Genomic DNA, 56409 nt, shown 5'->3' with positions numbered 1-56409 from the left:
ACTCTTCAAGGTTTTACCAGACTGAATTTTATTGTATCCCGATACACCCCTGGATGGCCTGGCACAAACTTACAATTTTTAATAGCAACCTCAGTTTCCCTGAAGAAAACCTCATCGCCCGTTATGTCTACTGAGTACACTTCGCCTTTATCATTAACCCACGCCGCATAATCGACACTCCCTTCAGTTCTCAATGCCTGAGCCTTCACTGGCATCACTGGCGCAGGACAACTTATACGCACAGGTGATATTTCTTTTTTATTATCAATAGCAAACACCACGTTTGATATAAGAGCAGCACTAACCAGAAGTAATAATTTTTTCATAAACGATACCAACTCTGTTTTCCTTGCGTCCAAAATTCACTAATGCGCATTTTGCATGCAACACCGTAGGTGTGTTCCGCTTAGGCACCGCCCCCTAGGGTATGGGGGGATTATAGTTTAAGCAACTGCTCGCGTCCGACATGTCGCCGGCAAGTTTGCCCTCACTGATGTCTCTGCGAACGGCGGCGGGACGGGGTTTGTATAGCGTGAAAGCCACTTGCCTTTAGCGAGCATAACACTGCGCGGGAAACAGGTCCGATTATGTACCGCTGCGAGAGACCCCTGAGCCGCGTAGATTTTTACTTTCATCAGCAATAAAAAAGCCCTCTCCGAAGAGAAGGCTTTTCATTTTTTTGCTCGGAAAACAGAATTGACGACGCAGTAGACAAGACCACAGATATGGGGCATCGAGCATCCAGCGAAAATCTTTAGGACCTCATCGGATAGCTCAAGAAACCCAAGCCCCACACAGATAAATACCGCGTTCACTACAACAACTTGCACAATTATTAAAATCAGCAGTGTTATTGCATACAAGACTTTAATCCGAGCGTTCTTAACTTTGTGCGCCATGTGTCCACAGTTGGCGCCGGTCATTAATGTCAGTTGCTCAGGCTGGCAGGTGTATTATGGGCAATTGGTTACCGTAAATCAATTGCCCTTAATAATAAAACATTAAATCGGGTACCAAGGAAAATAATCCTTAGAAGAATTATTGTTATTCGCTTTTTTCTGTTGATTACATGTATCACAAAGTAATTGAATATTGGACACATCGTTAATTCCAAACCGCGCCAATGGTACAATATGATCGTAATTAGATTTATTATATATATTAACCAACCCCGTAAGGTCTTTTTTACATATAACACATCGGCCTTTGTCTCTATGGTAAACTGCCTTCTGTACCCATTTAGGAATCGTTAATCTTTTGAGGTATCCATTCTTAGTGGTTGTTTTAACATTGAAATCATCTGGATTGAAATCAAGCCCACGTGACTCAGCGATCATTTCATTGTATAACCTAAGCACAGAGCGATCCCCAAACAATATATAAAAGATCTCCTTGATTGTTTGCTCCAGATATTTCGCAAACAATTCCCCTTCATAAAATAAACATAAGAAATCTTCGAGATCAGAAATGCAACTTTCCTTCAAATTTTTATCATTATCACTTAAATATACAAGAAAATACCGTCTCAAACTCACAAAGGAAACTATTGCTGCATCGACTGGTTCAGAAAAATGAGTGGAATATTGTTTAAATGCATTTAATTGTTCATCAAGGTTGTCATGAGTTAATTTTTCTGCGTACACACTATCCACTATGAACTCAATGAAATCATGGAAATGAGACCATTTTGGGAAGGGCTTTTCAAATATAATAGAACGACCATCCCCATGGTAATCGTTAAGACCTCTCATGTAAGCACTCTGGTTGTTAAGTACGTTTATGATAATATTACAAAAGTAATAAGACTCATAATGTTCATACTCTTCGGTTTCTTTACTCGTAAAACTCATACATCTTCTCCAAATGCTATGGAATATAAAGCCATCTTATTTCAAGCTACATTTTTTTCAATCGAGCAAATTTCTGGCAAATTGACCCTGACCAGCGCCTCAGCGAACGGCGGCGGCACGGCGTTTCCGCAGCGCGCAACCTGCTTGTCCTTCGAATACTTCACGCCGCGATAGTCCCGATCGATGATGTACCATTCAGGGAAGCCCTGCGCGCGGTAGAGTTCATGCGGCTGCAGCATGCGCATGCCGATGTCGACAATGCGGTAAGTCACTCCGCCGATATCCACCAGCCCGGTGCTATCCTCCCCGCAGTATTGCTGCAGGAACGCCAGCACCTGCTGCGCGCGCTCTTCGTCATAGTCCTCGACCGCCAGAGTCGTTTTAACCTCCCCTACGTGCTGCCCGCCGGCAGTGATAGTTGGCATCGGCTCGTCAGTTGCCTGGCCATCACGGCAAGTACCGCGCAGTTTAACCAGATGAGAAGCAACTAAGGCGTGGTGATCGACAGTCGTTACTGAATGCGCGGGCTCATCCAGCCCCACGCCGGCGCCCTGATAATTCCCTCCGTAGTGTTTTGCCAGGAATGCACCAACTACAGCATGTTTCCCGCCACCAGCAACAACGGTTCCCAGAGGCTTATCCAGTCCGGGGACGCGAGGCGCCTGACCGGGCCGCTCTCCGTATCCCATTTGAATGAGCGTCGGCACAACCAGTTGCGATTTACCGCCGCCGCCAGCTGTGATCGTCGCGCTTGGCTCATCAGCCCTATGCCCGACACTGGCGCCGAACTGCCTGGCGATAACTGGAGCGACGACGCAGGCGCGCGACTCTTTCAGGATGGTGTGAGCAGGTTTATCAAGCGGGCGCGGTTTAGCCTGGTATTCGCTGCCACCGTTGCCAGCGAGGAATGGGACAAGGCCCGCCTCAACAATCCCCAGCGCATGACCATTCCCACCCGGACGCCTGGACGTGCCGGCGGTCACTGTCGGTACCGGCTCGGTAACTGGCTGCCCGGTGGCGCCGGTGCGGAATTTCGTCAGATGTGGCACGGCAACCGCGAAACCGTGGGTTTTCGTAATCGTCTGCAGCGGTTCGTCCAGTTCCTGCCCCCGGAAACAGTCATATTTCCCGCGTGTCGTTGTGTGATTGCACTTCACGATGAACGGCGAAGCGCTTTCGATAACAAAGCGCTGGATTCCCCGGGCAATGCGCCGGAGCGTGTTTTCCGCCAGCGGCTTTTTGCGGCCAAAAATCGACGGGGCTGGGATGGACCAGTCGATGCATTCTGCAGCTGTGCGCCACGGCGCCAGTTTTCCGGCCAGTACCGCCGGTGATTTCGGATCTCCATGAGTGGCTTCCGGCCATACAATCGGCTTCCCATCGCAACGCATCACCATGAAGAATCGCTTACGGATGGTCGGCGCACCATAATCACATGCGCGCATCTCGCGATACTCAACGGTGTAACCCAAACCTTTTACCAGCCGTGCTGCATCCTCACTATCAAGCGAAATATTCAGAAATTCGCAGCATTCGGCCAGCGCCGGATGATCCGCTGAAATGCCTGTGGTAAGCATGCCTATGAATGCCTCAAAAGTTTCGCCAGCACGGGCAGGATCTGGACGCATTTCACCAGCGAGCAGCGGCCCCCACGTTTTAAATTCTTCAACGTTCTCCAGCTTCATCACTCGGGGTTTAACATCCAGCCCCCAGCGCAGTACCACCCAGGCCAGTCCACGGATCGCTTTCTCGACTGGCTTAGCTCCTTTCGCTTTTGAAAAGTGACGGCAATCTGGTGAAAACCACGCCAGCGCTACCGGGCGGCCAGCGGTCGCGACCTTTGGCCTGACTTCGTAAACCGATTCGCAATAGTGCAGCGTGTCCGGATGATTGGTGGTATGCATAGCAACCGCGTTCGGGTCGTGGTTTATCGCGATGTCCACACTACGCCCAATCGCCAGCTCGATGCCCGTCGATGCGCCGCCGCCACCAGCAAAGTTATCTACGATGATTTCTCTCACGCGTATTTCTCCATAGCGCTGGCCAGCGAACGAGCCGCGGCGATAATTGACGATACCGGCATTTTCTCCAACCACATACGGTTGATATGATGATGCAGTCGGCGTTGGTGATGCGCCGGCAATTCACCGGCGTTTTCGACTTCAGAGAAAACCATCGTTACTTCAGCGGGCCATACAGTTTCTGGTACATCCACCAGCAGCAGCTGCTCCAGCTCTAGAATGCGTTTGCAGGCATACTGCAGCGATGGTTCCATTTCCTTGTTCATGCCTGCGCTCCTTCCAAAGCAACCGCAATAGCTTCAAAAAAACCATCACGGGTATGATTTGTCATCGCTGGTACGAATGCAGCCATCAACAGCTCCCGATCGCAGTTTTCGTCTTCAGAGAGCATCGCTATTTTTTTATCCAGACGATTCTTTGCGTCCTGCAGCTGCTCGTTCTTACTGGCGCGTTGGATGTAGTCCGCAATGATTGCGATCGCTTTGTTCGTCAACTTCACTGTGACTTCACTCATAATTTGCTCCCGATTTTCTCAATCGTTTCCAGCAAAAGCCGACGGCGCGTATTCTCGGCAAAGTGCCGGCGCCCGGTATCTTTGTGGTAAAACTCGTTTTTTCCCACCACCCACATACTTTCCGTCGCGTGCAGCTTTTTACGTTTCGGTCCGTCTTTGGTAATCACAATACCGATATGAGTTTTCTCGATAGTCATAAGGCCTCCCCGCGCGCAGTTGTCGGCCTACTTGCGCAGATAGCTTCCTGCACATCCAGAACACGCTGAAATACAGGACTGCCCAGCAGGCTGTAGTTCATACCAACAGCCGTTTTTGGCACCAGGCCAAACCGCTTCATGTCAAAGTCGATAACGGCCCGCTGATCGCGGAACAACCCCAAGCGACCATGCCGGACAACCTCGCCAGTCGCTTCTGCTTCGGAAAAATACCGCTGAACAGTAGCGCGGCTCAGGCCCAGTTTTTTCATTGCCTCGGCGGTCGTGAGTCGCCCCTGATGCCTGGTGATCCGAATCACTGCACGGACGTACTCTCTGCGCTCAACTGCTGACAATGCTCTAGCCATACATACCTCACTTAACGACACGCAAATGACGCACGTTTTTGCGATAGCTGTCCCATTCAAAATTCACCCACATACCGCCGTCCATCTGGAGACGGTCAAGAATCCGCATACCCAGTGTTTCCTTCAGCGATTCATAGTTCAGGTTGGTTAGGATGCCGACAGGTCGCATGGAGGACAGCCGGCGATCGATAACCTGATTCAGGATGACTTTTTCACCGCTGCTTCCGCGCTGAATACCCACCTCATCCAGAATAAGCAGGTCCACATGGCACAAATCGTCCAGCAATGACGCCTCTGACTGCCCGCCGTCATAGCACTCGCGAACACGTAGCATCAGGTCAGGAATAGTCACCACCAGCACAGAGCGGCCACCAGCCAGCAGGTGATTTCCGATTGCTGCCGCCAGATGGTTTTTCCCGGTGCCCGGCGCTCCGCTGAATACGAAACTCGCAAACCCAGAGCCGAAATGCTGCGCATAACTTTTCGCCATCGAGAGCGCCCGACGCTGGCCATCAGACTCAACCTGATAGTTAGCGAATGTGCAGGTGCGGTGCAGATCCTGAATTCCTGCACGTCCAAAGATTTTCTCTGCACGCGCGCGTTGGTTTTGTTTTTCCAGTTCCTCACAGCGCTTACGGCCTTCTTCGGCTTGCCAGGCACGCCATTCATCAACGCTGCCGAATTTTGGCTGAACGCCAGGGGGAATGAGTTTTTTCAGTCGCTCCAGTGCATTCCCGGTACCAATCATGTTTTTCATCGCTACCCCCTGAATCCCGATGGGATGGTTTTGTCAGGTTCCGAAATCTGATTGGGATCTCGTGCGCCTGGCGCCTGCTGAATCGCCCACGGTTCGCTGAAATGCATACCAGGGCCAAAAAACGTTTTCGCCTGTTTCACGTACTGCGTGTTGAGGATTCCCTCGGCTTTAACGAAAGCTGCGTAACGCTCCACTCCTGCGAAGATTTCCGCCGTAGTGGTTCCATCCCTGATTCGGGCATTCCAGGCTTTGAAGGCATCGGATTTGCTGTTACCCCCTGCCCGCCTGGGATAAACCGACCAGACCTGCTCGAAATCATTCGGGTATATTTTTTGGGGATCAGGTTTATCGCTTTCGTCCTGGTTTTGATCTGCTGGGGGTGTGGCGGAGCCATGCCCCGAATTATCTTCTTCCTGATCCTGTTCCTGCTCCTGATCCTGTTCCTGGTTAAGGAACGGTTCGAGAACCCTTTCGGAACCCTTTAGTTTTTCGATGTCGATGTGGGATATTGCCGAGGCTAAAACCCGCGCCAGCTCTGGCTTCACCGTAGATTTGTCCGGGACCTGATCAAACAAACGCAATGCTGCAATTCCCTGGTTTGGGTTTTCAACTGAATTCCAGGTCAGAAAGTTGCGAATTAACACCCATTTCGATGACGAATCACGCGTTGCGAAACCGTTAGCCGATAGCTCATCAAACCCTTTCGAAACCCTTTCAGGAGTCCAGGCTAAGTCTTCCGAAACGTATCCATCAGGCAGCCGGAAACACCCAATCATGTTCGTGTGTTGCCCTGTGAGCAGGTACAGCGCCAGCAACCTGGCATCATCCGATACCCGGCGCATTCCATCGCTTATCCAAAATGATGTATGCACCTTGCCGTAATCACGCATAGAGACCCCGTTGTTGCTTAAACTGGTGTGTTTTCATCACCAAGCACCCACAGCAAAGCCGCTGCGTATTCGCCGCTGGCGGTTTGAAGTTGCAGGGTGATTTCCTTACGGGATTTGAGACGAGGCTTTGTGTCGCCGAGGACAGCGCGCTGGCGGCGAGCTTTCTCGTGGCCAGTTACACCCTCTGCCGCTGCCTCTAACTGTTTGACCGTTTCCCGTTGCTTTTCCGGTGGCATATCGACCAGTTGACGCGCTTGAGTGACAGTGACTTTTCCAGCCTCAACCGCCGCCTGGACGGCCTGCGTAGCATCCAGTAGAGCCACGGTTGCCTGGACCGTTTTTACGCTGCAGCCAAAAAGCAGGGCAATGTCATTTTCGTCATGACCATATTCCATCTGCTGAACCATTTTTTTGGCCCGGCCCAGTGGGGTATCTGGTTGGGTTATCTCGTTTTCGCTGACCATGTATTTGGCCATTTGAATTGCTGAGCCGCGCTTAGCTATACCGGGTACAGGCCAGGGTTCCAGCCCTGCCCGCTTTCTCCTGGCGTTTGCTTCCTTAGCGTTCTTTACGCGCTGCCGACCTGCCACCACGCAGGTTTTCCCTGTCTCCGGGTCCTTCCACACGATAATCGGTTCGAGTACCCCAAGTTCCATGATGTTGAGGATCACAGCTTCATTAAGCGGTAGGTGTACTCGTTCGTCGTAAAGCGGGTGTGTTGTATCGGTCACCAGATGCAGGTTTTCCGGTTCGAAAAACAGGACGTTGCTTTTACCGCTGGCGCCGTACGCGTCGATCGAGTTTTTAGCCATGGGCGCCCCCGTTATTGAAATTCAGTTGGTTCATGTTCATAATTTCCCCTGTGAATTGATCCAGTTAATTCGCAACGAAAGCCGTAGGTGTTGCAGCACCGCGGCTTTCACCTTTCTGAATTCCAGCATCACGTCACTCCCAGCATTGAAGTGACAATGGCCATCAGCGGCGCCGTTAACTCAGGGTCTATCCGGAACATCTCGACAATTCCCTCGCTCAGTTCTTTCAGCTTTTGATGGCGTGGAGCCCCCACAGCAACGGCAATCTTTGCTTCGCTGGTTTCTTTTTCCAGACGAGCCAGACGGGACATAAAATTGTCTTCGGGCATCAGGCGATGGCGAAACTCCAGAGGAAGAACAGCCATGATTGCCGGGGTAAGAAGGCGAACGTACTCGCGATAGCGCTCAGAATCGGCAGGGTTGTCCAGGTAGCGAAAAAGCTTCTGTCGGGCACGGCTGATATCATCAGGGAACGCGATCTCCTCGCCACCCTGCTGGCGCCACTCATCGATGATATGTGCCGACACAACATCCTGGCCCTCAGCTGCAGCCCAGGCGCGAACGGCAGAACGAATTGCGTCGTGATCTGCCTCTCTCTGTTGATTTCGCTTTATCAGAGGGCCGGTGTTGAATCCGGTATTTTGTTGAAAGGGAAGTGTTTGCATGTTCAGCCTTCCTGTTTCGGCAGGCCGTCAGTTGGGTTTGGGTACGCCTCAGGATCAATTTCATGAGGCGTTACTTCCCAGTTAAGAAAACGGCATAGTGGGACGATGCGTTTTTGAGGAACTCCATTCTCGTAAATCCACTTACCAACAGCCTGACCGCTGATGCCAAAGTGCTTTCCGATACAGGCACGAGATGCTGCCTTACTGATTTTTTGTTGCGTCTCTTTGTTCATGTGCTCTCCTTGGTTTGATGGAGAGAAGCATACATTACGAAAGTTTATGTTTCAACAAACGAAAGAAATTGTTTTAGTGCTGAGTGAAACCTTAGGTTGTAAAATGCACTTATGAATGAGATCACTTACCCAGTTTTTGCCAAAAGAATTCAACAAGTCATGACTGAAAATGGCTGGAATAAATCCGATCTAGCCAAGAAGGTCATGCTCTCGCACACTGCTGTGCAAAATTGGGCTAAAGGGAAAAGTGTTGCGAGTGGTGAGAGGTTAAAGCGGCTTGCTGCAGCAACAGGAAAACCAGAGCACTGGTTCTTTCTTCCCTCAGATGAAATTGATGATAAGCCTGATCAGACGTTATCATCAAATCGTGACCTGGACGAAAAGGAGCTAATGATACTCTCGCTCTTTAACCAACTTCCTGAGTCCGAGAAGTTGCGTCTTATCCTTCACACCAAAGGTGTCTTGCACGATATCGAGTTGCTTAAGAACGACGTCTACGACCTCATAAACAATCAAAAAAAATAGAAAACGTAACCCCTCCAACCAATGGCACCTTTGCGGTGCCATTTTTTTTGCCCGTTAGCGAAATTAATACTTTCATACTCACTTTACAAACGAAACTTTATGTTGCATCATTTGTCGCATCGACAACAAACGCATTGTTGTCAGGTGGTAAACGTTCCGCTGGCCGGCGACAAGGCAGAGGTTGAAATGAGTAAACAAGGCATCAGAGCCATGGTCATTTCGGCAGTAATTGGACTCTTCATCTGGATCGCGCTTATCAGCGCACTGAGGGAGTTATTTCTATGATTGATTTCGCACGCAAACCCGCTCGTCAGCAGGCTATTCGTTTAAGTCCGCTGTCAGCTTTATTCCGCCGGGTGTGCTACATGCTCGCGCAAAAAGGAGCCTCTTCATGAGCACGATGTTTGCCCTGGTTCTCACCGTTAGCATGCTGACAGGCGGTAATCAGGATGTCCTGCTCGGCGTTTACGACACTGAGAATGACTGCAAGGCAGCTGCAGAAGAGCAACACGTGAAAGCTGAATGTTATCCGCTGAAAGGTGTACTGGACGAACATCCGGCCGGGTTCACGGTGCAAATGTAGGGGGAAGAATGCAGAAGAAATGCGGTTACTGCCGTAAAGCAATCGAGGGAAAACCAGTGATAAGCACCCTGTTGTACCTCCAGGGGAACCAGCTCGCACGGAAAGAAAAAGAGTATTGCTCAGAACGTTGCGCCTCTTACGACCAGATGGCGCACGAGGGCTAACGTAAACCCGCCGAAGCGGGCTGTACGTCCGGTGCCACCGACCAAAGTTACACCGGAAATTACCAAAACCAATGACCACCCTGAATGGGCGCTACCAATGGCCCGGGGGATTCTACATCCAAAATAGAGGCTATCACATGGAATATTTTTATCTGATAAAAGCGACTCAAAAATCGGGTAAAGCTGATGCCGTAATCTGGCGCACTAATAAATCAGAAGCCCGCGCTCTACTGCAGCTCGACGTCGATCTGGAAGACGCTGGGATCGAAACAGGCCGCGGCAAAGACTATCAAAAACCTATTCGCACCGATTTCCCGGTATTCAACGACCTGCCAGCGGAGGGTGTTCTCGATTACTCATGGTGCGAACGCTACCAGCTCGGCGACGATGGCCGCACCTGGACTCTTAAGCCAGGACAGGCGCCTGCTGATGTTCATCACGGCGATGATGCCGGAGAATCCGCTGAGCCCGTTAGTGGCGTGCTGGTTGATGCCAATACTACTGGCGATGCGGCACAAGGTGAGACCGTGGAAACTTTCGGTAGCGATGAATACCAGGACGATTCGAGCGCGCTTTTTAACGTGGCAGAACTCCCCTTTCGCGCTCAGCTGCTGGCGCAGTACATGGCCGAAGAACGTCACGTTTCTCATATCAGCATGCCTCACCGGCAGGAGCTGTCAGTTCTTGAAATGGACACTGATAACGCAGCCGTCCAGGATCTGATTCTGGCCGCCGAGAATGTCCCTGAAATCAAAAAATACGATATGCCGGCGCTCTGGAAATTCACCAGCGCCAATAAAAAAGTCTTCCCGGAAGGGAAACGGCATGAGCTCGGCAAACGTATCCAGTTTGCAAAGCTGTGGTTCGCCACGAACGTGATCGACCGCGGCATTCTCACCAGGGAATGGGCTGCCGGTAACTGCATTTCTTCGGTTTTGAAAACTGATGCAGGAACTAATGCTGGCGGCGGTAATAAAACCGATCGCAATCCTGACTACACCCATACCCTTGATACGCTCGATGTAGAAATAGCCCTGGCCACAATGCCAATGGATTTCGATATCTACAATTTCCCGGCATCTCTTCACCGCCGGGCCAAAGAGATCGTCCAGAAGAAAGAAAGTCCGTTCAAGGAATGGTCGGCAGCGCTGCGCAAGGTCGCAGGCATCCTGGATTATTCCCGCGCAGCGATTTTTGCCCTTATCCGTGGCGCCACCAGCGATATTCACCATTTCCCGGTAAGTCTGCAGACCTATATCAATGCGAACCTGACCGAGCATAAGCATGACGTCCCTTCTGCTGAGACGCTTGAGAAAGCTGGTCATGTTTCATCTGCCGCTGTCACTCTGGACGCTGTGAAAAAGGCTATCGATGGAGATGAAGGTGTGCCTGACCTGGAAACTCTCCCAACTGACTTTCAGGTAATTGGCACCGAACTGGTGAAAGAAGCTCAAAAGAAACGTCCTGACGCTAATCAGGTTCTGGCCGCCGAACGTGGCGAATATGTCGAAGGCATCAGTGACCCCACGGATCCGAAGTGGATAACCGAAGACCTGACCAAACCCAGAGCCCCGGAAATTGCAAATCTCGGCGGCGGAATGTTTTCAATTGAAGGCCTTATGACTTCACCGGCTACTAATGCCACCGAAGAAGGAACCACCAGCAATGTGCAGATGGAAGCGGATCAGTCAGTCAAAAACGAAATTGATAGTTCGGTATCAACAGGCGAAGGCGCTGATGAGCCTCCTGCGCAAACAACTGCCGTGAACATGAGCGAAATACTGGCTGAACGCTGCCCGGATCTTACCGCCGAAGTGCTGAAAAGCCAGGTTTCTGAGAATGCTCACATTGATGATGAGGAAGAGGCTGAACAAGCAGCGCCAGCATGGCCGGAGTATTTCGAGCCAGGTCGATATGAATGCGTGCCAAATGAGGTCTACCACGCCGCTAACGGTATCAGCTCCACGATGGTTAAAGATGCGCGGGTTTCGCTGATGTATTTCGAGGCGCGCCACGTATCCAAAACCATCCAGAAGGTACGCTCCCCTGTTCTGGATATGGGAAATCTGGTGCATTCACTGGCGCTGCAGCCTGATCAGCTGGAAAAAGAATTCAGCATCGAGCCGGAAATCCCGGAAGGCGCTTTCACCACGACTGCGACGATCCGCGCGTTTATCGACGAATACAACAACGGGCTTCCGGTTTTGCTCAGCGCAGATGACATCAAGAGATTCCTGGAGGAATACAACGCGACCCTACCCGCCCAGGTTCCTTTGGGTACATCAGTTGAAGAAACCGGCCAGGGTTATATGTCTTTGCCTGCTGAGTTCCAGCGCATTGAAGACGGTCAAAAGCAAACCGCTACCGCAATGAAGGCATGCATCAAGGAATATAACGCTACTCTGCCCGCCCAGGTGAAAACCAGCGGCAGCCGTGATGCCTTACTGGAACAGCTGGCGCTTATTAATCCTGACATGGTTGCTCAGGAAGCAAAGAAGGCGCAGCCGCTGAAAGTCTCTGGTACAAAGGCCGACCTGATTCAGGCCGTGAAATCGGTTAAACCGGATGCCGTGTTTGCCGATGAGCTGCTGGATGCATGGCGCGAGAACCCGGAAGCAAAAGTGCTAGTTACCCGCCAGCAGCTGGCTACGGCACTGGCCATTCAGAAAGCACTGTTGAATCACCCTACCGCCGGCAAGTTGTTGACGCATCCGGGCCATGCCGTCGAGGTGAGCTATTTCGGCATTGATGAGGAAACCGGGCTGGAAGTTCGCGTGCGTCCTGACCTTGAGATAGACATGGGCGGCCTGCGCATCGGTGCAGACCTTAAAACCATCAGCATGTGGAACATCAAGCAGGAAGGCCTGCGCGCGAAGCTGCACAGAGAAATCATTGAGCGCGATTACCACCTCAGTGCGGCTATGTACTGCGAAACCGCAGCCCTTGATCAGTTCTTCTGGATATTCGTCAACAAAGACGAGAACTACCACTGGATCGCCATCATCGAGGCATCCGAAGAACTACTGGAACTCGGCATGCTGGAATACCGCAAAGCTATGCGCGCCATTGCGAACGGTTTCGACACCGGCGACTGGCCGGCGCCGATTACCGAAGACTACACCGAAGAGCTCAACGATTTTGATGTGCGCCGCCTCGAAGCGCTGCGCGTACAGGCGTAAGGGGGAATAACAATGTCCAATTTAGTCGCAACAACTGAAAACCAGACCCAGAAGATCGACAACGTTTCTATCCTGACGAACGGTGAATTGTTCAACCGCCTGCGCACGCTCTCGGAAGTAATGGCCAATAGTGGAAACTTCGTGCCTGAGCATTATCGCGGGAAACCAGATGCGTGCATGGCTGTAGTGATGCAAGCAGCGCGTTGGGGTATGGATCCTTTCGCTGTAGCACAAAAGACTTTCATCGTTGGTAATTCAGGTGTGCTTGGTTATGAAGCGCAACTGGTTAACGCAGTGATCAATACCATGGCTCCGACAAAAGACCGTATTCACTTTGAATGGTTTGGGGCATGGGAAAACATCGTTGGACGCTTCGTGGAGAAGACAAGCAGCCAGAACAAAAAGTACATTGCACCGGGCTGGAATTTGAAAGATGAAGCTGGCGTGGGCGTTCGCGCCTGGGCAACCCTCAAAGGAGAATCAGAACCTCGCGAGCTTGTGCTGATGCTTTCGCAGGCACAAGTCCGCAACTCTACACTGTGGGCGAGCGACCCCCGCCAGCAACTGGCCTATCTTGCCGTTAAACGTTGGGCACGACTGTACTGCCCGGATGTGATCCTCGGGGTCTATACCGCCGATGAAATTGATGAGCGTGAGGAGAAGGTGATCAACCCCTCGTCTGTTGAAAGGGTCACCATTGATGAGATTGCCAGCAGTGCGGGAACATCAGCCAGTGCACAGGAATCAACCAAAAATATCGATCAGTTAGCCGACGATTTGCGTGACCGCATTGAAAAAGCAGTGACAGTCGACCAGGCAAGCGCAATCCGTGGCGACATCGAAACCCAAAAACCAACACTTGGTACCGCGCTATACACGGAACTGAAAAATAAAGCCGTTCGTCAATATCACCTGGCTGATCACCGTAACCGGGTGGAAGCGGCTATCAATTCACTGCCAAATCCTGGAGATCCGGAAGCCGCAGAATCGTTTGCTAAAGCCGAAGGTGTTCTCAATACCGCCAAACGTTACCTGGGCGATGAACTGTATGACCAGTTCCGCATCACCCTGGACGACATGAAACCGGAATACGTGGGCTAAGGGAGGCGGGAGGGCTCGCCCTCCCGGTAACGATATGACGAAAATTACTGAACGCGGAATGATTTTTAACGCTGAGATGGTGCGGGCCATCCTTGACGGCCGGAAGACGCAGACCCGGCGACCTATCAAATGGAAACAGACTCGGTTCACTGAAATTGGTGAGCGTGAAGACGGTAGCAAATGGCCGTGGAGCGAAGATGCAGAGCATGCTTTCGATTTCTGGCATCCATGTCCGTTCGGTTCCGTCGGCGATCGTATCTGGGTGCGAGAGACGTTTCAGGGGCCGCTATTCGATTTCGACCTTATGGATAGCTATTGCAAAGACTCAACTCCTTTTGAGAAGTCAGAGTTTTGTGTTTACAAGGCTGACGGCGTGCCTGCGCCAGAGTTTTACGATGCAGATGATGAACTGCATTGCTGCTGGCGACCATCTATCCATATGCCGCGCTGGGCCAGCCGCATTCTGCTGGAAATCACCGACGTGCGGGTTGAACGGTTGAAGAGTATTAGTGATCGCGATGCGTTACGCGAAGGGTGCAGTGCCGCCGACATGAAGAGTGGCGACTGTGTAGCTGATGTATTCGCGCGCCTGTGGGCATCAATCTACGGTTCAGATAGTTGGAATGCCAACCCCTGGGTTTGGGTTATCGAGTTCAAGCGCGTTGAAGGCGGTGCAGCATGAGTCTTAAACATCAATTACCCGAGCTGGAAGCCAGCATCGACCCGGCAGCATTGCGCGCAGCCACCGACGAATATTCGGATCTGCTTCTGACATTGTGCTTGTGCATGAAGATGGCCGGCCCCACCCGGGCGAACGTGCGTGCCTGCGCCACCGAGCTTAAAAAACGCCTGACAACCTGGCACAGCCAGAAAGAACTTAATGCAATCCTGTCCTGTTGGGATCCCGTTGGCTATGTTCTCGGCCTCCGCCGGGAAGCGAACGACAACGCGCGCGCAGCTGGCGATCCAGTTGATGTTTTTGTGTGAGGTGAATATGCGACTGATTAACCGAAGCAAACAATCACCGCTGGGCCGCCAGGCCTGTGATGCGGCACTGGCTAAGCATGTTGAACGTTACGGCGATTACGGACGCAACCAAATGAAAGAGACATATACGGTGCAGATTGAAGGAGTAAAGGTCTGGGTGGAGGTGGTGAACAGAAAATCGAGTTACGTGGCCACAGCAATGATCGGCATGCGCCGACTGCGTTCCTTACCAGGGCAGGTAGCCTGATAACGAAATATCAATCCACTGAGGCGGACATGCTTATAATCGGCATGTCGCCAGAGAGGTTTATATGGCGCAGATTATTTTTAATGAAGAGTGGATGGTTGAAAAGGCTCTGATGGCGCGAACTGGCCTTGGAGCCCGGCAGATTGAAAGTTACCGACAAGGAGCCTGGATAGAGGGAGTGCACTTTAAAAGAGTTTCCCCTTCTGGCGAAAAAACTTTGCGTGGAACTACCTGGTACAACTATCCGGAAATAAATAAATTTATCCAGGATTCGTGAAATGGCAACACTACCTACAGGCGTAGAGATTCGTGGTAACAGAATATGCGTCTGGTTTATGTATAAAGGTAAGCGCTGCCGTGAGGTGTTAAAGGGGTGGATTGTAAGCCCCTCAAATATAAAGAAAGCTGGAAATTTAAGAGCGGTAATTACCAGTGAAATAAGCATGGGGGAATTTGATTATGGTCGTCGATTCCCATCATCCAAAAAGGCGGTAGCGATTAACACCACGTTACAGGTGAGCACATTTCATGCACTGTGTGAACTATGGCTTAAAATTAAAGAAACTGAAATCAGCGCCAATACTCTAAAGAAAACAAAATCCCAGATTGATACAATAATAAAAATCATGAACGGAAACACTATGCTCACTGCTATTGGATATAGTGACGTTCTTAATTGTAGAAACGAATTGCTAACAGGAGAAACCTTCTATTCAAAAAACAAGCGTAAAAATAAAAAAGGCAGAACAGTTTCGACTGTCAACAATTATGTTTCGTTACTGTGCTCAATTCTGAATTTTGCGTACATGTCGGGTTTTATCCAACATAAACCATTTGAGAGCGTAAAAAGCCTGCGTAAAACAAGGGTTAAGCCTGACCCACTTACAAGAGAGGAATTTGCAGCCCTCATGGCAAGTGAACGAGGCCAAAGCCAGAACATGTGGAAATTCGCCGTCTATTCTGGTGTGCGGCATGGTGAGCTGGCGGCTCTGGCATGGGAAGATGTCGATCTGGATAAGGGCGTGATACACGTTTGCCGGAATCTGACAGCAAACGGCATGTTCGGCCCACCAAAAACAGCGGCAGGAAACCGGACGATACAATTGCTCGGCCCTGCCCTGGACGCGCTGAAAGCGCAGCATGAACTGACAGCTGGACATCCGGTATCCACTATCACGTTTCACCACAGGGAATACGGCTCAAGCGAGGAACAGAATTTGCGATTTGTTTTCATGCCGCGGAGACGGAAAGGCGAGCAAAAACCCTGCTATTCGCACAGCAGCATAGGCAGCAGATGGGAAGCTGCAGTAAAACGCGCTGGCATTCGCCGCAGGAATCCGTACCATACGCGGCATACTTTTGCCTGCTGGCTCCTGACGGCTGGCGCAAACCCGTCTTTTATAGCCAATCAGATGGGGCATGAAAACGCGCAAATGGTGTACGACGTTTATAGTACATGGATAGAAGAAATGAACAGCGACCAGGTTTCTATGTTGAATTCCCGGCTTGGGCTTTAACACGTTTTGCCCCCTATATGCCCCTTTTAGATTTTGAGAATGTTAACAATGCAAGAAAATCAAGAACTTACAAAGAAAGACAAATACAACATCGATAAGCTGCAGAAACGTCTGCGCCGCAACGTCGGTGAGGCGATTGCCGACTTCAATATGATTGAAGAGGGCGACCGCATTATGGTTTGTCTTTCTGGCGGCAAGGACAGCTATACCATGCTGGAGATCCTGCGTAATCTGCAGAAAAGCGCGCCCATCTCCTTCTCGCTGGTGGCGGTGAACCTCGATCAGAAACAGCCTGGTTTCCCGGAGCATATTCTGCCGGCGTATCTTGAGCAGCTGGGCGTGGAATACAAGATTGTCGAAGAGAATACCTACGGCATCGTCAAAGAGAAGATCCCGGAAGGGAAAACCACCTGCTCGCTGTGCTCTCGCCTGCGTCGCGGCATCCTCTACCGTACCGCCACCGAGCTCGGGGCGACCAAGATCGCCCTCGGCCATCATCGCGATGACATCCTGCAAACGCTGTTCCTGAATATGTTCTACGGCGGCAAAATGAAAGGGATGCCGCCGAAGCTAATGAGCGACGACGGCAAACACATCGTCATCCGCCCGCTGGCGTACTGCCGCGAAAAGGACATCGAGCGCTTCTCCCAGGCCAAAGGCTTCCCGATTATTCCGTGCAACCTGTGCGGTTCGCAGCCAAATCTGCAGCGTCAGGTGATCGCCGATATGCTCCGCGACTGGGATAAGCGTTATCCTGGGCGCATTGAAACCATGTTCAGCGCGATGCAGAACGTGGTGCCTTCACATCTGAGCGATGTCAATCTGTTTGACTTTAAAGGTATCACCCACGGCTCCGAGGTAGTGGACGGTGGCGATCTGGCGTTTGACCGGGAAGATATTCCCCTGCAGCCCGCCGGCTGGCAGCCGGAAGAAGAAGACGCCCGTCTCGATGAGCTGCGTCTGAACGTAGTCGAAGTGAAATAACACTCACGCGTCTCAGGCAGCCGCCTGAGACGCACTAACCTGCCCTTACTTCAGCAGTCGAACGCGGCAGGCTTTGCCCTTAATCTTGCCATTTTGTAACTGCTTATACGCCTTCTGCGCCATATTCTGGCGGATCGCCACATAGACATGAGCCGGATGGACGGTAATTTTGCCGATATCGGCACCGTCAAAACCCATATCCCCGGTCAGGGCTCCCAGCACATCTCCCGGGCGCATTTTCGCCTTTTTACCGCCGTCAATACACAGCGTGGCCATCTCCGCCGTCAGCGGTGCGATGGTGTTGCCCGTCGGCGCCGGCAGCCAGTTCAGGGAGAGCTGCAGCATGTCGGCCAGGATCGTGGCGCGCTGCGCCTCTTCCGGCGCACAGAAGCTGATGGCCAACCCTTGTTCGCCGGCGCGGGCGGTACGGCCGATGCGGTGAACATGCACCTCCGGATCCCAGGCCAGCTCGAAGTTCACCACCAGCGCGAGGGATTTGATGTCGAGGCCGCGGGCGGCGACGTCGGTCGCCACCAGAACCCGGACGCTGCCGTTGGCGAAGCGCACCAGCGTCTGATCGCGGTCGCGCTGCTCGAGATCACCGTGCAGCGACAAGGCGCTCTGCCCGGCGGCGTTGAGCGCATCGCAGACCGCCTGGCAATCGCGTTTGGTGTTGCAGAACACCACACAGGATGCGGGTTGATGCTGGCTGAGCAGGCGCTGCAGCAGGGCAATCTTACCGTGGCGGGAAACTTCAAAGAACTGCTGTTCAATCGCCGGGAGCGCATCGACAGTGTCGATCTCAATTGTCTGCGGATTGCGCTGCACCCGGCCGCTGATCGCCGCGATTGCCGCCGGCCAGGTGGCGGAAAACAGCAGGGTCTGCCGGTCAGCCGGCGCGAAGCGGATCACCTCGTCGATGGCGTCGCTGAAGCCCATATCGAGCATGCGGTCCGCTTCATCCATCACCAGCGTCTGCAGCGCGTCAAGGGAGACGGTCCCCTTCTGCAGATGATCGAGCAGACGGCCCGGGGTGGCGACGATGATATGCGGGGCGTGCTGGAGTGAATCTCGCTGGGCGCCAAAGGGCTGCCCGCCGCAGAGCATCAGAATCTTGATGTTCGGCAGGCAGCGCGCCAGGCGACGCAGCTCGCCGGCAACCTGATCGGCCAGCTCGCGGGTCGGACACAGCACCAGCGACTGGGTTTCAAAGCGCGCCGGATCGATATGCTGCAGCAGACCCAGCCCAAATGCGGCCGTTTTTCCGCTGCCGGTTTTTGCCTGCACGCGCACATCTTTCCCCGCAAGGATCGCCGGCAGGGCGGCGGCCTGAACCGGGGTCATCGACAGATAACCCAGCTCATTAAGGTTGGCTAATTGGGCGGCAGGTAAAACAGTCAGGGTAGAAAAAGCGGTCACAATGTATTCTCGTATTAAAGGACGGACAATCTGCAGGCGCGTATCCTCGCAGATCTCCGCGCCTGATGCGACAATTTAATCGGCTCTTCGTCAGGCGGCGGATCGGGCTGCGGCTGCGGACGCGGTCGTGGGTCGGGTAAAGGAGCCGGATCGTTCGGCTCGGGTGAGATGGGGATAGACTGGGCTGTCAGCCCTGAAGCGTAATGCATAGAGGCCTCCCGGAGAGTAATACGGGCGTACCCGCAGGCTTAACGGCCTGAAGACCGTCGGGTGTCTTAGTAAGCGTAGAAGCTGGTCCGGAGAGCGCAAAAAAAAAGCCGACTCAACAAAGTCGGCGTCGTACGAATCAATTGTGCTATGCAGTAATTCAAAAAAGGAAGTAAGACAATATGGAGCGCAACGCCCATCGCTTGACGTTGCATTCACCTGCGAGAGAGATATTGCCCTGAATGGGTAGGTGGTTTATTGATTTCGCTCAAACATTGCCGGGTTTTCCCGGCAATGCGGCCGCTAAAAGGCGATTCTTTACAACCATTTACTGCGATGTAACCACCACGCAACACCACCGATGACAACAACTAACATCAGGCAGAAGAGGCTAAACCCCAGATGCCAGCTGTTTCCCGGGATCCCGCCAAGGTTGACGCCGAACAGGCCGGTTAAAAAGGTGCTGGGCAGAAACACCATCGCCATCAACGACATCGTGTAGGTCCGCCGCGCCAGCGACTCCTGCATAATCTGGGCGATCTCGTCGCTCATGATCGCCGTCCGGGCGATACAGCTGTCGATCTCATCCAGACCGCGCCCCAGCCGCTCAGCGATATCCTGCATCCGCCGCCGCTGATCGTCACTCATCCACGGCAGCCGCTCGCTGGCCAGCCGGGCATAAACGTCGCGCTGCGGCGCCATATAGCGGCGCATCACAATCAGTTGCTTACGCAGCAGCGCGAGAAAACCGCGCGGTGGCACCTGTTGGTCAAGCAGGTCATCTTCCAGGTCGATAATGCGGTCGTGCAGCTGTTCGATAAACTCGCTGGCATGATCGGTCAGCGCATCGCAGACTTCCACCAGCCAGCTGCCGCCGTCCGTCGGGCCATTGCCCTCCTTCAGGTCGCACAGCACATCGTCCAGCGCCAGCACCTTGCGCTGACGGGTGGAGACGATCAGCCGCTCGTCCATATACAGACGCATCGCCACCAGCTGGTCGGGACGCTCATCAGTACTGCCGTTAATGCAGCGCAGGGTAATCAGCGCCCCGTCGCCGATCCGCGTCACCCGTGGCCGGGTGCTCTCTCCCGCCAGGGCGTCACGCACATTATTGGGCAGCAACGGGGTGGCCGCCAGCCAGTCGGCGCTGTCGCTGTGGGTATAATTCAGATGCAGCCAGCAGGGCTTGTCTTTGTCGATAATATCGTTATCGGTGAGCGGCTTCACGCCCCCCTGCCCGTCGAGCACCCACGCGAAGATCGCGTCCGGTATTTGCAACTCCGAGCCTTTAATCGCGTCCACTCAACCTCCGTTAATCCATACCTGTCACATTGCGCGCACTCTCTATAAGGTACGCGAAAGCGCGCTTTTTCGCTTTTTATTGCCCGGTAAGTAGGGCTAATAGCTTCATTAAAAAGCGCTTTCGCCCCGGGTCGCGCTGCACTCCTCATTTAACGTTAAAGCGTAGTGAAATCAAGTTCTTCCCGTTTTGCCGATCTCAATGCGTCTTTTTGCGGTTTATTTTGCCACTCATTGCTGTATTATGCTGTTTATTGCGTTAATTTGCGGAGTCGCTTGCCATGCATAAGCTCGCCAGACAAAAACACATCCTCGACAGGCTGAGTGAAAACGGCCAGCTAAGCATCAGCGAACTGGTCGAAGGGCTCCAGGTCTCCGCCGATACCATTCGCCGGGATCTGAGCGAGCTGGAAAAACAGGGTGTCCTGCAGAAAAGCCACGGCGGCGCCATCGCTCTTAACGTCCCGGCGATGACGCGCCAGGGTCGAAACGCCCTGCTCCCCCAGACCAAGCAGCGCCTGGGTCAGCAGGTCGCCGCGCGCATCCCCCTCGGCTCGACGCTGTTTCTCGACGCCGGAAGCACGGTGCTGGCGGTCGCCGCTCAGCTTAAAGGGCCGATGACCGTGATCACGCCTTCGCTGGATATCGCCCAGCTGTTTAGCGACCGTACCGATATCCAGCTGATCCTGCTTGGCGGCCAGTGGGACAGTGAACAGCGGCTGTTCGCCGGCAGCGCTACGCTGTCGCTGGTCGCCCGCTACCGGGCCGACATCGCCATTCTCGGCGCCTGCGCGCTTCATGCCGGGCTGGGGCTGAGCGCCAGCCAGGAGGCCGATGCTGACGTGAAGCGCGCCATGCTGGCCGCCAGCGCAGAGCACTGGCTGGTGGCAGACCATACCAAAGTCAACCATTGCGAGCCGTGGCTGGTGGCCGGGCTCAGCGATATTCACCATCTTTTTCTTGATCGTCCCTGGGCTGAGCTGGGGGATGACCCCGCCCTCTCTGTACACATTGCTGTCGCTTAACCGCGTGGAGAACCTGATGAGTAACAACACAATAAATATCGCCCTGATTGGCTATGGCTTCGTCGGTAAGACCTTCCACGCGCCGCTTATCCGTTCAGTGCCGGGTCTGAATCTGGCGTTCGTCGCCTCGCGCGATGAAGAGAAAGTCAAACGCGACCTGCCGGATGTCACGGTCATCGCCTCCCCGGAGGCAGCGGTTCAGCATCCGGATGTCGATCTGGTGGTCATCGCCTCCCCCAACGCCACCCACGCGCCGCTGGCCCGCCTGGCGCTGAACGCCGGTAAGCATGTGGTGGTGGACAAACCTTTTACCCTCGATATGCAGGAAGCCCGGGAGCTGATCGCCCTGGCTGAGGAGAAACAGCGCCTGCTCTCCGTCTTCCATAACCGCCGCTGGGACAGCGACTACCTGGGGATCCGTCAGGTCATTGAGCAGGGCGCCATTGGCACGGTGAAACACTTCGAGTCGCATTTTGACCGCTTCCGTCCGGAAGTTCGCGTCCGCTGGCGTGAGCAGAACGTCCCGGGCAGTGGTTTATGGTTCGATCTGGGGCCCCACCTGATCGACCAGGCGCTGCAGCTGTTTGGTTTGCCGCAGTCGGTACAAGGCAATATCGCCACCCTGCGCGACGGCGCGGAGATCAACGACTGGGCGCATGTGGTATTAAACTACCCGGCGCATAAAGCGATCCTGCACTGCAGCATGCTGGTCGCGGGCGGCTCCTCGCGCTTCACCGTGCACGGCGATAAAGGCAGCGTTATCAAAGCGCGGGCCGACCAGCAGGAGAGCCAGTTGCTGGCGGGCGTGGAGCCGGGAAGTGCCGGCTGGGGTCAGGATGATGACAAGCTGGTGATCTATGACGCCTCGCTGCAGACCCACTCTCAGGCCACTCCGCAGGGCGATCAGCGCCAGTACTATATGCAGATCCGCGACGCGCTGAACGGTCAGATCGCCAATCCGGTGCCGCCGGTTGAAGCGCTGGCGGTAATGGCCGTTCTGGAAGCGGCGGTGCGCGCTGCAGAAAGCGGCATGGTGCAGACCCTGGACCTGACCGACGACGAGCGCAACGCGCTGCGCTAATCCTGCCTGCTCTCCGGTTATCTGCGCATCCCGCAGGTAACCGGTTCCTCCGTTCCATTTCAGAAAAAATCACTACTCGTCCGCAATATAACCCTCTTTTATCCTGCTTTATAGCGCAAAGCACCGCTGGAAATTTCAGCCAATTGGGAGGAGGATAGAGAGCAGATCGATCGTGATGAGAAAAGGGTTGCTGACGCTGTGGACGCGGCGACCGCATTAATGGACAGGAGAAGCTCATGTACTACACGTTAGGAGATACCACTCTCCATTTTTATCGCTATCAGTGCAAATTTTACGTCGCCCACTGGGACGGGGGTAACGTGATGGACGAGAAATTTAAACCGTTTATCGAACAGATCACTGAGAAGACCGGGCTGGATGCGAAACGCGTCGAGACCGCCGCGCGCGATTATTTTACCAACGTGGATTAACATGCAACCTGGTGTTGTAGGGCGTGGGTGCAGGCTGGCGCGATGAACGCGCATGCTAACCCACGCTGTCGCCGCCAGGTGTTTCTCTCCTGGCGGCTTCCCTTCCCCGTCGGCCTTAAACCGTGGACAGTTTGGCCAGAATGGCGGCGAAGGCATCATTGACGTCATCGCCGGCGAGCAGTTTTTTACGCAACGTGAAGCTTCTGCCGCTGGAACGGATCCGTAGCCGAACTTTCGCATCATTATTCCCGCGCTCAGCCAGCACAACGTCACCTAACGGAATAACGTAGGTATCGGCATAGAGCCCCGGTGTAAATATCATCGACTCGCCGCTCACGCCAATCACCACCCGATTCTGCAGACGATAGCCATTGCACAGCGCAACAATGCCGGCGGCAATAAATACCCCGCCAATACCCATGCCAATCATTAAGATAATAATGCCGGCGATGAGCGCCAGCGCCCCCTGCGGATAAAAACCGGATGCATTAAAGGTTAATAGCTGGTGATTATCGTCGCGGACCATCGCCCCGGTTGTTGACCGCCACGGGGTAAAACCGGCGTTAATCCGCGTTTGAAAGCTGAACATACAGCCAACCAGAAAGATCATGCTGGCGGGCACCATCACGATACCGCCAATAAATGCCAGCACGATGGCCAGATAAGGATAGCGGCCCGACAACATAATACTGACGGCCTGAACCACCACGGCGATAAACAGAGCGAGCACCAGCCAGGACCACATGCTGTCCGCCCGATGATGAAAGTTCAGCTGTCCTTCATCGAGTAATAAATTTCGCGCGACAAAACAGATAATAATATTGACGAACAGGCCTATCCAGACCAGTTTATGAACATGCTTCATCCCATACTCCATTATGTATTTTACTATTCCATTCGGTGGCATTATAAAATAAACCTGAATGCCGTCGGGATATTACCAAAGCGCCACGCAAGATCAATAAAAAGCATGTTCATGTCATCTATTCCCAGATTAACATGTCCGGTTATCATTTATAGGAATTATAAAATCCACTAGAAGTATTGACGTTATTTTCACGATGAGAATATCACCCTGCCGCCCGGCAGGGTGTTGGCGATTAACCTTCTTTCATCGCCACCAGCGCCGGGGCGCTTTTCTTCCGCAGCAGATAGCCTGCGGCGAGGATCAGCAGCCATACCGGGATCAGGCAGACGGAGATGCGGATGTCGGGAGTCAGATACATCACCACGAGGATCCCGGCGAGAAACAGCAGGCACAGCCAGTTAGTCAGGGGATAGCCGAGGCTTTGGAAGGCCGTTACCTTCCCGGCCCGCTGCATAGCGCGACGAAACTTGAGATGGGTGATGCAGATCATCGCCCAGTTAATCACCAGGGCCGCCACCACCAGCGCCATCAGCAGGCCAAACGCTTTACCAGGCATCACATAGTTAATCACCACGCAAAGCGCCGTGGCGACGGCAGATACCGCCAGCGCGGTCAACGGGATCCCCCGGCGGTTAACCCGCAGCAGCGCCCGCGGAGCATTGCCCTGCTGAGCCAGGCCGAACAGCATCCGGCTGTTGCAGTACACACAGCTGTTGTAGACCGACAGCGCGGCGGTGAGCACCACCAGATTGAGAGCGTTGGCCACAATATTGCTGTCAATGGCATGAAAGATCAGCACAAAGGGGCTACCCCCCTCCACGACGTTACGCCAGGGATAGAGTGACAGCAGGACCGCCAGCGAACCCACATAAAACAGCAGAATACGGTAGATCACCTGGTTGGTGGCTTTGGGAATGGTTTTATGCGGTTCGTCGGCTTCCGCCGCGGTGATCCCCACCAGCTCAAGCCCGCCGAAGGAGAACATGATTACCGCCATCGCCATTACTAAGCCCGTGATACCGTTAGGAAAAAATCCCCCGTCCTGCCACAGGTTGGCCACCGTCGCCGCCGGGCCGCCGTGGCCGCTAAATAACAGATAGCTGCCAAAGGCGATCATGCTGATGATGGCGGCCACTTTGACAATCGAGAACCAAAACTCCAGCTCGCCATACACTTTGACATTCGTCAGGTTGATGGCGTTGATCGCCACGAAGAAGATCGCCGCCGACAGCCAGGCGGGTACTTCCGGCCACCAGTACTGAATATAGATCCCCACCGCCGTCAGCTCCGCCATGCTCACCAGGACATACAACACCCAGTAATTCCAGCCGGACATAAACCCGGCGAAAGGCCCCCAGTAGCGGTTGGCGAAATGGCTGAACGACCCCGCCACCGGCTCCTCTACCACCATCTCGCCAAGTTGTCGCATGATGAAGAAGGCGATCGCTCCGGCGATGGCGTAGCCCAGCAGGACCGAGGGGCCTGCCATACGGATCGTCTGCGCGATACCTAAAAACAGTCCGGTGCCGACCGCGCCCCCGAGGGCGATCAACTGGATGTGGCGGTTTTTTAACCCACGTTTTAACTGATGCTCTTGCTGCGTTGTCATCTCTGACCTGCCCCTGTCTGTAAAAAAGTCACCTTCGGCGATAGCAACTTTCAGGCCAGGGCGCAGCATCCCGCCATAAGAGCAAGAGCAATATATTGAATTTTATTAAAATATTATTTATCCGTCTGCTCTGGGGCGTGAGTCATGCGCCGCCAGGCCAAACATAACGCGCAATAAACCGCCTGAAATCGCACAGTTCATGAGAAAAATAGCCTCCTCATGCATAAAGCTGACCCGTTTTGGTGCGCCGGCGTCGCCGCCCTGTCGTCAGACTTCACGGCGGGCAAAAAGCTGTTAGGCTGTTAACCACTCTGACGTTCCACTAGTGGCCACCATGTACAACATCGACGACTATGATTTGAAAATTCTCACCCTGCTGCAGGCCAATGGCCGTTTGACCAATCAGGAACTGAGCGATCTCATCGGCCTGTCCGCCTCCCAGTGTTCACGGCGCCGCATCGCCCTTGAACAGGCGCAGCTTATCCTCGGCTATCATGCGCGGCTGGCGCCGGATGCTGCCGGGCAGGAAATGCTGGGCCTGATAGAAGTGCGCTTGCTGAATCACACCCCACAATGCGTGGAGAGCTTTCACCAGATGCTCAGTGAAGTGGACGCCATCCTGGACGCCTGGAAAACCACCGGCGACGCCGATTATCTGCTGCGGGTGACGGTCCCGGACCTGCCCGGTCTGAGCCATTTGATCAGCCATATTCTGGCGCAAAACAAAGGGGTCGCCCACCTGAAAACCGCGGTGATACTCAACCGCCTTAAAGAGAATGGCCAGCTGATGCCGGGCCCGGATCCGCTGCGCTGAATCAGGGCATGATGCCCTGCGCTGGTGCAAACGCAGGGTTAGTCAATGCATCACAGCGTGATAATTTGCACGGTTTGCGCAATGTAATGCAGAAAATCGCATGAGTCGTGCAATTTTCTCTTTTTGGCATAACAATACGTTAGGCTGAATAGCGCCTGTTTTTTCCGCAAACGATCGCCCGGCCCCCTCCTCTGGTGCGATTTTTGCAAACAAGGACTTATCCTTGTTAACGAAAAGATAGTGCTTATTTATGGATAATATCCTTTCCCCCGAAAAACTGACCCACACCTGGCTGGAGGATACCCTGGCGCTGCTGTTCGGCACGCTGATGATCTCCTTTGGCATTATTTTATTTCGCCAGGCCGGCGCCCTGACCGGCGGAACGGCAGGTATGGCCTTTCTGATCCACTATGCCACCCACCTGCCGTTTGGCGTGGTCTTCTTCGTCATTAACCTGCCTTTCTATTGGCTCTCCGTCCGGCGGATGGGCGCCGCCTTCACGCTGAAAACCTTCTGCGCGGTCGGACTGGTGTCCCTGTTCTCTGACCTGCACGGTTACTTTATCCATGTCGATCGCCTGAACCCCTATTACGCCACTCTCTTCGGCAACATCATGGTCGGCATCGGCTTTGTGGTGCTGTTTCGCCATAAAGCGAGCCTCGGCGGCGTTAATATTCTGGCCCTCTATCTGCAGGACAAAAGCGGCATTCGCGCCGGTAAATTCCAGATGGTGGTTGACGCCTGCATCGTCACCGCCTCGCTGTGGGTAGTAAGCCTGCCGATGCTGCTGGTCTCTATCCTCGGCGCCGTGATTTTGAATTCGATTATCGCCATGAACCACCGTCCCGGACGCTACGCGGTGTAATGGCTTCACCTTTGACGGTCATTTCAGGAGTAACCACTGTGTTTCAGAACGTTGACGCCTATGCGGGCGATCCTATCCTGTCGCTGATGGAAGCCTTTCAACAGGATCCCCGGGCAGACAAAGTTAACCTCAGCATCGGGCTGTACTATAACGAGCAGGCCATTATTCCCCAGCTGGAGGCGGTCCGTCAGGCCGCTGACCGGCTGCAGAGTCAGCAGCAAAAGGCCAGCCTTTATCTGCCGATGGAGGGGCTGGCGCCCTATCGCCGTGCGGTCCAGACCCTGCTGTTTGGCGACAATCATCCGGCGTTGCGTGCCGGACGCATCGCCACCATCCAGACGCTGGGGGGCTCCGGCGCGCTGAAGGTGGGCGCTGATTTCCTCAAGCGCTACTTCCCCGACTCCGCGGTCTGGGTCAGCGATCCAACCTGGGAGAACCACGTTGCCATCTTTGCCGGCGCCGGCTTTGAGGTACATACCTATCCCTGGTTCGACAGCGCCACCCGCGGGGTGAATTTCCCCGCTATGCTCGCCGCCCTCCAGCAACTGCCGCCGCGCAGCATTGTGCTGCTTCACCCTTGCTGCCATAACCCGACGGGGGCCGATCTCACCCGCGAGCAGTGGGATCGCGTGATTGAGGTGCTGATCGGCAGGGAGCTGATCCCATTCCTTGATATCGCCTACCAGGGCTTCGGCCGCGGACTGGACGAGGATGCCTATGCCATTCGCGCCATCGCCAGCGCCGGGCTGACGGCGCTGGTCAGCAACTCGTTTTCCAAGATATTTTCGCTGTATGGCGAGCGGGTTGGCGGCCTGTCAGTGGTCTGCGACAATGCCGATATCGCCGGGCGCGTGCTGGGCCAGCTGAAAGCCACCGTGCGGCGCAACTACTCCAGCCCGCCGGGGTTTGGCGCCCAGGTGGTATCGCAGGTGCTCAACGCTCCCGCGCTGAACGCCTTGTGGCAGGAAGAAGTGGAAGCCATGCGCACCCGCATCAGCGCCATGCGCGTCGCGCTGGTGACGGCCCTGCAGGCCGCCCAGCCGGAGGGTGATTTTTCCTATCTGCTGACCCAGCGCGGCATGTTCAGTTATACCGGCTTTAGCACCCGGCAGGTGGACATCCTGCGTGAAGAGTACGGCATTTACCTGATCGCCAGCGGTCGGGTCTGCGTGGCCGGGCTCAACCACGGTAATATTGCGCGAGTCGCCCATGCCTTTGCCGCGGTCTCCACGCGCTAAGCCGCTGTCCCGCGAACCGCGGTTACCCCGGGGCGGGACGACGGTTATTCGCGACGCAGTCGGCGAGCCAGGCGGGTGCCCAGCGTCTGAATGAGCTGGACAATCACAATCAGCACCAGGGCGGTGGTGAGGGTGGCAAAGGCGTCGAAGCGCTGATAGCCATAGGTGATCGCCAGGTCGCCAATTCCGCCGCCGCCCACCGTTCCTGCCATGGCGGTCGCACCAAGCAGGCCGATGGTCGCCGTGGTAAGGGCCAGAATCAGCGACGCTGCCGCCTCCGGCAGCATAAAATGCCAGACCGTCTGCAGGGGGGTCGCGCCCATCGCATCCGCGGCTTCGAGGATCCCCTCATCCACCTCCAGCAGTGAGCTCTCCACCAGCCGGGCAATGTAGGGGGCGACAAAAACGATCAGTGGCACGATGGCCCCCGCGGTGCCGATAGTGGTGCCCACCAGCAGTCGGGTAAAGGGCAGGATCACAATCAGCAAAATGATAAACGGCAGCGAACGCAGCACGTTAATCAGCGGATTCAACGCCTGATGCACCACCGGGTTGGCCACGATGCCGCCGGGACGGCAAACCACCAGCACAATCCCTAACGGTACGCCGATCAGCGCGCCAAAGCCCAGCGAGACGGCGACCATAATCAGCGTGTCATGCAGCGCCAGCAGAAACTGATCGCCGGTAATGGCGGTATCAATAAGATCAAACATGGGTGATTTTCACTCCTGCATCGGCCAGATGGGTGATGGCGCGGTCGGTTTCGTCAGGCTCGCCGAGGAGTTGCACAATCATAAATCCCAGAATCCGGCCCTGAACTTCAGACATGCTGGCAAACAGGATATTCACCTCGACAGCATACTCGCGGATCAGGTGGTTAATGATCGGCTGCTGCGCCGTCGCGCCGATAAATTCGAGGCGTATAGCCCGGGCGCCGTTATCGCGCTGCAGGAGCGACGCCACCCGCTGCGGCAGACGATCGTGCACCACCGACTGCACGAAACTGGCCGTTACCGGATGCTGCGGCTGGGCAAAGAGGTCGAAAACCGTCCCCTGCTCAACGATACGGCCCGCCTGCATCACCGCCACCTTGTGACAGATTTTCTGGATCACCGACATCTCATGGGTGATCAGTACGATGGTGATGCCATAGCGGCGATTAATCTCCTGCAAGAGCAGTAAGATCTGCACCGTGGTGTGGGGATCGAGCGCCGAGGTGGCTTCATCGCACAGCAGCACCGACGGGTTGGTGGCCAGCGCCCGGGCAATACCGACCCGCTGCTTTTGTCCACCCGACAGCTCATTAGGGTAGCTGTGGATTTTGTCGCTCAGATCGACGAACGCCAGCAGTTCCGCCACCCGCGCCTGGATAAAGGCCTTGTCGCGGCCTTGTAAAATCAGCGGGATGGCGATGTTATGGAAAACGGTTTTCGAATTCAGCAGATTAAAATTCTGAAAGATCATGCCGATATCTTTTTTGATGGCCTGCAGGCGCTGGCCGCTGCAGGCCTGTAGCGGCTCGCCGTTTAACAGCACCTCGCCCTCGCCAGGCGTTTCCAGACGATTAATCAGCCGTAATAAGGTGCTTTTTCCTGCCCCGCTGTAGCCAATAATGCCGAAAATATCGCCTCGTTCAATGCTGAGATTAATATCCTGCAGGGCCAGAACCGGATGTCCTTTCCTGGAAAAGCTTTTACTGACGTGGCGAAACTCTATCATCGCGTTATTCATTTTAAATAATCAGGAAGCAGGTAACCATCATACTGCGGATGGCTGAGAATATATTTTTTGAAATCGGCAGAGTGGTAGCCATCGATAATATCTTTGGCAAACTGCGCCTTCTGATTTTTACCGGCGACGGTCACGACATTAATAAAATGGCTGGTGGCTGCCTCCAGCTTTAATGCCGAGGTCAGGGACATACCGCTGGAGACGGCGAAATTGCCCTGAATCAGGCCATAGTCGACATCCGGCAGAGCGCGAACCTGCTGGGCATTATCCATCTCTTTAAGGACAATTTTGTACGGATTGTCAACGATATTGCGCTGCGAAAAAGTGGCGGGGTCGCTGTCCGGTTTGACCTTCACCCAGCCCAGACTCTGTAACACCAGCACCGCGCGATATTCGTTCGACGGCTGGTTCGGTACCGACACGACGGTCCCTGCCGCCGGCGTCCCCAGGGTGGTCAGTTTACCGCCGTACAGCCCCATCGGCGGCGTGGGGACCTGCACAATGCCCACGTTATCGATCCCCAGCCGCTCATTAATTGCTTTCAGATATACCGGATGCTGCATAATATTCGCTTCGATATCCCCGCGGGCTACTGCATCATTCACCTGAATACCGTCGCTGAAATCCTTATATTCGATTTTATATCCTTTACTCAATAAATAGGGCGCAACGCCTTTCTCAAATTGTTCTTTGTACGGCCCGGGGTTAAAGCCGACGCGAATAAGATGTTCGTCGGCGGCGGCATAAAAAGAGGTGGCCGACAACAGGGCGAGAGTCATCCCGAGCGCAACTGACTTGTTCATAAGGTATTTTCCTGGAAGGTTGGCGATATTGAGCGATTAAATCACAGCCGACTGTGGGTTGTAAGCCAGAACGCCGGATTTCCTTTTGCTAATTCCTCATTAACTTTTGCTATATCGACATATCCTAAAAACAAGAATCCTTTGCGTTTTTTGTTATTTAGCCAGGCGCAATAAATCCCTTAAAGATGGCTAATTATTCGTGACTTAAACCGGGAATGTTATGCCTGATTTTACTGCTTCGCCGCTGGTGGACGCGCTGGAAGAGAATCTGTTCAGCCTGCTGGAAAAACTGGCCGCGGAGGTCAACACCGAAGCGCTACCGCTGATCGATCTTTCCAGCGGCAGTCCGGATCAACCCACCCCGCCGGAAGTGATTGACTCGCTGCAGAGCGCCATTCATCGTCGTGAAAACCATGGCTACCCGTCGTTCTGGGGCAAACCACAGGTCCGCGAGGCGATCGCCCAGTTCTACCGCCGGCAGTATGATGTGGAACTCGATCCGCACAGCGAAGTCGCCGTGTTTCAGGGTTCGCATATCGGCATTGGCGGCATCCCGCGGGCGCTGCTCAGCCCCGGTCAATATCTGATCTCCACCGATCCCTGCTATCCAATTTACCGCTCGGCGGCGCTGCAGTCCCAGGCCGCGTTTTATGGCCTGCCGCTCAGGGCGGAGAACCATTTCCTGCCGGATTTTAACGACCTCCCCCGGGAGGTCGCTGACAAGGCCGGGCTGGTGGTGCTTAACTACCCGCATAATCCAACCGGCGCCCTCGCCACGCCGGCGCTGTTCGCCAGCGCTCTGCAATTTGCCCGTCGTCACCAGGTGCCGATCCTCCATGATTTTGCCTATGCGGCCATCGGCAGCGCGGCCAGCGATGCGCCGCTGAGCCTCTTCTCCCAGCCCGACGCGAAAGCATGGGGAGTGGAAACCTATACTTTTTCCAAGACCTTTAATATGGCCGGCTGGCGCTTCGGCTTCGCGGTCGGCAACGCCTCGATTATCCGGGCGTTTAAAAAGCTGCACACCCATAGCTACAGCACGGTGTTTGGCGCGATTCAGGATGCGGCGATCGCCGCGCTCAACCTGCCGGCCGAACGGATTGCGCAGCTGACGGCGGTCTATCATCAACGTCGGGAGTGGGTTCTGCGTCGACTGGCCGCGCTGCGCTGGCCAGCGCGTGCTGCACAAGGCACTTTCTTCCTCTGGCTCGGCGTGCCGCCCGGCTACCGTTCGCAGGCGTTTGCCCGCCTGCTGCTGCAGGAAGCGCATATTCTGGTGGCGCCGGGCACTGGTTTTGGCGAAGGGGGTGAAGGGTTTATTCGCATCAGCCTCACGGCAGGCGACGAGGCGCTGAGCAACGCGCTGGACCGTCTTGCGCGGCTGGCGCTGTTTTAGTCCGTCGCCGGGGTTACTTCGCTGACGAGTCCATCACCGACAGCACAATTTTGCCCTGCAGACGACCTTGCACCGCTCGCTCGTGCGCCATCTGCGCCTGCGCAAGGGGGAAAACGCTGTCAATCGCCACCCGGATGACTCCGGCGTCCAGCAGGCCGGCAAGCCGGGCGAGCTGCGCGCCGCTGGAGCGCACCTGGGTGGTCGAGACCGTCACTCCGCGCTGTCGCGCCTCTTCCGCCCCGGCAAAGCCGAGCGGAAAAATCGGGTACAGCGCGCCGCCGCGCCGCAGGGTACGCAGAAAACGACCGCTGGCCGGGCCGCCCGGGGCATCGATGACCAGATCCAGGTCACGCACCGCCTCCTCAACCGCAGTGGTCGTATAGTCGATAACGGCATCGGCGCCGAGCTGACGTAAAAAGGCTTCATGGCGGCCCGCGGCGACGGCAATCACCTCGGCGCCCTGCCACTTCGCCAGCTGTACGGCGAAATGACCAACGCCGCCCGCCGCACCGTTGACCAGAACGCGTTTACCCGCCAGCGGCACCGGCCGATGCGGCCCCGGCTGCAGCGGATTCGCCACCTCATGCCCGGGATCGATCATGAACTGCCAGGCGGTGAGGAGCGACATCGGCACCGCGGCGGCCTGCTGATGGCTCAGGGTTAGGGGTTTGCGGGCCAGGTCGCTGACCGGTACGCTAACGTACTCGGCGTAAGCGCGGCTGCCCCCTGCCGCCCCTTCAGGAAATCGCGCCATGGCGTAGACTTCGTCGCCGACCGCCACCTCCCGGACGTCATCCGCCCGCGCCACCACCATCCCGGAGAGATCGGTCCCGAGGATCAAGGGAAAGCGGACCTCGGGCCGCCACTCCGGGGGCAGCTGTTGATAGCCATCGCGCAGATAGCTGTCCGGTGGGTTCACGCCCACCGCGTGCACCTGCACCAGCACCTCGCCAGCCTGCAACACCGGCAGTGGCGCATCGTCATAGCTCAGGACTTCCGGCCCGCCAAAGGCGTGCTGTTGAACAGCCTTCATCATCTGCGTCGACATCGCTTTCTCCTCATATGGAAATGCGTTATATTTAACGGAGCAGTGTTCCGAATATATGGAGCAGTGCTCCGATTGTCAAGGAACGCCAATGAGAGCTGATGCCAGAAAAAATTATGATCTGTTGATCGACGTGGCCCGGGAAGTGTTTGTGGAGCAAGGCGCCGAGGCCTCGCTGCGCGATATCGCCCGCCGGGCGGGCGTCGGAATGGGAACCCTCTACCGCCACTTTCCCAACCGCGACAGCCTGCTGGAAGCCCTGCTCCGCAGCCGCTTTGCGGCGCTAACCGCCCGGGCTGAGTCGCTTCTGCTCGTCGCCGATCCTGCCGCGGCGCTGCTGGAGTGGCTGGCCGAGAGCGTGGCGTTTACCCATCAGCATCGCGGGATCATCGCCCCGCTGATGAGCGCCATCGACGATCCTGAGTCCGCCCTGCACAGCGCCTGCGTTGCCCTGCGCGCCGCCGGTACGTCGCTGCTGACCCGCGCGCAGCAGGCCGGGCAGGCACGGCCAGATCTCAGCGGAGACGAACTGTTCGATCTGATCGCCGCGCTTGCCTGGCTGCGGGAGCAGCCCTCCCATGCCCCGCGCGCAGAGCGGATTTTAGCGGTGCTGGCCGACGCGATCCTGACTGCCGCCTAGCGGCGGCCAGCCACCGACGAGACAGCGCGCCTCGAGAGTGACCGGTACGCCCGCCTTTAACGATTAAACGCCCAGTTGGCCCCGCTGGTCAGCGCCCGCTCGAAGGCGGGACGGCCAGGGCCGGACAGCCAGCCGGCGAAGGTGTGCAGCTGCGGGTGCAGCTGGCGCATGGCGTCGAGGTCGGCGTGCCCGGCCAGCCGCCCGTCGTCCACCAGCCCGGTCAGCTTGTGCAGAAAAGGGCTGGCGGCCAGCACCTCATCGGAAAATCGCGAATAGGGGATCGGCCGTCCCGCCGCCGCGGAGAATAACGCCTCCAGTTGACGGCCGGTCACGCTGTCGCTGGCGATCTCAAACGTCTTGCCGGCAAACCGCGCTGGCGCGGCAAAAACCGCCGCGACTAGATGGCCGATATCCTCCACCGCCAGCACCTGCATCCTCCCCTCCGGCAGCATAAAAAAATGAAAATGACCCTCATCAAGGCCAAAACCGGGCATCACCAGCAGCTCCATAAAGGTGGCGGGCCGCACGATGGTCGCCGCCAGCGGCAGGCGGCGGATATGCCGTTCAATTTCCGCTTTGGTGTCATAATGCGCTACGCCGGTGGGCGTCTCCCCCGCCGCGCTGCCGGAGCTGTACACCAGATGCTTCACCCCGCACTCGACGGCGAGATCGGCGATGGTTATCCCGTAGCGTACCTCCTGCTCATCGGTCACCGTCCCTCCCGGCGAACTGGGCTGGACGCTGAAGACGCCGTCGACCCCGGCCATTGCCGATCGCATTGCCGCCCGGTCTTCAAAGGTACCCACGACCAGCTCGGCTCCCCGTGCCGCCAGCGCAGCGTCCCCGGCGGAGAAAGGATCCCTGACCAGCGCCCGAACCCGCCAGCCGCGGTGCAGCAGCGCCCGCGCCACCGAGCCGCCCTGCTGACCGGTCGCGCCAAAAACCAACACGCTTTGCGCATTATTCATCACTGTTCCCCTTATCTTCAGCCTGTTGCCCGGCCTCTCGCCAGCGATAGTCACCTTGCTTATCCTCCTCCAGCCAGCCGCAGGAAGACCCGGCAAAATGCCCGGTGAACCATTGAGCATGATGGCTTGCCCCCCACGCCATCATCTCCCGTCGGGAGGCTTCCGCCTGCCGGGGATCGCCGCAGAACGCTGAGTTCCACTGCGGATGGGCAAACTGGAGCGGGGAATGAAGGAGATCGCCGGAGAAACAGGCGTAATCATCTCCAGCGGCGAGGATCAGCGCGGCATGGTCCGGACTGTGGCCGGGGGTGGGGATAAAGTCGATCCGCCCGCCGACCCGCGGCCGGGCCGCCACATCGACGGTTTCCAGCTGGCCGGCCTCGATCACCGGCAGCAGGCTGTCGAGCCACAGCGCCCGGTAGCGTTCGCTGTTTTTCACCCGCGTCAGCTCTTTTGCCGAGCACAGGTAGCGGGCGTTGGGAAACAGCGGCACCCAGCGATCGTCCTGCCGGACGGTATTCCATCCGACATGGTCGGTATGCAGGTGGGTCAGTAGCACCAGGGTCACGTCCTCCGGGTTCACTCCCGCGGCGCGGAGATTCTCCAGATACGGCGTGTTAAGTTGATGATAGAGCGGATTGCCGCCGCGCTCCCGACCGTTGCCGGTGGCGGTATCGATAACAATCAGATCGTGGGGGGTCTGCACCACCCAGCTGTGGATCGACAGCGCAATCGACTGAATAACGTTGTCCGCCTCCGCTACCGGGAACGCCTCTGGATAGAGCGCCGCCGGCTGCAGGGTAATCTCGCGCTCCGGCACTTTGAAAATCAGGCTATCGCCTGTCTGGTAAGTTTGCATCACACCCTCTGCGCGCATTGCGCTGGTTGATTTATCGGGGTGAGATTCACTATGCTGCCGGGATAACCCACATTCAAATTGATTATCATAATGAAGAAAATCATTGAAAATGATTTTAGTCGTATCGATCTGAATCTGTTGACGGTCTTGATGGTGCTGTACCGCGAAGCGAGCGTCACCCGCACCGCAGAGGTGTTGCATCTTGGCCAGCCGGCTATCAGCGGGGCGCTGAAACGCCTGCGCGAGATGTTTGACGACCCGCTGTTCGTGCGCAGCGCCAGAGGCATGCTGCCGACGCCGCGGGCGCAAGCGCTGATGACCGACCTGCAGCCGCTGATGGAAAACCTGCATTCAGCGATGTTTGGCGCCGGGGAGTTCGTCCCGGCGCGCGCACAGCAGCTTTTTCGCATCGGCCTCAGCGACTGGAGCGAACACTGGCTGATGCCCCAGCTGTTACCCGGGCTGATGCAGGAGGCGCCCGGGGTCTCACTGCAGTCGATAGCCGCCGACCCCTTCCAGGTTCGCCAGCTGCTGGAGGAGGAGCGCATTGATGTCGCGGTGTCTGTCAACAAACAGAGCCGCGGGGAGGTGGTCAGCGAGCCGGTGATGACCATGGGAGTCACCACCCTGTGGTCGCCGCAGCAGATCCCCTGTCGCGGGCCGCTGTCGGTGAGCGACTTTGTCGCCTGGGAACATGTGATGGTGGCCTATCGCGAAACCGGCCACGGTGAAATTGACCGCCAGCTCGCCAGCCAGGGACTCGTGCGGCGCGTGCGCTTTGCCACGCAGAATTTCTCCACCTTTCCCCTGCTGCTGACCACCCTGCCGCTGTTCGCCACCGTCCCGCAGGGGCTGGCGCAGCAATGGCAGGCGCAGTATGCGCTGCGCGCGGACGCTCCGCCGGTAGCGTATCCGGAATTTACGCTGTGCATTTTGCGGCACAAACGGCGGGCGCAGGATCCGGCGCTGAACTGGCTGGTGGCGAAGTTAAAACAGGCCATGCGCGGTCAATAACCGGGCCGATGCCCCGGCATCAGGCCTCGCTGAGCGGGGGTTGCAGAACGCGCCTGCTCCAGTCATAAAACGCGCGCACCGCCGGCGGCAGATAGCGGTTTTGCGGATAGACCAGCGACAAGGGAAGATCAGAAGCGGCCTGCTCCAGACAGGCGACCAGCGCCCCGCTCTGCAGATAAGGTTGCGCCAGATAGCTGGCGACGCGGATCAGGCCCAGCCCCTGAACGCCGGCCTGGATATAGGCATCGGTATCGTCGACCACCAGCGTCTCCTGCATACGGATCGCGCAGTCGCCGTCATTGAGAGAGAAAAGCCAGTCGATGGTCCGCCCGGTACGGTGGTTCAGGTAGCCCACCGCCCGGTGCTGGTGCAGATCGTCGATGCCCTGCGGCCGGCCGTGGGCCGCTAGCCAGGCCGGCGAGGCGAGGACCATCCAGCGGTAGCGGGCCAGAGGACGCGCCACCAGGGTGGTGGAATCTTCGATCCGCCCGGTACGGATCACGCAGTCGAATCCCTCCTGAATAATATCTTCCACGTTGTCGCTTGAGCAGAGGATCAGCTCCAGGTCGGGATACTGCTGCAAAAACTCGCCGATCCTCGGCAGAATGCAGTGGCGGGCAAGGGATTGCGGCATCCCCACTTTGAATCGCCCGGCGGGCTGAGCCGAGCGCCCGGGAAAAGAGGCTTCCATCGCCGCCATCTCGGCCAGCAGCCTTTTACACTCCTCATAATACCGGCGACCCTCCGCCGTCACGCTGAGCTTGCGGGTGGTGCGCTGGAGAAGCTGCGCCCCGAGCCAGGCTTCCAGCTCCTTCACCACCCGCGATACCGTGGAGCGCGGCTGCCCGAGCACCTCCGCCGCACGGGCGAAGCTGTGGGCATCCACAACCGCAACATACAACTGCATGGCATCCAGTCTGTCCATTTCGTACTCCCCCGGCAATTATTATCCCATTATCACGAACAGTCTAACCCGAAATCCTGTTCTTATCGAATGATGCCCGCCCCCCTACACTGAGCCTGTAGCCAGTCAGTACAAGGCTTAACTGAGCAAGGAGTCAAAATGAAAACTGATAATTTTAATCATGAGGAAAAGGTATTGGTGCTGGGAGCGGGACAACTGGGCGCCGCCGTTCTCGATGCGCTGGTGCCTGCGGTGATCCAGCGCCAGGGCACGGTCTCGGTTATCGTCTCGCCGCGGGCCTGGGATGAAACCGGCCAGCTGCGGTCGGCAAACCATCAGGCGCTGGCCGACGCCGGGGCCACTTTTCTGGCGGTCGACATCGCCGGTGGATCCCAGGAGGCCCTCGCCGGGCAGTTCCGCGGATTCACCACCGTGATTAACTGCATGGGGTTTGTCGCCGGACCGGGCACACAGCTGAAAATCACCCGCGCGGTGCTGGCGGCCGGGGTACCCCGCTATTTTCCCTGGCAGTTTGGCGTCAATTACGATGTGGTTGGCAAAGGCAGCGGTCAGCCGGTCTGGGACGAGCAGTACGATGTCCGGACCCTGCTGCGCGCGCAGCGGGCCACGGAGTGGGTCATTGTCTCCACCGGGATGTTTACCAGCTTTCTCTTCGAGCCAGACTTCGATGTGGTGAATTTATCCAACCGAACCCTTCACGCCCTTGGCAGCTGGGATACCCAGGTGACCGTCACCTCACCGGCGGATATTGGCCGCCTGACCACGGCGATTTATCTGCATCAGCCGCGGATCGTCAACGAGGTGGTGTTTGTTGCCGGCGAAACGACCTCTTACCGGCAGCTGGCAGATACCGTGGAGCGCGTAACGCAGCAGACGTTCAGCAAAGCCGTCCACACCCTGCCCGCCCTGCTGGAGCAGCTACGGACAGACCCGGATGACGCCATGCTGCGCTATCGCGCCGCCTTCGCCCGGGGGGATGGCGTGTGGTGGCCGATGGGCGACACCTGGAATGCCCGCCACCAGCTGCCGACCCAGGACATTGCCGGCTGGCTGCAGACCGCGCGCTGATTTTCTCTCACAGGACAGAATGACGATGAACAAGTTGATTCCACTGATCGTATTGAGTTGTCTGCTGCCCCTGGCGGCAAATGCCAGAACCATCACCGCCACCGGCGATACCCTGGACCATGCGGAGAGCAAAATCCGCCAGCAGGCCGCCCGCGAGGGCGCGACTACCTATCGCATCACTGAAGCGCGGATGGGCAACAAAGTGCATATCACGGCGAAAATCGCGGACTAAACCACCGGCGTCAGGCTCAGGGATGAGCTGCCGCCAGCCCGCGCGCCAGGTCAGGCGCTCATTTTTTCCCGTCGACGATCGCGGCCCGGCGGCGCGCCGTACAGGCGAGCGTATTCCCGGGTGAACTGCGACACGCTGATATAGCCCACCTCCCCGGCAGCCTGGGCAATGCTCATCCCTTCCGCCAACATCAGGCGGCGGGCGTGGATCAGGCGTAACTGCTTCTGAAACTGCAGCGGCGACAGCGTAGTCATGGCGCGGAAATGACGGTGAAAGACAGAGACGCTCATCCCGGCGGCGTCGGCCAGGGCGTCAACGCTGACTGGCTGCATAAAATCCCGGCGCAGCATCGCCACCGCCCGGCGGATCCGCGCCGAATAGCTGTCTACGGCGCCCAGCGCCCGAATGGCCGGCCCATGGACACTCTGCAACAGCCAGTAATGCAGCTCCCGCCGCAGACCTTCCCCCAGCACCGCCAGCGCCCCCGGTTGTTCAAACAGCCTTGCCAGCCGGTAAGCGGCATCCGTCACATCGGCGTTCATCGGTTCGATACCAACGCGGGGCGCCTCATCCGGCCCTGACGGCCCGGCCTCCTGCAGCTCGCGCAGGATAGCCAGGTCCAGCTCCAGCACCAGCGCGTAATAGGGAAAACGCTGACTGGCCTCGGTGATCTGGCTGGTGGTGGGGACATCCGCGGCAATCACCATCGCCTCGCCCGGGCCATAGTCAAAGCTCGCCAGGCCGGTGGTCACGCTCTTGCGCCCCTGGAGCAGCATGGCCACCAGCGGCCTGGCGATGGCCGCCTGCAGGTCGCCAGGATGCAGGGCCCGCACCAGGGTGATGCCGGGAACCGGGGTAACCGCCACCCCGCTGCTATCGACATGAGCATCGGCAAACCGGCGGCAGAGATCGAACAGGGCGTCGCGCATAAGATCCTTTCAGGCAAGTTTTAAAGCCTGAGTATGCGCTATTTCCCGGGAAAAGGGAGTGAACGGAGAGAAATGGGCAAAAAATAACAAGGATTGGGCAACCCGGCCTGACGCGCGGCCCCTATTGTAGAGCCTCAACATACCAGAGAGGACCGAACATGACTAAGATTGCACTTATTACCGGCGCCAACCGCGGCCTTGGCCGTCAGACTGCACTGGATATCGCCCGCCAGGGTGGGGATGTCATCGTCACCTGCCGCGGCAATCTCGAACAGGCGGAAGCGGTGGTCGCCGACATCCGCGCCCTGGGGCGCAAGGCCATCGCCCTGCCGCTGGATATGGCGCAAACCGCCAGCTTCCCGGCTTTCGCCGACAGCCTCGGCAGCGCGCTGGCCAGCGTCTGGGGGCGGGCCACTTTCGACCACCTGATCAATAACGCAGGGCACGGCGAATTCGCCCCGCTGGCCGAAACGCGCGAAGCGCAGTTCGACGGGCTGTTTAACGTCCACGTCAAGGGGGTATTTTTCCTCATACAAACCCTGCTGCCGCTGCTGGCAGACGGCGGACGGATCGTTAACTTCTCCTCCGGGCTGACCCGCGTCTCCTATCCTGGCTTCTCCGCCTACGCTGCGGCCAAAGCGGCCGTGGAGATGCTGAGCGTGTACATGGCCCGCGAGCTGGGCGGACGCGGCATCACCGTCAATACCATCGCCCCCGGGGCTATCGCCACCGATTTTGGCGGCGGGCTGGTGCGGGACGACGCGGGGGTTAACGCGCAGTTTGCCGCCATGACGGCGCTGGGACGGGTGGGCGTTCCTGAGGATATTGGGCCAATGATCGCCAGCCTGCTGCGCGACGATAACCGCTGGGTGACCGCCCAGCGGATCGAGGTGTCGGGCGGACAAACCATCTGACGACTCAGGCTGGCAGGATGTGCTCCAGCGCCAGGCCTGCCAGCCGCACGGTCTCCAGGAGACGCGGCAGACTATCCCCTTCCCGCGCTTTCGCCGACAGGCCAAGCATCAGTGTATCCATATAGTCAGTCACCCGCAGCGCGTCCTGCGGGCGATGGCGGGCGATATACTGCTGGATTTTGGCTCTTGCCGCGGCATGCCATTCGCCAGCCGCCCCTCGGGCGTCGGCATCCTGGCAATGTACCCCCTCCAGCACCAGACAGCCGGCGGCGGCCGGATCGGCCACATAGCGGCGAGCCGCCTCCTGCAGCACGGCGATGAGCGACGCCGCCACCGGCTGGTCGTCTCGCAGCAGGGCGTCGATGGGAATGGCCCCGGTCTGGCTGTAGCGCTGCAGGACGCGGGTATACAGCCCGAGCTTGCTGCCGAAAGCGGCATAAAAACTCGGGGGGTTGATGCCGAAAGCCTGGGTCAGATCGGCCACGCTCACCGCGTCATAGCCTCGCGCGTGAAAGAGGCGTTGCGCCGTTTCAATGGCCTGTTCCGCATCAAACTGGCGAGGACGTCCCGGAGTACGCCCTGATTTTGTAGTGGTCACTATATTAATCCTTGACAGCCTGTTTTGCCGCAGCATATTGTAATCGTCACTACAATATCATGAGGTACGGGATATGACAGCATTTCACAACAAATCAGTGCTGGTTTTAGGCGGGAGTCGGGGAATTGGCGCGGCGATTGTCAGGCGTTTTGTCGCCGATGGCGCATCGGTGGTGTTTAGCTATTCCGGTTCGCCGGAAGCGGCCGAGCGGCTGGCGGCGGAGACCGGCAGCACGGCGGTGCAGGCGGATAGCGCCGATCGTGATGCGGTGATAAGCCTGGTCCGCGACAGCGGCCCGCTGGACGTGTTAGTGGTCAATGCCGGGATCGCCATTTTCGGCGATGCCCTCGAGCAGGACAGCGATGCCATCGATCGCCTGTTCCGCATCAATATTCATGCCCCCTACCATGCCTCCGTGGAAGCGGCGCGCCGCATGCCGGAAGGCGGGCGCATTATTGTCATCGGTTCGGTCAATGGCGATCGCATGCCGGTGCCGGGAATGGCGGCCTATGCGGTCAGCAAATCGGCCCTGCAGGGGCTGGCGCGTGGCCTGGCGCGTGATTTTGGCCCGCGCGGCATCACGGTCAACGTCGTCCAGCCCGGCCCTGTTGATACCGACGCCAACCCGGAGAACGGTCCGATGAAAGAGCTGATGCACAGCTTTATGGCCATTAAGCGCCATGGCCGCCCGGAAGAGGTGGCGGGAATGGTGGCGTGGCTGGCCGGTCCGGAGGCGTCATTTGTCACTGGCGCCATGCACACCATCGACGGCGCGTTTGGCGCCTGATATCCCCGGGCGGCGATGCGCGCTTTGCACCGCCGCCGCGGGAACGTCATCGCCTGTCAGGGATCATCAGGCCAGGCTGTCGACCGCCATAAAAAAGCGATCTTCGGTAAGCATACGCCGCGCTTGCGGGGACTGGTGCGCCTTGCGGATCATCCAGCCATCCTCCGGGGCCAGGCTAAGATAAAACACCTCCCGGGATCCCGCGCCGCCGGGTGCCTCGAGACTCAGCGTCACGATCCCCTTTTCCACGCCATCCAACAACTGCTGTGGCACGATATTGACGCTGCGCTCGCCGTTTTGCAGACGAATGGCCGGGATATCGTAGCGGCAGATGCCGCTGTTGAGGCTGTAGCCAAGGGTACTCAGATCGTGGAGGTGGCGGGTCGAAATCACCACCTCGATACCCGTTCCGTCAAACCACTGACTTACCTGCTGAGCCAGCGCCGCCATTTGCTGGCGAAACCTGGCGATATCCGCGGCGGCCGCCCCGTCGAGGGCCGCTGTCCGCTGCGGATTTTGCTGTTGCTGCAGTTTCTTAAAAAAACTTTCCCTCGCTGTCACGTTATCTCCCTGTACTGTGGTGAAGCCGGTGGGCTGGATGAAGATGGTTATCGCCCGTTCGCTGGTTACGAAGATTGAGGGCGAACTGGCGCGATGGCCCCGCCGCAAATGTTTGTTTTCGATATTACTTCGCCGCTTCAGGCCTGAGCCGTAGCTGGTTGCGTTCGGCGGTGAAAATGCGCGGCTTGTCCGGATCCAATTCCTCACGCCCCAGCACCTGCTTCCAGGTATTCCTGTCTGTGTCCGGATGGCGGAACAGGCCGACAACCGCCACGAACGTCGCCTCCGCTTCCAGCGGCATATTCAGACTGGCATCTCCTCCGGGACTGATCACCACATCGCGACTGGCGAGGAGATCGGCGGCGAGCAGAATATCCCCCTCCTCCAGCAGCTGCTGGTAAACCAGCCGGTCAAAGGTCTGGCGATCTTTAAGCTGATAGATGCGCACCACCACCGGTTCAGAGAGCGAGTGATTCTCTCTGGCATCGGTGTTGAGCGCTTCACGCGCGGTAAAGTCCAGATGCAGCGTATTAATTTTCTTATAAAAAACGGCGTTGAAGGCATTTTTGGTCCCCTCCGAGACGCGCTGGGTGAGCCCGCACCCGCTCAGACAAAGCGCAAGCAGGGGCAGCAGGCAGGCGGTTTTAGTCAAACTTGTACGTAACACGTCGGTTTCCTTGTAGAAAGGTGGCAGGCTGCAGGCCCGTATAGGTACCCAGCTCGGTGGTAAAGGTCTGAGGAATATCGTCCTCACTCTCGCCCTCCCCCACGCCCAGCACGCCGTTCATACCGAGCCAGAACGGCTCGTCCCCCAGCGGCGGGACAGCCAGCAGTCGGGTCGGCGCGGTCAGGGTGATGTCGGCCCGGAATCGCCAGCCGAGGTATACCCGCAGCAGGATGAGAAAGTCCCGAAACAGCGGGCCGTCAGGCTTCCAGCCCTGCGCCTCCGCGGGATTGTCGGTGGTAAGGGCAACGAGGAGCTGGCTGCTGGCATCCATCGCTTCGTCACCCAGCGGCGTATTGCCGTCCAGGAAGAAGTCGTCATCGCCGTAAAACCCCAGCGGCTGGCTGATCGCCACCGGACGCAGGCTGTACGGGCTCACCCTGACGGTGGTCTCCGGGGCCAGCAGGGTGACCAGCGCCTGGATCCCCTGCTGGGTTTTGCCCGGCTGACGCAGCACGCCGGTTAGCGCCAGAAAGCGCGACGCCGGCGAGGCGATATGCTGCGTCGTGCCGGGGATGCCTAGCCCCGCCAGGCCCAGTAGCGACTGCGAGAGACGATCGGTGCCGCCAGGCTCAAAGGTGGCGGGCCAGGAGTATTTCCGCCAGATGCGGTAAAACTGCGTCATGATCCGATGGCTGAAGATATCCAGTAAGCCCTGCAGCGCTTCATGCCCTTCCCTGTGCTGGGCGATATCATCGAGATATGCCGTCGGGAGCGGCGAATCGACACCGTACAACCCCATAAAGGTGGTGCGAATGACCGGCGGCCTGCTGTCATCGGCCTCATCGTATTCCACGGCTTTCAGTTCGCTGGCGGGAAATCCCATTCCCGGATGCGGGTAAAAACGCACCGGATCGTCAGCCGGATGGCTGGTCGCCCCCATCAGCGGTTGGCCGGGACGCCGTTTTTCCAGAAGCTGGCAGAAGCGGTAAAAATTGATCCGCGGCAGGTCGGCCTCCAGCCGCGGGGTCAGCCGGGAATGCGGCGGCTGTGCTTCTCTTCCCATTCCAGTCGTTCTCCGGTTGGTTGCAGAATGATAATCAGGCGGTTGAACAAGTAGATGTCGGTGTAGAGCGCGAAGAAGCGGCTAAGCATCTCGCCAAACAGGCATATATCGCCTCGTCCGGCAAAGCCGTGACTGTCGAGGGTGACTTCAATCTGCACACCGCGCACCAGATGGCCCTGTGCAAAGCGCTCTGTTGCGCGGTGCTTCACGTCGAGGATGGCTTCCAGACGCCGACGATTCATCTCGCTGTCGGTCCATTCATACAGCGCCAGGGTGCCGCGCAGGACCTCCGCGTTATCCATCAGGGAAAGAAAACTGCTGCCCAGATGGCTCAGCACCCGCCAGTGAAAACGGTCCTGGGCGGGGGGATAGCACGGCAGCGTCGGCGCGCAGAGGTTACGCACTGCAATACTGGCGGAAGTGGTTTTCATCACCGTATCGAGCACGGTGCTCTGCAGCGCGCGACGCGGCAGCTGGCCGTTGGTTCCGGTGAGGGTCAGCGACAGGCTTTCATCTTCCGGTACGGTATGATTATCAAAGGCTTCTCCGCCGACGATAAGCCAGGTGTTGTACAGCCCGGAGGGGCCACGGCGCACCCGGGTATGATAGTAATAGTCCGCCGCGTCATGACGCATCATGCCGCCTTTGTGGCGAAAACTTGAGAACGGCGCGTAAACCTGCTGGTGCGAGGAGATCACGGAATCGACGGTGTAAATTTCGGTGTGGCCGTCCTGCACGCGCATCGGGCGCAGCGGGTATTCGGTCTGCAGGGAATTGATGGTCAGCGGATCCGACTCCAGCGGAAACAGGTTGATCACTGGCACGCAGTGCAGGCGCAGCTGCTTTTCGCTGAAGCGGAAGTCATGTTCCCAGCGTTCCGCCAGCACGACGTCGATTTCAAACCACGCCAGTCCGGCCGGAAAAACCACCGTCTCCAGCCCGCGCAGATCGATGAACATGAACTTTTCGCGGAAGGTAAAATACTCCAGCAGCAGCTGGTAACCGCGAAAACTGCGGCCATCTTCAGGCCAGAGGCCGTCATCCTCGCCAAATCCCAGCGCGCTGAAATACCCGTCCAGCGGCCTTCTGTCCACCTCATCGGGGATGCGCAGCCACATCCGGGCCACATTGAGGGTAAAGGCCTCGTGCATGGCGCAGGCCAGCGGCGCATCGGCGTTGCAGTACAGCGGGATATGACTGAGATCGACCCGGCGCCAGTCCGTCAGCTGGCTGCAGGTAAAGCGCAGCGTGATCACCGACCGGCCATCCGTATCGGTGGCCAGCTGGACGCGTTCCAGGGATAACGGCTGCAGAGCGATCGCTTTGGTGGTGGTGTACCGGCAGCGCGTGCCCTTTTCACCGATCGGCCGGGAAAGCACTTCAAAACCTTTGCCTATCGTCATCGATTCTTTCATTTCCGGCCAGTCGGGGGTGAACTCCACGACCGACATCGAGGGAATGGTACGTAAATAATGTGGCCACAGCAGACTGACCACGCCTTCGGTCAGCTCAGGCAGATCGTCATCGAGTTTCTCGCGCATGCGGCCCATCAGGAAGGCAAAACCTTCAAACAGACGCTCGACAAAGGGGTCGCGAGCGCCCGCTTTGTCGAGATTGAGCATTGCCGCCTGCTCAGGATGAGCGCGGGCAAACTCTTCACCCGCTTCCAGCAGGTAGCGCATTTCAGCGTCGTAATAACGCAAGGTTAAATCGTCCATAAATTAATATTGATTTCCTTTCAATCATCAGATTTTGAAACTGGCAACTAAAAAAATAACCTTTATAACACCTGAATTAATACTTATAATTAAATGCCTTTATTTTTTTAAAACATTTATTGCTTGAACCATTTTTAATCGCGCTCTTAAAAAAATCATCTTTTATATAAATCGATGCGTAGCACACGCCCTCTTTTGAAGAAAGAATAAAATTTTGACCACCGCTACCTGCAGCGTTATATTCGTATTGACCACCAACCCTCCAACCAATGTCGAGCGCTGCATCTTTCCTAATCAGAGATGTAAACGAAGCTTTAATCTTAACACTTTTTCCAGGTGCTATAATTTCAGGCTTTGATCGTACTATACGCGCGACTTCGTCAGGCTCAGGTTCGACATTATATATACTCTCACCTGCATATACGAATATAGTTTCGTTAGTGTTATTTATAATAACAACGACTGGCCTTATCGGAATAAAATGAGCGACAAGGACTAACACCGCTATAAATAATGCAATACCCGTTAACGTTTTTGTTTTTTTCAAAATGATTCGTCACTTTTTTCTGGATTATCTGTATTCCAGCACCAATGATTTTCTCTTGAGTGAGGAAGTTGCGCGCCAGGTGTTGTTTCTAAAACGCAAAGAATATTATCTGCCGTCAACGTCTCAGCAAATTCCCCATGTTCATAAAATAGATTAAACCCTATTTTCATGCTAGTAATGTCATCCATGGTATCATCCCCCATGGCACCTGGCGTCATGTTTTGTTCCCAAGTGGACCCTTTCAAGAGAATTGCTTCAGAAAAACCGACACTACGTCCAACATAACCATAATGTATGTTTGACCAAACATCATAAAAATAATCATGCTGTTTAAACTTATGATAATAAGACTTTGATGATTTTCCTTTCCTGGGAAGTGGTCGTGCTACTGCAACGGATGAAAAAAGATCGCGGATCTTCGGTTTATGATCCCAGATTGAACCTGTTTTCACGGTCTGATACCAAATAGCCATTGCAGCAAGTAAATCTGCTTTAGGGGGCGGCCCCAGCCTTGCATAAAAGGGAAGTTTATTCCATTCAGTAAGTCTTTTTATTATAAAATCTTCGTCGATTAAATATCGTATTATTTCTGCCGTATCGCTTCTGACATTCGCCTTTATTTCACTTAGTATATATTCTGCAACTTTAATCGCCCCATCTGTGTGAGTACACTGTCGTTCAGTCTTATTTTCTGGATGAAGATTCTTATAGGGTTCCTGTAAAGATGCCATAAGCCCATTGAGTGAAAATAAAGTAGTTATGCATTCACCTCCTTTCTCATAAGTATCATTCATCATTGATGGAATAAACTTCGCCTTACAGGGGCAAATACTACAGCTGTCGAGGGTTCCGGCCATTCGCCGGCCATGAATGGTATCGTTGTCGATGCCACCGGCAATCTTGTATAGCCCTGCGTGCTTTCCGCAAGTGACGCTGTCCTGCTCCCGGGCAACAGGTTTATCAAACAGAGTGTGATCTTCTGCGCCTGTAGTGATTCTTCCGCCGCAGGTCGTTCTGTCTCCCTGTACCAGATAAAAACCTTTTGCTGCCATATGTTCTCCTTAGTGTCAGTTTCCGTTCTGTTAGCCGCAAAGCACCGCGCTACTGGCTGGATCGAGCGCAATCAGACCTGCCAGCAATTGATCCATCTCCGGTTGCAACCGTAACTTTTCACTCTCGCTGCGCGTGGCTTTCATGCGCAGTAGCCTGAGCCGTCGCGATTTAATCTCGAACAACAGGGCTGGGATCCACTGCGTGAGGGTGATTGATCCCGCCGCATCGTCGAGTTCTCGCAGAAGATAGAGCGCGAGGTCATTCTTCCCCTTTTGTTCGGCCACGCGGGCCATCAGCAGGCGCAACAGCCATTTTTCTTTAGTGGATTCAGTGCCCGGGCGCGTCTGAATCCAGTGGAGTGCAGCATCAAGACCGTCAGTGTCAGCCTTCTCGAGCGCTTCAGGTTCAAGGGCCAGAATGTCGTTATCAGCGCCGCTGGCAGCCGATACTGGCTCATCCTGCCAGACGGACATATCGTCGAGTACACTCTGATTTATCCAGTTCAGCGTGACCTCATCGGCAAATGGTGTGCCGTCGTTAAAAGCTAATGTTTCAAGCCCGGTGAGACGGCGCAGCAATCCTTTCAGATCGGCAATTATAATATCGGCCAGCACATCCTGACCCGACCTCACCAGCGCCTGATGGATATACCATTGCAGGTCAAGCCAGAGGTGGTTAGCGCCACGTGAGAAGGTACTGTCCGCCTGTTCCAGTATCTCCGACCAGCTCTGTTGCAGGTACAGCCGCTTGAGCATGGCACGCTGATCTGCTCTGGGAGGCTCGATACGTGTTTTTCCTTCAGCATCAGGCGCAGGGATGATTGTCAAGGTGTCATGACGAAGGCTTTTCATTAGCCGATGTGCGGCAAGCCAGCCATCGGGTTGAACACGCAGATATGCTGTCAGGGTTCGCGCCTGGGCCAGCAGATCCTGACCGGAGGTGATGTTACTGAGAACCGGCGCTTCGTATTCAGCCATGCGTGAAGCGGTTTGAGCCAGCCCCCGGTTTCCGACGTTCTGCGGCACCACCGCATCGACTCCCCCGCCCTTTATCAAACGAGACTCCAGTGCACCCCAGAGTGCTTGCAGATCTGGCCGTGATGTTTCTGGTTCTGTCGTCAGACAATCATCAATGAGAAGCAGCGCGCCGACGGTACGCCTTGCGTCCTCCCGCACAACTTCTGGAAAAAGTGAAAGACTGTCTAAGATACGAGTACCCGCCAGCCACTCGATGGCTGCTTTGCGGCTACGGTCGCGCTGCGGATAAAGCTGCATACCATATCGTTGCAGCAAGCCTGCCAGCAGCTCCAGCCCATCGGCCAAGCCAGCTTCCCCGTCCTGGTGCAAACGGGCCCAGCAGTAATAGGTAACAATCCGGATATCTTTTGTTGTTGCCAGTAACTGTCCAGCCAACTGGCAAATCAGTACGGTATCGACACCGGAGATCTTATTGACCTCCTCGCGGATACGCTGAAAATCATCGTCATAGCCCGGATCGCTCCCGGTGGGCTGGCTATCACTGATTGGCGAAAGCCAGGACTGCCACTGCGCCTGACGTGACCGGGCCTGCTGGCGCAGTACGCTTTCATCCAACTGACTGGCGGCAACCAAATTTTGTAAAATGCTCATTATTCCATCTCATCCATGTCACTATTCCCTACCCCCGTCGTCAGGGCCTGTGCGCTCTCAGCCGCATCGACAGTGAAAATCTGATCCGGCAGGGTCAATCCGCGCAGCGCCAGAAGCACCAGCGGGCCGCTCCCAAGCTGGGAGCGCAATACCCACTGCAGGGTGCGGCCATCCGGAGCGGTGAAGCTCATCATCCACTGGCTGCGTTCGAGTTGCTGGCGTTTACCCTGCTCCAGCCAGCGAATAAAGCCCCAGGTACCGCTGTAGTCACCGAACAGACGCGTGCCCGCATTGACGGTGGTCCAGGTCAGCAGAGTGCCGGGTTTATACGTCTCCCCCGGCCAGCGGAAAGTCTGCCAGTCGGCCATCTGATTGAAATAGCGCAGCTTTTGGCCGTCTATCGTCAGCTGTGTCTCCACAACCTCCGGGGCAGGCCTGGCCTGTAACTCAAAGCTGATCCCCTGGCTGCCGTCGGTAAAAAGAATGTCGGACAGCTGGCTTAGCTGGTTGATGGCGCGCAGAAAGGCCGGATTAAAGACCAGGCCGTGGCTGTTGACCTTATCCGGCACCCACTGACTGCCTTCTTTATGCAGGACACCGTTCAGCTCCGTCGTGAGAAAACGTTCGATCCGCCCGCTGTCCTTGCGCACAAACTCAGCCAGCATCGGCAGCGAGGCGTCACTTTTGCTGGCGGCAAACGGAAAGCGTCCGTCAAAGGCGGTGTGCCAGTTGGCGACCACCGATCGGCGCCATTTGTCATTCAGACTGGCCGCCGACGGCAGAAGCACGGTTTCCCAGGCCTGAGTCAGCGGCTGCACAAACAGAGTATTACCGAAGCCACTCCACTCTTCGCCAAGGCTTGCCGAAATCAGGCTGCCGTACTGTTGCGTGTCGGTCAGGTCGACGCTTTTCCCCTGGAAGACGGTCTGCGCCAGGGTCTGCATCATCTCCTGCGGATCGGAGGCATTCGCAACCTGCTGCAGGCGCAGGCGCACGCGGGTGATACGGGTCAGATAGGTTTGCAGGCTCAGGGTGCTATCGGCCGACATGACGTTGCTGCCCGTGTTTTTCCCCATCAGCTGGAGCAGTGGGCCGAACGTGTCATCCAGAGGCCCCTGCGGGCCGGTTGCCGACTGGTCGATGACCGGCTTGTCTTTCCCGCCCACCAGGTCTTTGGCCGATTTAATAAGGCTGTCCGACAGCCCCTCCCTTTGTTGCCCCGCCTGCCCCTGCCAGGCAAGGGTATTCATCAGGGCAATCAGCGGCGACTGGCGGACATCGCTTATTAGCGTGAGCTGGTCGGTAACATCGGCGATATTGGTCGTCGGGTTGAGTCGCAGACTGTTGAGAAAATTCAGCCAGCTGCCAGCGAAATCGGTGAAGTAGCGTCGGGTCAGACGCGCTTTCAGCGCCTCCGGCGACAGGTCTGTCGACACCGTTTTGCGCGAATCGCTCAGCACCCAGTCGATTTCCTCCCGGCGCGAGCTGGCTGCCTTATCAATGGCCTGCTGAATGCCGCCTTCCCATGCCTGGCGGGTAAACATCCCCGGGACCACTTCATCGGTGGTAAACAGGCGGCGCGCATCGGTGCCACTGGTCATGTCTTCCAGCGATACATCGGCAAAATTACGACGCACGGATTTAAGCATGTTTTCATATAAGGTGCTTTCGGCATTGCGGCGACCTAGCTGCTGCAACAGAACCTGACGACTCTGACTCACCCGTTGCGCATCCGGGATGATCTTCCACTCTGGCCGCTCGGGCAGCAGGGAGAGATAAAAGGCCCACAAATCCGGCGCCAGACTTTGCCACAGACCGGTCGAGATCCCCATTCGCGTCGGCTGGACCGTTTTCATGGTCTGCGCGAAAAATGCGCCATCGGCTTTATCCGGACGAGCCATCATCAGCCAGGCTTTCAGCTGGTCATAGCCCGGTTTCGCCAGCTGGGCTCGTTGGTCGCTATTGGGGGCGGAGTTGACCAGCGCGCTGAGCGCCTGCTGCAACGCGGCATTGGCCGGGTCACGTATCAGGCGATGATTTGCCACACCGTACCAGGGCAGGACGGCGTCTAATAGTTGCTGATGATGGTCCAGACCAAAGCGCCGATACCAGGGAGCGCCATTCTGCCCATCGTGCACGAGACGGCCGGCCTCATTGCGCAGGGCATGGAGGGCCGTCAGTTGATAGTCAGAAACGGAGGGGTGGGCCACCAGGTCGCGGGCTTTTCCCGCTACCGAAGTAATCTGACTGTAATTGAGGGCAAAGGAGAGCAGCAGTCCCGCCGCCCACAGGCCGAGGATGGCCAGCAGACCGCACGCCAGGCCCCGCTCCCATGCCATTCCCACGTGATGCCCACGTAAACGGCGGCAGTCATCGACGATCCCCTGCCAGGTCGCGGGCAGCGTCAGGAGATGAGGCTGGCCCGCAGGCGAGGTATCCGCCTCCTGATACGGATCTACGGTACGAGGCTCTGGCAGGCTAAACATCAGGCCACGCAGTGCAAACCGCTGCCGCGAGGCGGTCAGCCACGGCGCCAGCTGCCAGCGCCATTGTGCGATCTCCCCGTCGATAAGCTGCTGTCCCAGACGCAGCAAGAAGTCGTGGCGGGTATCTGCTGCGATCTGGTGCATCCCCTGCTCCCGCAGCATGGGCAACATCTGCGCAAGCTGACGGGCGACATCGTCCTCGATAGCGCGTAACGGGAAGCTAACGCCTACCGCCTGCACCGCGCGGTCAGCCTGCGGCCACTCACTGTCGCACAGTTTCCACAGCCAGACCGGGGCGGCATAGCGCAGCAGTTCGCTGATTTTTTCCAGCCCACGCAGATCGCTCTCGCTTATCTGCGGCGTCAGGGTGAGAGACGACGGCATCACCCGCACAATCCCGTCCAGAGGACGGCCGCGGCGCAGCTTGCGCAGCGCGATGTATTTTTCTCGGTCAGGCTCCGATGCAAGGCTGCCGCCGTAAATCAGCACGGTGCGGTTGCCTTCAAGCCAGTGCTGCTGACGCAGGCCAGGCACCAGTTGTTCGATTGCCGCCTCGTCGCCGGTGACTAAAAGCAGGCGGACTTTGCGCCGCCAGTGAATTCCAATTCGGGTTCGCAGATGGTCACGAATCCTGGCACACATCACCACTGCTGGAGAAACAGAGATGTTTTCACTCTCATCTTTTCTCTTATTGTCATCACCACGAGTGACAACCAGGAGCGCCTCAAACTCCTTTTTACCGGCACTGCGAGCTGTCCACAGGAGCATAACTAACATGATAAAGATACATCCGGTAATGCAGCACCCACCAATAAGCCAGTAATTCTGCTGCTGACTATCGCCCTCAAGTCCGGCCATGTCAGGATGTTTCCAGACGATAAATGTCATTGCAGCCAAGAGTAAAAAGAGAATGAATACGACTGAAAGATAGCGACCTTCCGTAGTTTTCGGTGCTAAAAGTAACTTCACAGATCCATCTCCTGTCTTGAAGCTATCGGGGTAATAAGCGTGCTCCATAGCACTTTCTGAGTGGTATCCCCGCAGATAATCATCTGCGGGGAATGTGTTTGTCGGGCGATTTCAGTGGCGGCAGCAATAGCCAGCCAGGGTGCAGCGGCTCCAGCATTCCCCATGGATATATCGAGTGAAATGACAGCCTCATCTTTTACGCACTGCGCAGGATGTGCATTCTGACATCCAATCGCTTCTGCACGTTGCTCACCTGTCATTCCAGCGAGCCATAAATTTTTCACCATACTTTCTTTTAGCGGGACGTTCCAGGCGGCCATCCTCATCCCTTCGCTAAGTTCACCTGAGGGAGCAGCATCTGGCCGGTGTAGTAATGCGAGGGGGTCAAGCGCCTCTTGCGTTAGGCGGTTGCCAAGAAGTAGAGCAACAGCCGCTTCAGCAGTATTGTTTGTAACAACCGGATCAATCTGGAGGCCAACGATCAATAACATTGCTTTATCTTTAATACGTTCATTTAACCAGCGGTCAATTACACTAAGACCACGCCCTTCAACGTGTTCAACAGGAAAAGTGATATTGTTCTTTTGCCATGCCTCATCCCAGTAATGGCGAATGTTCTCCAAAGGCAGCGATGTTGTTACATCAAAAACTACTACTAGTGGGCATTTATCAGGGATTTGTGTAAAAGGAATGTCTGCAATCATCTGCGAAAAAATATTCATTATCACGAATTCCATAGAATCCTGCGGGCTGGAAGAAATTTGGCTCATTCTGGCGCTTTCATTACCATCCCGGCCGACCTGTGAAACAATAATGCTGTCGTTGTTTTGCATAGCAATAGCGGTATCTTTCTGAGCAACTGATGAGTGGCCGGTAATAAATGTTGCACTCAGCACTTGTAATGCACGCCGTGCCTTACGGGTTTCTCGAAGAATCCACTGTTCTCGCTGTTTGTCAAAAGCGTTTGCTTTGCTATCCTGTAAAGACCAAACAAGCAGACGAGAAGAAAGCAAGACACTCCACAAAGCAACAGGAAAACCTAAAGCTAATCTCCAGAAGTACAGATTTTCAACATAACGCCCAAATATACGCATTATGATAATACTGACTGAAAGCATGACAACCAGAGCAACAAGCCAACGAGAAAATTTCAGAGGCTTAGGTCTGGGGTAGCGTTCTGGCAAATGTTTAAGTGTATATGGCATTAATTTCCTCATATTACAGGATGGCTAAATTAGCTTGATATGCAGGCGAAACAAAAACTCACCACATTATATTTCTTTCATCAGCAAACTCACACTTAAACATACGACCATCCTTTTTGGTAAAAAACAGAAATCAACGTGCTAGTTTACTTTTGTCGTTGAAGTGGCCTTCCATTTTTTTCAGCATGTAATTTAACAGAGACTTGTCTTTTTTAATTATAATCAGGAATCGGAGGGTTTTCTCCACCACACCTACCGTTTTCAACTATGATATTCTCTTCCCCTCGTAGGGCATATTTCAATCCATTTTATACGCGAAATAGTTGACAGTAACTGGGTCTATCCCACCAATACATCCAATTTATAAGCAAATAAAACAGTGCCTTCGTCATTGGTAAAGCTACTGTTTATTTCAACTGATTCTTTTACCCCCCATTCAGATTAATATCCATTTCACAGTCAATAATATAATCATTTGAAATGCAATCATCCTTACCCTTTGTCACCTGTTTTACAGATAAATACTCTGCAGTATTATTCTGGTTGATTTCCTTTTTCATCACCAGTAAATGCTTACCAGAATTACCTTCCCACTTTGTAGAAAAGATTGGATTTTTAGTAAAAATAGAGTTTATTGGCTACAAAATAATATGCAACACAACCTAAAAAGCAGCAAGAGCGCTGAATAATGATTAATCAACAACACCCTTAATTTAGGGCGAGATGCTTACATCAATACTCACAAGCTATTTTTGCAGCATAAATTTATTGGCAGCTTTGCAAGCTAAAGTTCCGTCGGGAAGAGAATCAAACAAAGAGGTAAAGTTATATAGAACTGTTTTCCCATTAACTTTCTTAAATTCAATAAAATACCCATAAGCACCATCATCATCACATTTTTTTCTAATAGACTCTGGTAGTGCAAAAGATACATTCCATACACACACTTTTTCATTTGGGAAAACTGCCGATGTGTTAACAGGATACTTTGATTTTTTGTCCACTCCCCAGCCATAGTAAACCTCAGATACATTGACAAGTGTACTGTATTTATTTTTGATAAGTATATCACTTTCAACATAACGCCTCATTTCTTTTGAAGACATTTCATTCAACAACTTCTTATTATTTTTTTTGAAAACCTCTCTTAGAGAATCTATATTTGAGTTATCCATACACTCTTCTGCCAGTACACATGAGCTGTAACCAAGTAACAATGCTAAAACATAATAATACTTCACATCACCTCCAGTATTAAATTTTTTTTATCACCTTGTTCTTCCATCCTCTTTCGAGAGTAGATTGGCTCCAAGGCTTTCACGCAACTCTGCAATATTAGAAATCGCTGCTTCTCTCGAGCCCGAATTTATTATTTTTTGTGCATAAGAATAATATGAATTAGGTACATAGAACCCTATCAACTCATAATGTAACCGTCCATTGATATAAACTTGATATAACGGGTTTATTGTTACTCTATCTCCCTGATTTCCGCCAAGCACACCTATTTCTCCATCCTCAAAAAGACAGTATATAAAAGCAACGTGCCCTTTCCAAGATCCTTTTTTCCGCAAAACGACTATTGCGCCGTATATAGGTTGAGACACTTTTATAAAACTTTTATTTTTCGAGAAAGATTGAGAACTGGCGCTACCAGATGTTGAATACCCAGATTCTTTAAGGCAATAATTTACAAAAGAAGCACACCACGGATTAGAGTCACCAACCATTGATGACATATTAATGCCTGTCTTCTTATGGTAGTTTATTCCGCCATCGCCTTCCTTTACACGCCCCCATTTCCATCGAGTATCTCCCTCCTCGAATGCAACCGCCATCCACGGAGCCTCTCGCTGATCATGAGGAAGTAACGCAATCGGATTACCGGAATTTTTTCCTCCGACTGATTCCAGCGTTTTTTTATTGGAATTTACTTCTTTGTTTTGCAGTTGTTTTTTACTCACTGTTTTTGAGGTTGGAGGATTAATTGCTGAGTTATCGGACTCGACCGCAGTATTGTTACCATTTTTTCTTATAGAAATTGATTGCCCCGGATATATTTTATTAGGGTCTGATATATTATTCTGACGCGCAATATCGTCAACATTCGCACCATTTTTTTCTGCGATCTTCGCCAGCGTGTCACCAGGTACAAC

61 protein-coding genes are annotated in these 56409 nt (G+C 55.5%); 24 read left to right on the top strand and 37 right to left on the bottom strand.

All coding sequences use genetic code 11. The features are described 5' to 3' along the window. Positions 1 to 5 precede the first annotated feature (5 nt). From HMPREF3142_RS20035 to HMPREF3142_RS19975, 12 genes are all read right to left on the bottom strand, one after another. The gene (locus HMPREF3142_RS20035; RefSeq protein WP_070612443.1) at positions 6 to 326 is read right to left on the bottom strand and encodes an energy transducer TonB; all 321 of its coding nucleotides are present in this window, start codon (positions 324 to 326) and stop codon (positions 6 to 8) included. A 675-nt stretch (positions 327 to 1001) separates the two neighbouring features. After that, positions 1002 to 1850, bottom strand: a complete 849-nt coding sequence (locus HMPREF3142_RS20025) for an HNH endonuclease (RefSeq protein ID WP_070612439.1) — start codon at positions 1848 to 1850, stop codon at positions 1002 to 1004. 41 nt (positions 1851 to 1891) lie between these two features. After that, on the bottom strand, positions 1892 to 3871 hold the full coding sequence (locus HMPREF3142_RS20020; protein WP_070612438.1) for a DNA cytosine methyltransferase: 1980 nt from the start codon (positions 3869 to 3871) through the stop codon (positions 1892 to 1894). Continuing rightward, positions 3868 to 4125 (bottom strand): hypothetical protein, encoded by a 258-nt coding sequence (locus tag HMPREF3142_RS20015; protein WP_070612580.1) that lies wholly within the window; start codon positions 4123 to 4125, stop codon positions 3868 to 3870. The genes HMPREF3142_RS20020 and HMPREF3142_RS20015 overlap by 4 nt, the downstream gene beginning before the upstream one ends. Before the next feature lie 8 nt (positions 4126 to 4133). Then, on the bottom strand, positions 4134 to 4385 hold the full coding sequence (locus HMPREF3142_RS20010; RefSeq protein ID WP_070612436.1) for a hypothetical protein: 252 nt from the start codon (positions 4383 to 4385) through the stop codon (positions 4134 to 4136). Then, positions 4382 to 4582 carry a hypothetical protein gene (locus tag HMPREF3142_RS20005; protein WP_015958289.1) on the bottom strand — a complete coding sequence of 67 codons (201 nt, stop codon included), beginning with the start codon at positions 4580 to 4582 and terminating at the stop codon, positions 4382 to 4384. The genes HMPREF3142_RS20010 and HMPREF3142_RS20005 overlap by 4 nt, the downstream gene beginning before the upstream one ends. Further along, a complete protein-coding gene (locus tag HMPREF3142_RS20000; protein WP_041937617.1) occupies positions 4579 to 4947 on the bottom strand; it encodes a DUF977 family protein in 369 nt (122 codons plus the stop codon). Before HMPREF3142_RS20000 ends, HMPREF3142_RS20005 begins: the two co-directional genes overlap by 4 nt. A gap of 7 nt (positions 4948 to 4954) precedes the next feature. Beyond that, positions 4955 to 5704: an ATP-binding protein gene (locus HMPREF3142_RS19995; RefSeq protein WP_070612434.1), complete on the bottom strand. Its 750-nt coding sequence runs from the start codon at positions 5702 to 5704 to the stop codon at positions 4955 to 4957. A 2-nt stretch (positions 5705 to 5706) separates the two neighbouring features. Then, a complete protein-coding gene (locus tag HMPREF3142_RS19990) occupies positions 5707 to 6594 on the bottom strand; it encodes a hypothetical protein (RefSeq protein ID WP_176747624.1) in 888 nt (295 codons plus the stop codon). A gap of 17 nt (positions 6595 to 6611) precedes the next feature. After that, complete coding sequence (locus HMPREF3142_RS19985; RefSeq protein WP_070612432.1) at positions 6612 to 7406, bottom strand: ParB/RepB/Spo0J family partition protein; 795 nt, start codon at positions 7404 to 7406, stop codon at positions 6612 to 6614. Between the two features lie 128 nt (positions 7407 to 7534). After that, positions 7535 to 8071, bottom strand: coding sequence for a toxin YdaT domain-containing protein (locus tag HMPREF3142_RS19980; protein ID WP_070612430.1), 537 nt, complete (start codon positions 8069 to 8071; stop codon positions 7535 to 7537). A gap of 2 nt (positions 8072 to 8073) precedes the next feature. After that, positions 8074 to 8304, bottom strand: coding sequence for a helix-turn-helix domain-containing protein (locus HMPREF3142_RS19975; RefSeq protein WP_023341332.1), 231 nt, complete (start codon positions 8302 to 8304; stop codon positions 8074 to 8076). A 111-nt stretch (positions 8305 to 8415) separates the two neighbouring features. On the opposite strand from HMPREF3142_RS19975, the gene HMPREF3142_RS19970 reads away from it, so the two are divergent. The 11 genes from HMPREF3142_RS19970 (at position 8416) to ttcA (ending at position 17591) form a co-directional block, all read left to right on the top strand. Further along, a complete protein-coding gene (locus HMPREF3142_RS19970; RefSeq protein WP_070612428.1) occupies positions 8416 to 8829 on the top strand; it encodes a helix-turn-helix domain-containing protein in 414 nt (137 codons plus the stop codon). Positions 8830 to 9220: 391 nt separating this feature from the next. Beyond that, a complete protein-coding gene (locus HMPREF3142_RS19960; protein ID WP_004179600.1) occupies positions 9221 to 9412 on the top strand; it encodes a YdfD/YebW family protein in 192 nt (63 codons plus the stop codon). An 8-nt stretch (positions 9413 to 9420) separates the two neighbouring features. Further along, the gene (locus tag HMPREF3142_RS28325; protein ID WP_077270059.1) at positions 9421 to 9576 is read left to right on the top strand and encodes a YdaE family protein; all 156 of its coding nucleotides are present in this window, start codon (positions 9421 to 9423) and stop codon (positions 9574 to 9576) included. A gap of 137 nt (positions 9577 to 9713) precedes the next feature. Beyond that, positions 9714 to 12755: a RecE family exodeoxyribonuclease gene (locus tag HMPREF3142_RS19955; protein ID WP_070612424.1), complete on the top strand. Its 3042-nt coding sequence runs from the start codon at positions 9714 to 9716 to the stop codon at positions 12753 to 12755. 12 nt (positions 12756 to 12767) lie between these two features. Next, complete coding sequence (locus tag HMPREF3142_RS19950) at positions 12768 to 13856, top strand: RecT family recombinase (RefSeq protein ID WP_050887835.1); 1089 nt, start codon at positions 12768 to 12770, stop codon at positions 13854 to 13856. Between the two features lie 34 nt (positions 13857 to 13890). Further along, positions 13891 to 14538, top strand: coding sequence for an ASCH domain-containing protein (locus HMPREF3142_RS19945; protein WP_070612422.1), 648 nt, complete (start codon positions 13891 to 13893; stop codon positions 14536 to 14538). Further along, a complete protein-coding gene (locus HMPREF3142_RS19940) occupies positions 14535 to 14843 on the top strand; it encodes a DUF7740 domain-containing protein (protein WP_070612420.1) in 309 nt (102 codons plus the stop codon). The genes HMPREF3142_RS19945 and HMPREF3142_RS19940 overlap by 4 nt, the downstream gene beginning before the upstream one ends. Before the next feature lie 7 nt (positions 14844 to 14850). Then, on the top strand, positions 14851 to 15090 hold the full coding sequence (locus HMPREF3142_RS19935; RefSeq protein ID WP_032430507.1) for a DUF4060 family protein: 240 nt from the start codon (positions 14851 to 14853) through the stop codon (positions 15088 to 15090). A gap of 64 nt (positions 15091 to 15154) precedes the next feature. Then, positions 15155 to 15367 (top strand): excisionase family protein, encoded by a 213-nt coding sequence (gene xisR, locus HMPREF3142_RS19930; RefSeq protein ID WP_023159475.1) that lies wholly within the window; start codon positions 15155 to 15157, stop codon positions 15365 to 15367. A 1-nt stretch (position 15368) separates the two neighbouring features. Beyond that, on the top strand, positions 15369 to 16607 hold the full coding sequence (locus HMPREF3142_RS19925; protein WP_070612418.1) for a tyrosine-type recombinase/integrase: 1239 nt from the start codon (positions 15369 to 15371) through the stop codon (positions 16605 to 16607). Between the two features lie 48 nt (positions 16608 to 16655). After that, the gene (gene ttcA, locus HMPREF3142_RS19920) at positions 16656 to 17591 is read left to right on the top strand and encodes a tRNA 2-thiocytidine(32) synthetase TtcA (protein WP_070612416.1); all 936 of its coding nucleotides are present in this window, start codon (positions 16656 to 16658) and stop codon (positions 17589 to 17591) included. Positions 17592 to 17636: 45 nt separating this feature from the next. Here the strand turns inward: ttcA and dbpA are convergent, their stop codons facing one another. The 3 genes from dbpA to zntB form a co-directional block, all read right to left on the bottom strand. Next, positions 17637 to 19010: an ATP-dependent RNA helicase DbpA gene (gene dbpA, locus HMPREF3142_RS19915; protein WP_008805151.1), complete on the bottom strand. Its 1374-nt coding sequence runs from the start codon at positions 19008 to 19010 to the stop codon at positions 17637 to 17639. 14 nt (positions 19011 to 19024) lie between these two features. Beyond that, the gene (locus HMPREF3142_RS30125) at positions 19025 to 19201 is read right to left on the bottom strand and encodes a proline-rich small protein YnaL (protein WP_369707647.1); all 177 of its coding nucleotides are present in this window, start codon (positions 19199 to 19201) and stop codon (positions 19025 to 19027) included. Between the two features lie 334 nt (positions 19202 to 19535). After that, positions 19536 to 20519: a zinc transporter ZntB gene (gene zntB, locus HMPREF3142_RS19910; RefSeq protein WP_070612414.1), complete on the bottom strand. Its 984-nt coding sequence runs from the start codon at positions 20517 to 20519 to the stop codon at positions 19536 to 19538. 278 nt (positions 20520 to 20797) lie between these two features. Between zntB and HMPREF3142_RS19905 the strand changes: the two genes are divergently transcribed. The 3 genes from HMPREF3142_RS19905 (at position 20798) to HMPREF3142_RS19895 (ending at position 23053) form a co-directional block, all read left to right on the top strand. Beyond that, positions 20798 to 21541 (top strand): DeoR/GlpR family DNA-binding transcription regulator, encoded by a 744-nt coding sequence (locus HMPREF3142_RS19905; protein ID WP_070612412.1) that lies wholly within the window; start codon positions 20798 to 20800, stop codon positions 21539 to 21541. Further along, a complete protein-coding gene (locus tag HMPREF3142_RS19900) occupies positions 21504 to 22622 on the top strand; it encodes an oxidoreductase (RefSeq protein WP_077270058.1) in 1119 nt (372 codons plus the stop codon). The genes HMPREF3142_RS19905 and HMPREF3142_RS19900 overlap by 38 nt, the downstream gene beginning before the upstream one ends. Before the next feature lie 236 nt (positions 22623 to 22858). Further along, positions 22859 to 23053, top strand: a complete 195-nt coding sequence (locus HMPREF3142_RS19895; protein ID WP_008805155.1) for a hypothetical protein — start codon at positions 22859 to 22861, stop codon at positions 23051 to 23053. 115 nt (positions 23054 to 23168) lie between these two features. On the opposite strand, the gene HMPREF3142_RS19890 is transcribed toward HMPREF3142_RS19895, so the two are convergent. After that, complete coding sequence (locus HMPREF3142_RS19890; protein ID WP_064171637.1) at positions 23169 to 23918, bottom strand: hypothetical protein; 750 nt, start codon at positions 23916 to 23918, stop codon at positions 23169 to 23171. 235 nt (positions 23919 to 24153) lie between these two features. Continuing rightward, the gene (locus HMPREF3142_RS19885; RefSeq protein WP_008805157.1) at positions 24154 to 25530 is read right to left on the bottom strand and encodes an amino acid permease; all 1377 of its coding nucleotides are present in this window, start codon (positions 25528 to 25530) and stop codon (positions 24154 to 24156) included. A gap of 334 nt (positions 25531 to 25864) precedes the next feature. On the opposite strand from HMPREF3142_RS19885, the gene HMPREF3142_RS19880 reads away from it, so the two are divergent. From HMPREF3142_RS19880 to HMPREF3142_RS19870, 3 genes are all read left to right on the top strand, one after another. Then, a complete protein-coding gene (locus HMPREF3142_RS19880) occupies positions 25865 to 26344 on the top strand; it encodes an Lrp/AsnC family transcriptional regulator (RefSeq protein WP_008805158.1) in 480 nt (159 codons plus the stop codon). Positions 26345 to 26594: 250 nt separating this feature from the next. Further along, positions 26595 to 27209 (top strand): YitT family protein, encoded by a 615-nt coding sequence (locus HMPREF3142_RS19875; RefSeq protein WP_002902402.1) that lies wholly within the window; start codon positions 26595 to 26597, stop codon positions 27207 to 27209. A gap of 38 nt (positions 27210 to 27247) precedes the next feature. Then, positions 27248 to 28447, top strand: a complete 1200-nt coding sequence (locus HMPREF3142_RS19870; RefSeq protein WP_012968380.1) for an amino acid aminotransferase — start codon at positions 27248 to 27250, stop codon at positions 28445 to 28447. Between the two features lie 44 nt (positions 28448 to 28491). On the opposite strand, the gene HMPREF3142_RS19865 is transcribed toward HMPREF3142_RS19870, so the two are convergent. From HMPREF3142_RS19865 to HMPREF3142_RS19855, 3 genes are read right to left on the bottom strand one after another with little or no spacing between them, the layout of a single operon-like run. Next, positions 28492 to 29160: a methionine ABC transporter permease gene (locus HMPREF3142_RS19865; protein WP_004892563.1), complete on the bottom strand. Its 669-nt coding sequence runs from the start codon at positions 29158 to 29160 to the stop codon at positions 28492 to 28494. Beyond that, positions 29153 to 30166, bottom strand: a complete 1014-nt coding sequence (locus tag HMPREF3142_RS19860) for a methionine ABC transporter ATP-binding protein (RefSeq protein ID WP_008805160.1) — start codon at positions 30164 to 30166, stop codon at positions 29153 to 29155. The genes HMPREF3142_RS19865 and HMPREF3142_RS19860 overlap by 8 nt, the downstream gene beginning before the upstream one ends. An 8-nt stretch (positions 30167 to 30174) precedes the next feature. Next, positions 30175 to 30981, bottom strand: coding sequence for a MetQ/NlpA family ABC transporter substrate-binding protein (locus HMPREF3142_RS19855; protein WP_012968382.1), 807 nt, complete (start codon positions 30979 to 30981; stop codon positions 30175 to 30177). A 220-nt stretch (positions 30982 to 31201) separates the two neighbouring features. Here HMPREF3142_RS19855 and HMPREF3142_RS19850 point away from each other — a divergent pair, with 220 nt between their 5' ends. Continuing rightward, positions 31202 to 32377 (top strand): aminotransferase class I/II-fold pyridoxal phosphate-dependent enzyme, encoded by a 1176-nt coding sequence (locus tag HMPREF3142_RS19850; protein WP_064171634.1) that lies wholly within the window; start codon positions 31202 to 31204, stop codon positions 32375 to 32377. Positions 32378 to 32390: 13 nt separating this feature from the next. Here HMPREF3142_RS19850 and HMPREF3142_RS19845 read toward each other — a convergent pair whose 3' ends face one another. Beyond that, the gene (locus HMPREF3142_RS19845) at positions 32391 to 33425 is read right to left on the bottom strand and encodes an NADP-dependent oxidoreductase (RefSeq protein ID WP_070612410.1); all 1035 of its coding nucleotides are present in this window, start codon (positions 33423 to 33425) and stop codon (positions 32391 to 32393) included. An 88-nt stretch (positions 33426 to 33513) separates the two neighbouring features. Between HMPREF3142_RS19845 and HMPREF3142_RS19840 the strand changes: the two genes are divergently transcribed. After that, complete coding sequence (locus HMPREF3142_RS19840) at positions 33514 to 34062, top strand: TetR/AcrR family transcriptional regulator (protein WP_023297494.1); 549 nt, start codon at positions 33514 to 33516, stop codon at positions 34060 to 34062. A 56-nt stretch (positions 34063 to 34118) separates the two neighbouring features. Here HMPREF3142_RS19840 and HMPREF3142_RS19835 read toward each other — a convergent pair whose 3' ends face one another. Together HMPREF3142_RS19835 and HMPREF3142_RS19830 are read right to left on the bottom strand one after the other, a co-directional pair. Then, entirely contained in the window at positions 34119 to 35030 is a 912-nt protein-coding gene (locus tag HMPREF3142_RS19835; protein ID WP_070612405.1) for an NmrA/HSCARG family protein, read from the bottom strand. Beyond that, positions 35023 to 35892: an MBL fold metallo-hydrolase gene (locus HMPREF3142_RS19830; protein WP_165451788.1), complete on the bottom strand. Its 870-nt coding sequence runs from the start codon at positions 35890 to 35892 to the stop codon at positions 35023 to 35025. The genes HMPREF3142_RS19835 and HMPREF3142_RS19830 overlap by 8 nt, the downstream gene beginning before the upstream one ends. Before the next feature lie 87 nt (positions 35893 to 35979). Between HMPREF3142_RS19830 and HMPREF3142_RS19825 the strand changes: the two genes are divergently transcribed. After that, on the top strand, positions 35980 to 36903 hold the full coding sequence (locus HMPREF3142_RS19825; protein WP_070612403.1) for a LysR family transcriptional regulator: 924 nt from the start codon (positions 35980 to 35982) through the stop codon (positions 36901 to 36903). Between the two features lie 19 nt (positions 36904 to 36922). Here the strand turns inward: HMPREF3142_RS19825 and HMPREF3142_RS19820 are convergent, their stop codons facing one another. Then, entirely contained in the window at positions 36923 to 37828 is a 906-nt protein-coding gene (locus tag HMPREF3142_RS19820) for a LysR family transcriptional regulator (protein ID WP_039103215.1), read from the bottom strand. A 138-nt stretch (positions 37829 to 37966) separates the two neighbouring features. On the opposite strand from HMPREF3142_RS19820, the gene HMPREF3142_RS19815 reads away from it, so the two are divergent. After that, a complete protein-coding gene (locus HMPREF3142_RS19815) occupies positions 37967 to 38896 on the top strand; it encodes an aromatic alcohol reductase (protein WP_064171628.1) in 930 nt (309 codons plus the stop codon). 25 nt (positions 38897 to 38921) lie between these two features. Beyond that, positions 38922 to 39128, top strand: a complete 207-nt coding sequence (locus HMPREF3142_RS19810; protein ID WP_004179576.1) for a YdgH/BhsA/McbA family protein — start codon at positions 38922 to 38924, stop codon at positions 39126 to 39128. Between the two features lie 50 nt (positions 39129 to 39178). Here HMPREF3142_RS19810 and HMPREF3142_RS19805 read toward each other — a convergent pair whose 3' ends face one another. Next, positions 39179 to 40057, bottom strand: coding sequence for an AraC family transcriptional regulator (locus HMPREF3142_RS19805; RefSeq protein WP_012968392.1), 879 nt, complete (start codon positions 40055 to 40057; stop codon positions 39179 to 39181). 158 nt (positions 40058 to 40215) lie between these two features. Here HMPREF3142_RS19805 and HMPREF3142_RS19800 point away from each other — a divergent pair, with 158 nt between their 5' ends. Beyond that, a complete protein-coding gene (locus HMPREF3142_RS19800; protein ID WP_048267838.1) occupies positions 40216 to 40971 on the top strand; it encodes an SDR family NAD(P)-dependent oxidoreductase in 756 nt (251 codons plus the stop codon). A 4-nt stretch (positions 40972 to 40975) separates the two neighbouring features. On the opposite strand, the gene HMPREF3142_RS19795 is transcribed toward HMPREF3142_RS19800, so the two are convergent. Beyond that, complete coding sequence (locus HMPREF3142_RS19795) at positions 40976 to 41569, bottom strand: TetR/AcrR family transcriptional regulator (protein ID WP_008805172.1); 594 nt, start codon at positions 41567 to 41569, stop codon at positions 40976 to 40978. Positions 41570 to 41642: 73 nt separating this feature from the next. Here HMPREF3142_RS19795 and bdcA point away from each other — a divergent pair, with 73 nt between their 5' ends. Beyond that, positions 41643 to 42356 (top strand): SDR family oxidoreductase, encoded by a 714-nt coding sequence (gene bdcA / locus HMPREF3142_RS19790; RefSeq protein ID WP_008805173.1) that lies wholly within the window; start codon positions 41643 to 41645, stop codon positions 42354 to 42356. A 66-nt stretch (positions 42357 to 42422) separates the two neighbouring features. On the opposite strand, the gene HMPREF3142_RS19785 is transcribed toward bdcA, so the two are convergent. The 11 genes from HMPREF3142_RS19785 to HMPREF3142_RS28305 form a co-directional block, all read right to left on the bottom strand. Further along, complete coding sequence (locus tag HMPREF3142_RS19785; RefSeq protein ID WP_048267836.1) at positions 42423 to 42917, bottom strand: hypothetical protein; 495 nt, start codon at positions 42915 to 42917, stop codon at positions 42423 to 42425. Positions 42918 to 43041: 124 nt separating this feature from the next. Beyond that, entirely contained in the window at positions 43042 to 43584 is a 543-nt protein-coding gene (gene tssJ / locus HMPREF3142_RS19780; protein WP_048267835.1) for a type VI secretion system lipoprotein TssJ, read from the bottom strand. Next, the gene (tssG, locus tag HMPREF3142_RS19775; RefSeq protein WP_049155400.1) at positions 43562 to 44647 is read right to left on the bottom strand and encodes a type VI secretion system baseplate subunit TssG; all 1086 of its coding nucleotides are present in this window, start codon (positions 44645 to 44647) and stop codon (positions 43562 to 43564) included. The genes tssJ and tssG overlap by 23 nt, the downstream gene beginning before the upstream one ends. Next, positions 44611 to 46365: a type VI secretion system baseplate subunit TssF gene (tssF, locus tag HMPREF3142_RS19770; protein ID WP_070612401.1), complete on the bottom strand. Its 1755-nt coding sequence runs from the start codon at positions 46363 to 46365 to the stop codon at positions 44611 to 44613. Before tssF ends, tssG begins: the two co-directional genes overlap by 37 nt. Before the next feature lie 76 nt (positions 46366 to 46441). Beyond that, a complete protein-coding gene (locus HMPREF3142_RS19765) occupies positions 46442 to 46912 on the bottom strand; it encodes a hypothetical protein (protein ID WP_049155396.1) in 471 nt (156 codons plus the stop codon). Next, entirely contained in the window at positions 46909 to 47964 is a 1056-nt protein-coding gene (locus HMPREF3142_RS19760) for a polymorphic toxin type 44 domain-containing protein (RefSeq protein ID WP_070612399.1), read from the bottom strand. Before HMPREF3142_RS19760 ends, HMPREF3142_RS19765 begins: the two co-directional genes overlap by 4 nt. Positions 47965 to 47994: 30 nt before the next feature. Next, positions 47995 to 49593: a type VI secretion system protein TssA gene (tssA, locus tag HMPREF3142_RS19755; RefSeq protein WP_015874732.1), complete on the bottom strand. Its 1599-nt coding sequence runs from the start codon at positions 49591 to 49593 to the stop codon at positions 47995 to 47997. After that, entirely contained in the window at positions 49593 to 53048 is a 3456-nt protein-coding gene (locus tag HMPREF3142_RS19750) for an ImcF-related family protein (RefSeq protein WP_077270057.1), read from the bottom strand. The genes tssA and HMPREF3142_RS19750 overlap by 1 nt, the downstream gene beginning before the upstream one ends. After that, on the bottom strand, positions 53045 to 54253 hold the full coding sequence (locus HMPREF3142_RS19745) for a hypothetical protein (RefSeq protein WP_020324630.1): 1209 nt from the start codon (positions 54251 to 54253) through the stop codon (positions 53045 to 53047). Before HMPREF3142_RS19745 ends, HMPREF3142_RS19750 begins: the two co-directional genes overlap by 4 nt. 746 nt (positions 54254 to 54999) lie before the next feature. Next, positions 55000 to 55494: a sugar ABC transporter permease gene (locus HMPREF3142_RS28310; protein WP_228706482.1), complete on the bottom strand. Its 495-nt coding sequence runs from the start codon at positions 55492 to 55494 to the stop codon at positions 55000 to 55002. 27 nt (positions 55495 to 55521) lie between these two features. Continuing rightward, positions 55522 to 56409: C40 family peptidase (locus tag HMPREF3142_RS28305; RefSeq protein WP_228706481.1), on the bottom strand; the 888-nt coding region annotated here is incomplete at its 5' end.

Source organism: Klebsiella sp. HMSC16C06 (assembly GCF_001808325.1).
In the GTDB taxonomy this organism is placed as follows: Bacteria; Pseudomonadota; Gammaproteobacteria; order Enterobacterales; family Enterobacteriaceae; genus Klebsiella; species Klebsiella variicola.
The sequence above is the reverse complement of the archived record's forward strand: the minus strand, read 5'-3'. Positions and strand labels throughout refer to the sequence as shown.

Bases quoted from the DNA above. Each gene is read 5' to 3' on its own strand.
- HMPREF3142_RS20005 (WP_015958289.1), bottom strand. From the start codon at position 4,582: ATGACTATCGAGAAAACTCATATCGGTATTGTGATTACCAAAGACGGA.
- HMPREF3142_RS19955 (WP_070612424.1), top strand. From the start codon at position 9,714: ATGGAATATTTTTATCTGATAAAAGCGACTCAAAAATCGGGTAAAGCT.
- HMPREF3142_RS28325 (WP_077270059.1), top strand. From the start codon at position 9,421: ATGCAGAAGAAATGCGGTTACTGCCGTAAAGCAATCGAGGGAAAACCA.
- HMPREF3142_RS19995 (WP_070612434.1), bottom strand. From the start codon at position 5,704: ATGAAAAACATGATTGGTACCGGGAATGCACTGGAGCGACTGAAAAAA.
- HMPREF3142_RS19865 (WP_004892563.1), bottom strand. From the start codon at position 29,160: ATGTTTGATCTTATTGATACCGCCATTACCGGCGATCAGTTTCTGCTG.
- HMPREF3142_RS19985 (WP_070612432.1), bottom strand. From the start codon at position 7,406: ATGGCTAAAAACTCGATCGACGCGTACGGCGCCAGCGGTAAAAGCAAC.
- xisR (WP_023159475.1), top strand. From the start codon at position 15,155: ATGGCGCAGATTATTTTTAATGAAGAGTGGATGGTTGAAAAGGCTCTG.
- HMPREF3142_RS19820 (WP_039103215.1), bottom strand. From the start codon at position 37,828: ATGGACAGACTGGATGCCATGCAGTTGTATGTTGCGGTTGTGGATGCC.
- HMPREF3142_RS20010 (WP_070612436.1), bottom strand. From the start codon at position 4,385: ATGAGTGAAGTCACAGTGAAGTTGACGAACAAAGCGATCGCAATCATT.
- HMPREF3142_RS19945 (WP_070612422.1), top strand. From the start codon at position 13,891: ATGACGAAAATTACTGAACGCGGAATGATTTTTAACGCTGAGATGGTG.
- HMPREF3142_RS19925 (WP_070612418.1), top strand. From the start codon at position 15,369: ATGGCAACACTACCTACAGGCGTAGAGATTCGTGGTAACAGAATATGC.
- HMPREF3142_RS20025 (WP_070612439.1), bottom strand. From the start codon at position 1,850: ATGAGTTTTACGAGTAAAGAAACCGAAGAGTATGAACATTATGAGTCT.
- HMPREF3142_RS19825 (WP_070612403.1), top strand. From the start codon at position 35,980: ATGAAGAAAATCATTGAAAATGATTTTAGTCGTATCGATCTGAATCTG.
- HMPREF3142_RS19840 (WP_023297494.1), top strand. From the start codon at position 33,514: ATGAGAGCTGATGCCAGAAAAAATTATGATCTGTTGATCGACGTGGCC.
- ttcA (WP_070612416.1), top strand. From the start codon at position 16,656: ATGCAAGAAAATCAAGAACTTACAAAGAAAGACAAATACAACATCGAT.
- HMPREF3142_RS19810 (WP_004179576.1), top strand. From the start codon at position 38,922: ATGAACAAGTTGATTCCACTGATCGTATTGAGTTGTCTGCTGCCCCTG.
- HMPREF3142_RS19890 (WP_064171637.1), bottom strand. From the start codon at position 23,918: ATGAAGCATGTTCATAAACTGGTCTGGATAGGCCTGTTCGTCAATATT.
- HMPREF3142_RS20000 (WP_041937617.1), bottom strand. From the start codon at position 4,947: ATGGCTAGAGCATTGTCAGCAGTTGAGCGCAGAGAGTACGTCCGTGCA.
- HMPREF3142_RS19760 (WP_070612399.1), bottom strand. From the start codon at position 47,964: ATGGCAGCAAAAGGTTTTTATCTGGTACAGGGAGACAGAACGACCTGC.
- HMPREF3142_RS19960 (WP_004179600.1), top strand. From the start codon at position 9,221: ATGAGCACGATGTTTGCCCTGGTTCTCACCGTTAGCATGCTGACAGGC.
- HMPREF3142_RS19900 (WP_077270058.1), top strand. From the start codon at position 21,504: ATGACCCCGCCCTCTCTGTACACATTGCTGTCGCTTAACCGCGTGGAG.
- HMPREF3142_RS19855 (WP_012968382.1), bottom strand. From the start codon at position 30,981: ATGAACAAGTCAGTTGCGCTCGGGATGACTCTCGCCCTGTTGTCGGCC.
- HMPREF3142_RS19880 (WP_008805158.1), top strand. From the start codon at position 25,865: ATGTACAACATCGACGACTATGATTTGAAAATTCTCACCCTGCTGCAG.
- tssA (WP_015874732.1), bottom strand. From the start codon at position 49,593: ATGAGCATTTTACAAAATTTGGTTGCCGCCAGTCAGTTGGATGAAAGC.
- HMPREF3142_RS19845 (WP_070612410.1), bottom strand. From the start codon at position 33,425: ATGTCGACGCAGATGATGAAGGCTGTTCAACAGCACGCCTTTGGCGGG.
- bdcA (WP_008805173.1), top strand. From the start codon at position 41,643: ATGACAGCATTTCACAACAAATCAGTGCTGGTTTTAGGCGGGAGTCGG.
- HMPREF3142_RS19905 (WP_070612412.1), top strand. From the start codon at position 20,798: ATGCATAAGCTCGCCAGACAAAAACACATCCTCGACAGGCTGAGTGAA.
- HMPREF3142_RS19950 (WP_050887835.1), top strand. From the start codon at position 12,768: ATGTCCAATTTAGTCGCAACAACTGAAAACCAGACCCAGAAGATCGAC.
- HMPREF3142_RS19980 (WP_070612430.1), bottom strand. From the start codon at position 8,071: ATGCAAACACTTCCCTTTCAACAAAATACCGGATTCAACACCGGCCCT.
- HMPREF3142_RS19850 (WP_064171634.1), top strand. From the start codon at position 31,202: ATGCCTGATTTTACTGCTTCGCCGCTGGTGGACGCGCTGGAAGAGAAT.
- HMPREF3142_RS20035 (WP_070612443.1), bottom strand. From the start codon at position 326: ATGAAAAAATTATTACTTCTGGTTAGTGCTGCTCTTATATCAAACGTG.
- HMPREF3142_RS19860 (WP_008805160.1), bottom strand. From the start codon at position 30,166: ATGATAGAGTTTCGCCACGTCAGTAAAAGCTTTTCCAGGAAAGGACAT.
- HMPREF3142_RS19895 (WP_008805155.1), top strand. From the start codon at position 22,859: ATGTACTACACGTTAGGAGATACCACTCTCCATTTTTATCGCTATCAG.
- HMPREF3142_RS19970 (WP_070612428.1), top strand. From the start codon at position 8,416: ATGAATGAGATCACTTACCCAGTTTTTGCCAAAAGAATTCAACAAGTC.
- HMPREF3142_RS19885 (WP_008805157.1), bottom strand. From the start codon at position 25,530: ATGACAACGCAGCAAGAGCATCAGTTAAAACGTGGGTTAAAAAACCGC.
- HMPREF3142_RS19935 (WP_032430507.1), top strand. From the start codon at position 14,851: ATGCGACTGATTAACCGAAGCAAACAATCACCGCTGGGCCGCCAGGCC.
- HMPREF3142_RS19800 (WP_048267838.1), top strand. From the start codon at position 40,216: ATGACTAAGATTGCACTTATTACCGGCGCCAACCGCGGCCTTGGCCGT.
- HMPREF3142_RS19940 (WP_070612420.1), top strand. From the start codon at position 14,535: ATGAGTCTTAAACATCAATTACCCGAGCTGGAAGCCAGCATCGACCCG.
- HMPREF3142_RS19745 (WP_020324630.1), bottom strand. From the start codon at position 54,253: ATGCCATATACACTTAAACATTTGCCAGAACGCTACCCCAGACCTAAG.
- HMPREF3142_RS19835 (WP_070612405.1), bottom strand. From the start codon at position 35,030: ATGAATAATGCGCAAAGCGTGTTGGTTTTTGGCGCGACCGGTCAGCAG.
- HMPREF3142_RS20015 (WP_070612580.1), bottom strand. From the start codon at position 4,125: ATGGAACCATCGCTGCAGTATGCCTGCAAACGCATTCTAGAGCTGGAG.
- HMPREF3142_RS19975 (WP_023341332.1), bottom strand. From the start codon at position 8,304: ATGAACAAAGAGACGCAACAAAAAATCAGTAAGGCAGCATCTCGTGCC.
- HMPREF3142_RS19815 (WP_064171628.1), top strand. From the start codon at position 37,967: ATGAAAACTGATAATTTTAATCATGAGGAAAAGGTATTGGTGCTGGGA.
- tssG (WP_049155400.1), bottom strand. From the start codon at position 44,647: ATGGGAAGAGAAGCACAGCCGCCGCATTCCCGGCTGACCCCGCGGCTG.
- tssF (WP_070612401.1), bottom strand. From the start codon at position 46,365: ATGGACGATTTAACCTTGCGTTATTACGACGCTGAAATGCGCTACCTG.
- HMPREF3142_RS19990 (WP_176747624.1), bottom strand. From the start codon at position 6,594: ATGCGTGATTACGGCAAGGTGCATACATCATTTTGGATAAGCGATGGA.
- HMPREF3142_RS19805 (WP_012968392.1), bottom strand. From the start codon at position 40,057: ATGCGCGACGCCCTGTTCGATCTCTGCCGCCGGTTTGCCGATGCTCAT.
- HMPREF3142_RS19875 (WP_002902402.1), top strand. From the start codon at position 26,595: ATGGATAATATCCTTTCCCCCGAAAAACTGACCCACACCTGGCTGGAG.